This window comes from Paenibacillus sp. YIM B09110 (assembly GCF_037167145.1).
Taxonomy (GTDB): Bacteria; Bacillota; Bacilli; order Paenibacillales; family Paenibacillaceae; genus Pristimantibacillus.
The window spans coordinates 1-56,702 of record NZ_JBANSP010000034.1; the positions used below are offsets into that span (position 1 = coordinate 1).

At 51.2% G+C, this 56,702-nt stretch carries 52 protein-coding genes, 1 pseudogene and 1 riboswitch; of the genes and pseudogenes, 52 read left to right on the plus strand and 1 reads right to left on the minus strand.

The features are described from left to right. From V8F51_RS28425 to V8F51_RS28640, 44 genes and pseudogenes are all read left to right on the plus strand, one after another. Positions 1-294: pseudogene (locus tag V8F51_RS28425) on the plus strand (protein-(glutamine-N5) methyltransferase, release factor-specific); the annotation flags it as partial. 380 nt (positions 295-674) lie between these two features. Continuing rightward, the gene (gene spoIIR / locus V8F51_RS28430) at positions 675-1,400 is read left to right on the plus strand and encodes a stage II sporulation protein R (RefSeq protein ID WP_337103883.1); all 726 of its coding nucleotides are present in this window, start codon (positions 675-677) and stop codon (positions 1,398-1,400) included. 56 nt (positions 1,401-1,456) lie between these two features. Further along, complete coding sequence (locus V8F51_RS28435; protein ID WP_442956502.1) at positions 1,457-2,545, plus strand: L-threonylcarbamoyladenylate synthase; 1,089 nt, start codon at positions 1,457-1,459, stop codon at positions 2,543-2,545. 118 nt (positions 2,546-2,663) lie between these two features. Continuing rightward, entirely contained in the window at positions 2,664-3,176 is a 513-nt protein-coding gene (locus V8F51_RS28440) for a manganese efflux pump MntP (protein WP_442956504.1), read from the plus strand. Between the two features lie 334 nt (positions 3,177-3,510). Then, the gene (locus V8F51_RS28445; protein ID WP_337103885.1) at positions 3,511-4,089 is read left to right on the plus strand and encodes a low molecular weight protein arginine phosphatase; all 579 of its coding nucleotides are present in this window, start codon (positions 3,511-3,513) and stop codon (positions 4,087-4,089) included. Between the two features lie 72 nt (positions 4,090-4,161). Further along, positions 4,162-4,243: riboswitch (ZMP/ZTP riboswitch) on the plus strand. A 182-nt stretch (positions 4,244-4,425) separates the two neighbouring features. Then, complete coding sequence (gene rpiB, locus V8F51_RS28450; RefSeq protein ID WP_337103886.1) at positions 4,426-4,887, plus strand: ribose 5-phosphate isomerase B; 462 nt, start codon at positions 4,426-4,428, stop codon at positions 4,885-4,887. A 5-nt stretch (positions 4,888-4,892) separates the two neighbouring features. Further along, positions 4,893-5,510, plus strand: a complete 618-nt coding sequence (locus tag V8F51_RS28455) for a TIGR01440 family protein (RefSeq protein WP_337103887.1) — start codon at positions 4,893-4,895, stop codon at positions 5,508-5,510. A 78-nt stretch (positions 5,511-5,588) separates the two neighbouring features. Further along, on the plus strand, positions 5,589-6,836 hold the full coding sequence (gene glyA / locus V8F51_RS28460) for a serine hydroxymethyltransferase (protein ID WP_337103888.1): 1,248 nt from the start codon (positions 5,589-5,591) through the stop codon (positions 6,834-6,836). 519 nt (positions 6,837-7,355) lie between these two features. Then, positions 7,356-9,029: a peptide ABC transporter substrate-binding protein gene (locus V8F51_RS28465; protein ID WP_337103889.1), complete on the plus strand. Its 1,674-nt coding sequence runs from the start codon at positions 7,356-7,358 to the stop codon at positions 9,027-9,029. Between the two features lie 159 nt (positions 9,030-9,188). Continuing rightward, positions 9,189-10,121, plus strand: a complete 933-nt coding sequence (locus tag V8F51_RS28470) for an ABC transporter permease (RefSeq protein WP_337103890.1) — start codon at positions 9,189-9,191, stop codon at positions 10,119-10,121. 3 nt (positions 10,122-10,124) lie between these two features. Beyond that, positions 10,125-11,060, plus strand: a complete 936-nt coding sequence (locus V8F51_RS28475) for an ABC transporter permease (RefSeq protein ID WP_337103891.1) — start codon at positions 10,125-10,127, stop codon at positions 11,058-11,060. Between the two features lie 13 nt (positions 11,061-11,073). Continuing rightward, entirely contained in the window at positions 11,074-12,081 is a 1,008-nt protein-coding gene (locus V8F51_RS28480; RefSeq protein WP_337103892.1) for an ABC transporter ATP-binding protein, read from the plus strand. Then, a complete protein-coding gene (locus tag V8F51_RS28485) occupies positions 12,078-13,034 on the plus strand; it encodes an ABC transporter ATP-binding protein (protein ID WP_337103893.1) in 957 nt (318 codons plus the stop codon). The genes V8F51_RS28480 and V8F51_RS28485 overlap by 4 nt, the downstream gene beginning before the upstream one ends. 145 nt (positions 13,035-13,179) lie before the next feature. Further along, positions 13,180-14,280 carry a hypothetical protein gene (locus V8F51_RS28490; protein ID WP_337103894.1) on the plus strand — a complete coding sequence of 367 codons (1,101 nt, stop codon included), beginning with the start codon at positions 13,180-13,182 and terminating at the stop codon, positions 14,278-14,280. A 459-nt stretch (positions 14,281-14,739) separates the two neighbouring features. After that, entirely contained in the window at positions 14,740-15,369 is a 630-nt protein-coding gene (upp, locus tag V8F51_RS28495; RefSeq protein ID WP_337103895.1) for a uracil phosphoribosyltransferase, read from the plus strand. 37 nt (positions 15,370-15,406) lie between these two features. Beyond that, positions 15,407-16,555: a non-hydrolyzing UDP-N-acetylglucosamine 2-epimerase gene (gene wecB / locus V8F51_RS28500; RefSeq protein ID WP_337103896.1), complete on the plus strand. Its 1,149-nt coding sequence runs from the start codon at positions 15,407-15,409 to the stop codon at positions 16,553-16,555. A 190-nt stretch (positions 16,556-16,745) separates the two neighbouring features. Continuing rightward, entirely contained in the window at positions 16,746-16,979 is a 234-nt protein-coding gene (locus tag V8F51_RS28505; protein WP_337103897.1) for an AtpZ/AtpI family protein, read from the plus strand. After that, positions 16,972-17,340, plus strand: coding sequence for an ATP synthase subunit I (locus tag V8F51_RS28510; protein ID WP_337103898.1), 369 nt, complete (start codon positions 16,972-16,974; stop codon positions 17,338-17,340). Before V8F51_RS28505 ends, V8F51_RS28510 begins: the two co-directional genes overlap by 8 nt. Positions 17,341-17,362: 22 nt before the next feature. Beyond that, on the plus strand, positions 17,363-18,130 hold the full coding sequence (atpB, locus tag V8F51_RS28515) for a F0F1 ATP synthase subunit A (RefSeq protein ID WP_337103899.1): 768 nt from the start codon (positions 17,363-17,365) through the stop codon (positions 18,128-18,130). Between the two features lie 88 nt (positions 18,131-18,218). Beyond that, positions 18,219-18,434 (plus strand): F0F1 ATP synthase subunit C, encoded by a 216-nt coding sequence (atpE, locus tag V8F51_RS28520; protein ID WP_307204792.1) that lies wholly within the window; start codon positions 18,219-18,221, stop codon positions 18,432-18,434. A gap of 100 nt (positions 18,435-18,534) precedes the next feature. Further along, positions 18,535-19,017, plus strand: a complete 483-nt coding sequence (gene atpF / locus V8F51_RS28525; RefSeq protein WP_337103900.1) for a F0F1 ATP synthase subunit B — start codon at positions 18,535-18,537, stop codon at positions 19,015-19,017. After that, a complete protein-coding gene (locus V8F51_RS28530) occupies positions 19,014-19,553 on the plus strand; it encodes a F0F1 ATP synthase subunit delta (RefSeq protein WP_337103901.1) in 540 nt (179 codons plus the stop codon). The genes atpF and V8F51_RS28530 overlap by 4 nt, the downstream gene beginning before the upstream one ends. 25 nt (positions 19,554-19,578) lie before the next feature. After that, complete coding sequence (gene atpA, locus V8F51_RS28535) at positions 19,579-21,093, plus strand: F0F1 ATP synthase subunit alpha (protein ID WP_337103902.1); 1,515 nt, start codon at positions 19,579-19,581, stop codon at positions 21,091-21,093. A gap of 121 nt (positions 21,094-21,214) precedes the next feature. Beyond that, positions 21,215-22,075, plus strand: a complete 861-nt coding sequence (gene atpG / locus V8F51_RS28540) for an ATP synthase F1 subunit gamma (protein ID WP_337103904.1) — start codon at positions 21,215-21,217, stop codon at positions 22,073-22,075. An 85-nt stretch (positions 22,076-22,160) separates the two neighbouring features. Then, a complete protein-coding gene (atpD, locus tag V8F51_RS28545; protein WP_337103905.1) occupies positions 22,161-23,567 on the plus strand; it encodes a F0F1 ATP synthase subunit beta in 1,407 nt (468 codons plus the stop codon). Positions 23,568-23,591: 24 nt separating this feature from the next. Continuing rightward, a complete protein-coding gene (locus tag V8F51_RS28550) occupies positions 23,592-23,993 on the plus strand; it encodes a F0F1 ATP synthase subunit epsilon (RefSeq protein WP_337103906.1) in 402 nt (133 codons plus the stop codon). Positions 23,994-24,171: 178 nt separating this feature from the next. Then, positions 24,172-25,194: an ABC transporter substrate-binding protein gene (locus V8F51_RS28555; protein WP_337103907.1), complete on the plus strand. Its 1,023-nt coding sequence runs from the start codon at positions 24,172-24,174 to the stop codon at positions 25,192-25,194. Next, positions 25,191-27,254, plus strand: coding sequence for a Fe(3+)-hydroxamate ABC transporter permease FhuB (fhuB, locus tag V8F51_RS28560; RefSeq protein WP_337103908.1), 2,064 nt, complete (start codon positions 25,191-25,193; stop codon positions 27,252-27,254). Before V8F51_RS28555 ends, fhuB begins: the two co-directional genes overlap by 4 nt. 156 nt (positions 27,255-27,410) lie before the next feature. Continuing rightward, complete coding sequence (locus V8F51_RS28565; protein ID WP_337103909.1) at positions 27,411-29,633, plus strand: methyl-accepting chemotaxis protein; 2,223 nt, start codon at positions 27,411-27,413, stop codon at positions 29,631-29,633. Positions 29,634-29,786: 153 nt separating this feature from the next. After that, positions 29,787-31,400 carry a spore germination protein gene (locus V8F51_RS28570; protein WP_337103910.1) on the plus strand — a complete coding sequence of 538 codons (1,614 nt, stop codon included), beginning with the start codon at positions 29,787-29,789 and terminating at the stop codon, positions 31,398-31,400. Next, positions 31,397-32,647 (plus strand): Ger(x)C family spore germination protein, encoded by a 1,251-nt coding sequence (locus V8F51_RS28575; protein WP_337103911.1) that lies wholly within the window; start codon positions 31,397-31,399, stop codon positions 32,645-32,647. Before V8F51_RS28570 ends, V8F51_RS28575 begins: the two co-directional genes overlap by 4 nt. A 9-nt stretch (positions 32,648-32,656) precedes the next feature. Continuing rightward, entirely contained in the window at positions 32,657-32,896 is a 240-nt protein-coding gene (locus V8F51_RS28580; protein ID WP_337103912.1) for a hypothetical protein, read from the plus strand. A 7-nt stretch (positions 32,897-32,903) separates the two neighbouring features. Further along, positions 32,904-34,145 carry a GerAB/ArcD/ProY family transporter gene (locus tag V8F51_RS28585; RefSeq protein ID WP_337103913.1) on the plus strand — a complete coding sequence of 414 codons (1,242 nt, stop codon included), beginning with the start codon at positions 32,904-32,906 and terminating at the stop codon, positions 34,143-34,145. Between the two features lie 127 nt (positions 34,146-34,272). Continuing rightward, positions 34,273-34,617, plus strand: a complete 345-nt coding sequence (locus V8F51_RS28590; protein ID WP_337103933.1) for an NADH-quinone oxidoreductase subunit A — start codon at positions 34,273-34,275, stop codon at positions 34,615-34,617. Then, positions 34,602-35,120, plus strand: a complete 519-nt coding sequence (locus V8F51_RS28595) for a NuoB/complex I 20 kDa subunit family protein (protein ID WP_337103914.1) — start codon at positions 34,602-34,604, stop codon at positions 35,118-35,120. Before V8F51_RS28590 ends, V8F51_RS28595 begins: the two co-directional genes overlap by 16 nt. Next, on the plus strand, positions 35,021-35,803 hold the full coding sequence (locus tag V8F51_RS28600) for an NADH-quinone oxidoreductase subunit C (protein ID WP_337103915.1): 783 nt from the start codon (positions 35,021-35,023) through the stop codon (positions 35,801-35,803). Before V8F51_RS28595 ends, V8F51_RS28600 begins: the two co-directional genes overlap by 100 nt. Before the next feature lie 6 nt (positions 35,804-35,809). After that, positions 35,810-36,910: an NADH-quinone oxidoreductase subunit D gene (locus V8F51_RS28605; RefSeq protein WP_337103916.1), complete on the plus strand. Its 1,101-nt coding sequence runs from the start codon at positions 35,810-35,812 to the stop codon at positions 36,908-36,910. Beyond that, on the plus strand, positions 36,910-37,926 hold the full coding sequence (gene nuoH / locus V8F51_RS28610; protein ID WP_337103917.1) for an NADH-quinone oxidoreductase subunit NuoH: 1,017 nt from the start codon (positions 36,910-36,912) through the stop codon (positions 37,924-37,926). The genes V8F51_RS28605 and nuoH overlap by 1 nt, the downstream gene beginning before the upstream one ends. 15 nt (positions 37,927-37,941) lie before the next feature. Next, positions 37,942-38,391: an NADH-quinone oxidoreductase subunit NuoI gene (gene nuoI, locus V8F51_RS28615; protein WP_337103918.1), complete on the plus strand. Its 450-nt coding sequence runs from the start codon at positions 37,942-37,944 to the stop codon at positions 38,389-38,391. Next, on the plus strand, positions 38,392-38,907 hold the full coding sequence (locus V8F51_RS28620; protein ID WP_337103919.1) for an NADH-quinone oxidoreductase subunit J: 516 nt from the start codon (positions 38,392-38,394) through the stop codon (positions 38,905-38,907). Positions 38,908-38,911: 4 nt separating this feature from the next. Next, positions 38,912-39,214, plus strand: coding sequence for an NADH-quinone oxidoreductase subunit NuoK (gene nuoK, locus V8F51_RS28625; protein WP_442956503.1), 303 nt, complete (start codon positions 38,912-38,914; stop codon positions 39,212-39,214). Positions 39,215-39,223: 9 nt separating this feature from the next. Next, positions 39,224-41,098, plus strand: coding sequence for an NADH-quinone oxidoreductase subunit L (gene nuoL / locus V8F51_RS28630; protein ID WP_337103920.1), 1,875 nt, complete (start codon positions 39,224-39,226; stop codon positions 41,096-41,098). After that, positions 41,095-42,729, plus strand: coding sequence for a complex I subunit 4 family protein (locus tag V8F51_RS28635; protein ID WP_337103921.1), 1,635 nt, complete (start codon positions 41,095-41,097; stop codon positions 42,727-42,729). The genes nuoL and V8F51_RS28635 overlap by 4 nt, the downstream gene beginning before the upstream one ends. Before the next feature lie 3 nt (positions 42,730-42,732). Next, the gene (locus V8F51_RS28640) at positions 42,733-44,295 is read left to right on the plus strand and encodes an NADH-quinone oxidoreductase subunit N (protein ID WP_337103922.1); all 1,563 of its coding nucleotides are present in this window, start codon (positions 42,733-42,735) and stop codon (positions 44,293-44,295) included. Between the two features lie 302 nt (positions 44,296-44,597). Here the strand turns inward: V8F51_RS28640 and V8F51_RS28645 are convergent, their stop codons facing one another. After that, a complete protein-coding gene (locus V8F51_RS28645; RefSeq protein ID WP_337103923.1) occupies positions 44,598-45,014 on the minus strand; it encodes a hypothetical protein in 417 nt (138 codons plus the stop codon). Positions 45,015-45,607: 593 nt separating this feature from the next. Between V8F51_RS28645 and V8F51_RS28650 the strand changes: the two genes are divergently transcribed. From V8F51_RS28650 to V8F51_RS28685, 8 genes are all read left to right on the plus strand, one after another. Further along, complete coding sequence (locus V8F51_RS28650) at positions 45,608-48,604, plus strand: S8 family peptidase (protein ID WP_337103924.1); 2,997 nt, start codon at positions 45,608-45,610, stop codon at positions 48,602-48,604. A 55-nt stretch (positions 48,605-48,659) separates the two neighbouring features. Further along, positions 48,660-48,923 carry a DUF1146 domain-containing protein gene (locus V8F51_RS28655; RefSeq protein WP_337103925.1) on the plus strand — a complete coding sequence of 88 codons (264 nt, stop codon included), beginning with the start codon at positions 48,660-48,662 and terminating at the stop codon, positions 48,921-48,923. Between the two features lie 295 nt (positions 48,924-49,218). Continuing rightward, on the plus strand, positions 49,219-50,628 hold the full coding sequence (gene murA, locus V8F51_RS28660) for a UDP-N-acetylglucosamine 1-carboxyvinyltransferase (protein ID WP_337103926.1): 1,410 nt from the start codon (positions 49,219-49,221) through the stop codon (positions 50,626-50,628). Positions 50,629-50,814: 186 nt separating this feature from the next. Beyond that, entirely contained in the window at positions 50,815-52,422 is a 1,608-nt protein-coding gene (locus V8F51_RS28665) for an efflux RND transporter periplasmic adaptor subunit (protein ID WP_337103927.1), read from the plus strand. After that, positions 52,419-53,186 (plus strand): ABC transporter ATP-binding protein, encoded by a 768-nt coding sequence (locus V8F51_RS28670; protein ID WP_337103928.1) that lies wholly within the window; start codon positions 52,419-52,421, stop codon positions 53,184-53,186. The genes V8F51_RS28665 and V8F51_RS28670 overlap by 4 nt, the downstream gene beginning before the upstream one ends. Continuing rightward, the gene (locus V8F51_RS28675; RefSeq protein WP_337103929.1) at positions 53,128-54,318 is read left to right on the plus strand and encodes an ABC transporter permease; all 1,191 of its coding nucleotides are present in this window, start codon (positions 53,128-53,130) and stop codon (positions 54,316-54,318) included. The genes V8F51_RS28670 and V8F51_RS28675 overlap by 59 nt, the downstream gene beginning before the upstream one ends. Before the next feature lie 134 nt (positions 54,319-54,452). Further along, positions 54,453-55,697, plus strand: a complete 1,245-nt coding sequence (spoIID, locus tag V8F51_RS28680) for a stage II sporulation protein D (RefSeq protein ID WP_337103930.1) — start codon at positions 54,453-54,455, stop codon at positions 55,695-55,697. An 83-nt stretch (positions 55,698-55,780) separates the two neighbouring features. After that, positions 55,781-56,524 (plus strand): M23 family metallopeptidase, encoded by a 744-nt coding sequence (locus V8F51_RS28685; protein WP_337103931.1) that lies wholly within the window; start codon positions 55,781-55,783, stop codon positions 56,522-56,524. The last annotated feature ends 178 nt before the right edge of the window (positions 56,525-56,702 follow it).

Sequence of the window (56,702 nt, forward strand, 5' to 3'; positions counted from 1 at the left end):
TACATACCGGCGGCGGATATGGAAGGGCTGCAGCGCGAGGTGCGCGACTATGAGCCGCACCTCGCGCTGGTCGGCGGCGAAGACGGGCTTGACCCGTATCGCCGCATGATCGAGCAGCTACCGCAGCTTGCCGTGCTGCCGCGCATTGTTGCCTTCGAGCTCGGCATCGGCCAGCCTCGCCTCGTCGCAGACATGCTTGAGCGTATGTCCGCATGGGAAGACATACGCATCATTACCGATTATGGCGGCATCGAGCGCCATGTCATCGCTACACAATCGCAGCCGCGCAACTAGGCGGCTGCGAACAACTCCGGGCGCGGAGAGAATCCGCGCCTCCACTCTCGCACTACCTTCAACTTAACGCGACGCCCTCGGCTTTGAATGGATTTCATCCAATCAAAAGAAGCTAATCAACCCATTCTCCCAGTTTAAATGGATTCTATCCAAGCTAACACGCATGTGAAGATGAATTTTGTTCGTTTAGGCGGTTTTGGCTGTATGTTTTCCACTCAAAAGCAAATTAACCCAGTATGCTCACACTTCTTCTTTCCTCTCGGAGAGTAAAATTCATAGATTGATAGGTTTACTTGCTAGGATTGCCGGACATACTGATACACATAGACGTTCCGGAACGCAAGCAGTCGCACCGACGGGTGCGCGAGGGGAGCTTGTGTATGTCCAGCCATTATTCCAATCATTCTTATACCAATGTTAAGCCTTATTCCTCCAAATCCAAATTTCGTTACCGCAATAGCTACGGTTTAGTTGTATTTGTACTTATTATGTTGATTATGAGCTGGGAAACCGGCCGCATGGATACAGCGATCGCAAGCGGAGAAATTCCGCAGGAAGCGATTCGCCTTCGTATTTTAGCCAATTCGGATAGTCCTGCCGACCAAGCGGTGAAGCGCGTTGTGCGCGACGAGATCGTCAAAGCGATGGGCACTTGGGTTAGCGGTCCGCAAACGATCGAGGAAGCCCGCCAAACGATTTTAGCTCATATGCCGGAAATCAAGGCGATTACGGCAGAGGTGCTTGCCAGCCGCGGCTTCACATACGGCTCGAACGCTGAGCTTGGCGTTGTTCCTTTTCCTACGAAAATGTACGGCAGCGAAATGTATCCTGCCGGCGATTACGAGGCGGTTCGCATTACGCTTGGCGCAGGCAACGGTCAAAACTGGTGGTGCGTGCTTTTCCCTCCGTTATGCTTCGTTGACGGAGCATCCGGCGAAGCGGTTGCAGGAGCATCAACGGTGGCAGCGGCGCAGGTAGAGCCATCGGTCGACAAGCAAGCGCAGCCAGACGATCAATCCGAGCAACCGTCCGCGCCTGAAGCGAAGTTTTTCCTGTGGGAGATGCTCGAAAAGCTGTTTAACTGGATCAAAGCTCTCTTCGTCTAACGAAAAGGCTTGCTTACAAGTGGCTGTGCTATAATGCTTTTATAAGCAACACAATCATGGATAAGCAAGGATTGAACGATACGATGAACAAAACAACAATATGGCAAGTTCAGTTAGGCGAGCCTGCAACTGCCTTGAGTCTTAAAGAAGCAGCCGCCGTGCTGCAGGATGGAGGTCTAGTCGCCTTCCCAACCGAAACGGTCTATGGCTTAGGAGCAGATGCTCGCAATACAGCTGCGGTTCAAGGGATATTTACGGCCAAGGGACGTCCGTCCGATAATCCGCTAATCGTGCATATTGCTAGCATTAGCCAAGCGGATGAGCTCGTACAGCCTTATCCGCCGCTTGCCGCACAGCTTATGAAGCGCTTCTGGCCAGGGCCGCTTACGATTGTGCTGCCTGTTCGCGAAGACAAGCTGTCACCGCTTGTTACGGCCGGTCTTGCCACTGTCGGCATTCGCATGCCGGACCATCCAGCGGCGCTTGCTCTCATCGAACGAGCCGCTTGCCCGGTCGCCGCGCCAAGCGCGAACCGATCAGGCAGACCAAGCCCGACGCTTGCGGCGCATGTGCTGGAGGACCTTGAAGGAAGAATCGACGGCATCGTCGATGGCGGAGCGACGGGTGTCGGTCTCGAATCGACCGTCATAGAGCTCGCCGACGATAGAACGATTCGTATTTTGCGCCCCGGCGGAATTACGCAGGAAACGCTGAGAGCCGCATTCCCCCATGCGGTCATCGAAGGCGCCGACGCAGCAGAGTCGGAAGCCGCGCCAAGGTCGCCCGGCATGAAGTATACGCATTACGCCCCGCAGGGTGAGCTTACTCTCGTACAAGGCGAGCCAGCTAAGGTGGCTGCCTACATCCGCGTTGAGGTCGAGAAAGCCAAGCAGCGCGGAGAGACGACCGGCGTATTAGCCTTTGAAGAACGAATCGCCTTCTATGAAGGCGATCTTGTGCTGTCTTGCGGAAGCGAGAATTTGCTTGAAGAAGCCGCTCATCGCTTGTATGCCGCGCTGCGCGAATTCGACGCTGCGAAGGTACAGCGCATCTGGGCCGAATGCGCCCCCGAGCACGGAATCGGTGAAGCGCTTATGAACCGTATGGCGAAAGCCGCAGGCAATCGAATCATTCGATTGCAATGATTGTAGTCTGTTTGTCCACTTGTTCGCATATGTTTGGTATAGAATGTGACGGACATGGAGGAGATAGGCTGTGGTCGAGGCTGATTTGCATGCAGGACAATTCGTGACGCTGCTTATCATGGCTGTAGCGTTAGGTTTTGATGCTTTTTCGCTAGGGCTCGGTATTGGTTTGAGAGGCATTCGGATCAAAGATATTTTGAAGCTTAGCTCGGTCATTGCCTTGTTTCATATCATCATGCCTCTTGGCGGCATCGTGATGGGGCAGTTCGTAAGCGGGCTCCTTGGCAGTGTGGCTACGATCGCGGCAGGTATTCTGTTACTGCTGCTTGGCGGACATATGATATACAGCTCATTGCGGGGCGATGCCGTCACGTCATTCGATCACCGCACCACATGGGGATTGCTTGTATTCGCGCTTAGCGTAAGCATCGATTCATTTTCCGTGGGCATTACGCTTGGCATGTTTGCGGCGGATATATGGCTGACGGTATTGCTATTCGGCATTTTCGGCGGTTTAATGTCGATAATGGGGCTGTTGCTTGGACGGAAGGTAAGCGCAGATCTTGGCGAGTATGGAGAAGCGCTTGGCGGTGCTATTTTATTCGTCTTCGGCATTTTGTTCATCTTCTGACGGGACATGCCTTTCCATGCTGCCGATGCTGGACGTAATCGGTCTTTTTCGGTACTATCTAGTTAAGTGAATGTGCTGCAAGTTTGTGCGAGTTGCACAATGCGGCTGCACTATGCGTTTTGTATGAAACGAATGGAATATTAGTTTTATAAAATCTTTTTAAAAATTAGCTTTTGCCGCCAAAAATCGGCGATAGTCGGTTACGCTTGAAATATAGGAAAGTATATCATTAAGCCATACTTTCTCTATATTTCTCGGAATGAAACGCGCAGCGCCACCAAAGGACGGCGACAGCCGTTTCACCTTAACGCGACATGATAAGGAGGCAGCAGGCATGAAACGTATTTTATTCGTGTGTACCGGCAATACATGTCGCTCCCCAATGGCGGAAGCGATGCTGAAACGAATGGCCCATATGAAAGGGATTACGGTTGCTGTTCGTTCCGCAGGCGTATCGACGGTTGACGGACTTCCAGTCTCGAAACATGCGCTGGACACGCTTCGCGAACGCGATATCGATCATAAGGGATCTTCCAGAGCGATGACCGCTGAAGCGGTTGAATGGGCAGATCTTATATTGACGATGACCTCCGGACATAAGAGAGGGCTGCTTCAATGGTTTCCTGAAGCGGTTGACAAGACGTATACGCTTAAGGAATACACCAACATAGACGAGCGTGTTCTTGCCGATATTGAGGAGCTTGAAGGGCTTTATACGGACATGCACATGAAGCAGGCTCTCGGTCAGCAGCTTACGTCCTTGGAACGCACGCGTCTGCTTGAACTGGAACGGCGCATTCCTGACTTCGACATCGCTGATCCGTTCGGCGGCTCATTTGCTTTATATGCTAGCTGCGCGCAGGAAATCGAGACGGCGCTTGTCCGTTTGCTTGATAAGATTTCCAAGCGATAAATCGCACTGTCATAGGTGTTTGCAATTGATTGATTTTTTGTCGTTTATCGGCTATGATAAAAATACAAATTAGGTTTCCGATGTAACTGGCGACGGAAGTGGGCTAACCACGGTGGAGCATCGGATCATACGGCCGGTCGCCTGGGCAAAGAGCAACATGCTAACAAGCATGTCATGCTCTTTTTTTGTCTTCATAAGGTCTGTCTTCTTATGAGCCGCTTAGAATTCTCCGTGAAACGAACGCTGAACAGCCTATAGTCCTGATCGGCCGTTTACGCTTGACAAATGCAGGTATAATAAGACTGTAATTGAGTTCGAGGGAGGTCAAAAAAACCTATGAAAATTGCAATTGGAGCCGATCATGCCGGCTATGTGCTAAAGGATGTTGTCGTGCCCTTCATTGAATCGTTGGGACATGAAATTGTCGATGTAGGCTGCGACTGCAGTCAATCGGTTGATTATCCGGACTACGCGCTTCCTGTATGTGATCTCGTTGCGAACGGAGAAGCCGATCGCGGCATTCTGATCTGCGGGACGGGCATTGGGATGTCGATTGCCGCTAATAAAGTGAAGGGCATTCGCTGTGCGCTTGTTCATGATCTCTTCTCAGCTAAAGCGACTCGCGAGCATAACGATACGAACGTGCTTGCCATGGGTGAGAGAATAATTGGTCCGGGCGTCGCTCAGGAAATCATTCGTATCTGGTTGGAAACGCCGTTCTCGCAAGGTGAGCGCCACCAGGGCCGATTGAATAAATTAGCTCAAATCGAACAACAATTTGCTTCGAAATCCGTGTAATCGATATGACGGAAGCATATATGAATGTTCGCGATCCGCTGGAGTCGATTGCTTCGAATGTAGAAACGATCATAAGGGAACTTGCTTCGGCTGGCGGATTGTCGGCTGGACAGCTGCTCGTTATAGGTGTTAGTACAAGCGAGGTGCTTGGTCAGCGCATCGGAACGGCAGGCACGCTGGATACCGCCGAGCGAATATTCGCCGGTGTCGAGGCTGTTCGCAAGGAAATCGGATTTCATCCCGTTTATCAATGCTGCGAGCATCTGAATCGCGCGCTTGTTATCGAACAGCCGGTTGCTGAGCGGCTCGGTCTGGAGCTTGTAGCGGCAGTTCCGATTCCGAAGGCGGGCGGTTCAATGGCCGCATTCGCTTATCGGACGCTCCCGGGAGCTTGTCTAGTCGAGACGGTGGCGGCACATGCGGGCATCGATATCGGCGATACGCTGATTGGGATGCACTTGAAGCGCGTTGCCGTACCGGTTCGGCCATCGATTAAGAGCATCGGCGGCGCCCATGTTACGATGGCGTTCACGAGACCGAAGCTGATCGGCGGCATCCGCGCCGTGTATGAGTTTGATGAAGCTGCGGCAAAGCCGGAGCAAACGAGCGGCACATGCGACTGATTCAGATTTCTTTCAAATAGGGATACAGGATTCAAACCTATATAATCTTTTTTTTAAACCTAAGGAGGAACTAATGACATGGAAAACCTACGTAAGCAAGACCCAGAAGTGCTAAAGGCAATGGGCCTAGAACTGACGCGCCAACGCGACAACATCGAATTAATCGCTTCCGAGAACATCGTAAGCGAAGCCGTTCTTGAAGCAATGGGTTCGGTGCTCACGAACAAATACGCGGAAGGTTACCCGAACAAACGCTTCTACGGCGGCTGTGAGCATGTCGATATCGTTGAGGATCTTGCCCGCAATCGTGCAAAAGAACTGTTCGGTGCAGAGCACGCGAACGTTCAGCCTCACTCCGGCGCACAAGCTAACATGGCTGTATATCTTGCCGCACTTAAGCCTGGCGACACCGTTCTCGGCATGAACCTGGCGCACGGCGGCCACTTGACGCACGGCAGCCCGGTTAACGCATCCGGCTTGCTATATAACTTCGTAGCGTACGGCGTGCAAGAAGACTCCTTCACGATCGATTATGAAGAAGTTCGCAAGCTAGCTTTCAAGCACCGTCCGCGTATTATCGTAGCAGGTGCGAGCGCATACCCGCGCATTATCGATTTCGAAGTTATGGCTAAAATAGCGAACGACGTTGGCGCATTGTTCATGGTAGACATGGCGCACATCGCAGGTCTTGTAGCTGCTGGCCTTCACCCGAGCCCGGTGCCTCATGCTCATTTCGTAACGACAACGACGCACAAGACGCTTCGCGGACCTCGCGGCGGTATGATTCTTTGTCGTAAAGAATGGGCTGCTGCGATCGATAAAGCGGTATTCCCAGGCTCCCAAGGCGGACCTCTTATGCATATTATCGCGGCAAAAGCAGTTGCTTTCGGCGAAGCTCTTCAGCCTTCGTTTAAGCAATATGCACAAAACGTCGTAAAGAACGCAAAGGTTCTTTCCGAAGAATTGTTGTCCCGCGGACTTAACATCGTTTCCGGCGGTACGGACAACCACTTGATGCTGATCGACACGCGCAATCTTGGCATTACAGGCAAAGCGGCTGAGCATGTATTGGATGAAGTGGGTATTACGGTTAACAAAAACGCGATTCCTTTCGATCCGACCAGCCCGTTCGTAACAAGCGGTATCCGTGTAGGCACGCCTGCTGCAACAGCTCGCGGAATGAACGAAGACGCGATGAAAGTCATTGCCGAGGTTATTGCTCTGGTACTGAACAATGCCGAGGATCAGGCTGTGCTTGAGAAAGCGCGCGGCATGGTTCGTGACCTGACGGCTAAATTCCCGCTTTATCCTGGAATGACTTACTAATACGCTATACAGTATCAATATACAATCGATTGCATAATAAATGAAAAAAAGCCCGTGTATCGACGCGAAGTCGATGTCACGGGCTTTTTTTCATGCATGATAGGAACGAAAGCCTGCATGTTTATTCAAATATCCAAAAGCTACTTACAAACGATTTGTAAGCACCGATAAAATATTTTTTAAAGTAAAATTTACCGCAAGTGTATTTTTTGAAATTTGTAGCATCCTATATGCGACAAGGGATTTGTCGAATTTCCAGCAAAATCGTTTCTGACAAAAAGCTGACGTGCCAATTTTTAGGTTGTTGACAATGTAATATTCGTTAGTATATATTTTCTACGTTAAATTCAGAGTAATAGTATATTATTTTCGTGAAAATTAATGAATTAATTATTCATTCAGATTCATAATTATGCAAAATGAATTTTTATGCACTTTGTATAATTATTAATCATTAATTTTTGCGTTTTTAATGTTACAATAAATTACTTCTGATACAAAATCAGGGGAGGAAATGAAGTGAAAAAGAGATCAGTATTTTCGTATGTAACGCTTTTGTTGGTGCTTACGCTCATCGTGGCTGGCTGCGGCAACAAAAACAACAACCCTGCAAATCCGAACAACTCCGGCAACGGTGATTCCGAGGGTACTCAGGAAGCAAGAGCTTTCCGCTTGAACCTCCATTCCGAACCGCCAAGTCTTGACCCGGCACTGATGGAAGACAACGTGTCCGGTACTGTAGCAACGGGTATTTACGAAGGCTTGACACGCAAGGACGAATCCGGCAAAACAGTCGAAGGTATGGCTGAGTCATGGGAAGTGTCTGAAGACGGCAAGACTTACACATTCAAAATTCGCTCTGATGCAAAATGGAGCAATGGCGATGCAGTAACCGCTAATGACTTCGAATTTTCTTGGAAACGCGTGCTTGATCCTGCTGTTGGATCGACATACGCGTACCAATTCTATTACATCGTAGGCGCTCAAGATTACAACGAAGGCAAGACAACGAATGCCGACGCTGTAGGCGTTAAAGCGCTGGACGCTCAAACATTGGAAGTTAAGCTTAACTCTTCAACTCCTTACTTCCTTGGTTTGACTTCGTTCTACACTTACAACCCTGTTCACCAATCCGCTAAGGACAACGCTGCTTGGGCAGCTGACGCTGCAACGATCATCGGCAACGGTCCTTTCAAAATTAGCGAGTGGCAGCACAATACGTCCATGAAGCTCGTTCCGAACGAGAACTATTATGCGAAGGACGAAGTAAAGTTCACTAGCGTTGACTTTACGATGATTGCCGACTCCGCAACTGAGCTTGCAAACTACGAAACGGATCAGCTTGATTACACAGGCAAACCGACTGGCGAAATCCCAGCAGAGCAAATCCCTGTTCTTGCTGAATCGAAGAAAGACGAGTTCAACCAAATCGGTACGGCTAGCTCGTACTACTACATGTTCAACACAGAGAAAGCGCCATTCAGCAACGTGAAAGTACGTAAGGCACTGGCGATGGCGATCGATCGTCAACTGATTGTTGAGAACATTACGCAAGCAGGCGAGCTTCCCGCATTCGGGTTCGTACCTCCGGGCATCGTCGGCGTGAACGGCAACTATCGCGACGAAGTGAAGGACGACTTCTTCAAAGAAGATATCGAAGAAGCTAAGAAATTGCTTGCTGAAGGATTGTCCGAGCTTGGCCTTACTTCGTTCCCGGAAGTGAAGCTGACGTACAACACGAACGACACACACAAAGCAATTGCTGATGCGATTGTTGACATGTGGAAGAAAGAGCTGGGCATTACAACGATTACGACTGCAGCTGAAGAATGGGCTGTATTCCTTGAGAACCGTACGGCTATGAACTATGATATCCAACGCGCTGGATGGGGAGCGGACTACAACGATCCAATGACGTACATGGACATGTTCGTAACGAAAGGCGGACAAAACAACACTGGTTTTGCTTCTCCTGAATACGATGCTCTGATCAAAAAAGCATACGCAAGCAGCGACCAACAAGAACGCATAGATGCAATGAAAGAAGCAGAACAAATCTTGATGGAGCAATTGCCTATCTTGCCGCTCTACTACTACAGCAGCGTATACCTGCTGAAACCAGGATTCGAAAATATTTACCTGGACTACAAAGGCGACATTGAGTACACTCGCGGCTACTATGTAGCAAAATAATGTGAGTCCAACGCTTGAAGTCGGGGATATATGCGAGCAGCATATATCCCTTTCTTTTGAAATAGGAGAGAGTCAAAGTTTTTTCTCCGCGAAACGTTAGCTTTAGCCGCCAATGGACGGCGACAGCCGTTTACGCTTGGTAAGGAGGTGTCCGTTGCATTGCTAAAATACGTATCCAAAAAGTTTCTGTCGATGATTGTGTCGTTGTTCGTTCTCGCGTCGGCAACCTTCTTCTTGATGAAGCTCATTCCAGGCGATCCGTTCCTGCGTGAGAAAGCGATCCCCGAGAAGATTAAAGAACATTTGTTTGCCATGTACGGTTTAGATCAACCGGTATGGAAGCAATATCTGATGTATTTGAACAACTTGCTTCATGGAGACTTAGGTATGTCGATGAAGCAGCAGTATATGTCCGTTACACGCATTATTAACGATAGCTTTAAGTATTCCGCGCAAATCGGCGTGCTGGCAATTATTGTTTCCGTTGCCGCAGGCTTGATTCTAGGCATTATTGCCGCGCTAAACCATCGAAAATTATTGGATAGCCTTACGATTGTCGTTGCCGTGCTTGGGGTTTCGATTCCGAACTTCCTTGCGGCGTCGGCGTTGCAATACGTTTTTGGCCTGAAGCTCCGCTGGCTTGACGTATCCGGTCTGAATGACTGGAGCGACTACATTATGCCGGTGCTAGCACTGTCGTTCTTACCCGCTGCATTCATAGCGCGCCTGACTCGCTCGACAATGCTTGAGGTTCTATCCGCTGACTATATTAAGACGGCTCGCTCCAAAGGGCTTAGCGGACGTATCATCCTTGTTCGTCACGCCCTTCGCAATGCGATCCTGCCTGTTGTGACCTACATCGGTCCGATGACGGCGAATATTATTACAGGCTCTGTCGTCGTTGAACAAATATTCGGCATCGGCGGCATTGGCAAGTTTTTCGTTCAAAGTATTACGAACCGCGACTATACGCTTATTATGGGCCTTACGTTGTTCTACGGCATTATTCTGATGGCTGCGCGGTTCTTAACTGACGTTGCATACGGCTTCGTCGATCCGAGAATTAAGTTAAGCAAAGGGAAGGGGGGCTGAATCATGGCAACGGATAAACTGTTGACCCCTGATGACTTTGTCAAGCTGACCAAGGAAGAGAAGAAGACGGAGACGGTCGTTCGCGAAAGTATTTCAGCTTGGAAGGATGCATGGCTCAGACTGAAAGCGAACAAGATGGCGATGATATGTCTTGCGCTTCTCATTGCTATTGTGATTATGGCTATTGCAGGCCCGTGGATTTCCAAGCTTGCAGGACATGACTTCTCGACTAACCATTTGACGGAAAAGAACACTGCGCCGAACGGAACCTATTGGTTCGGTACCGATAATCTCGGCCGTGACATGTTCGCCCGTACGTGGATGGGAACGGGAATTTCGTTGCAGGTCGGCTTGTATGCGGCGCTTGCCGATCTTGTCGTCGGTGTCATTATGGGCGGTATTATGGGTTATTTCGGCGGTCGTGTCGATGAAATTCTTAACCGCTTTTGCGAGATTATATATTCTATACCGAGCATGCTGATTATTATTTTGCTCATCGTTATTATGGAGCCTAGTATGTTCACGATTGTACTTGCGCTCAGTATAACCGGATGGGTGAATATGGCTTGGCTTGTCCGAGGCCAAATCATGCAGCTCAAAAACCAGGAGTACGTCATGGCTGCGCAAGCGCTTGGCGCAAGCACGCCGCGTATTCTGTTCCGCCATCTAATCCCGAATGCAATGGGGCCGATTATCGTAACGCTGACATTGACCGTACCGAGTGCGATCTTCGCGGAGGCGTTCCTCAGCTTCCTGGGCCTCGGCGTGCAATCGCCTGCAGCATCGCTTGGTACAATGATTAACGATGCGATTAAGGCATGGACGCTATATCCTTGGAGAATGTGGTTCCCGGCTGTAATTATTAGTTTGATGATGCTTTGTTTCAATATTTTCGGTGATGGTCTGCGGGATGCGCTTGATCCGAAGATGAAGAAGTAGGAGGTGGACCATGATGGAAAGATTGCTTGAAGTCAAAGACCTTCGCGTTGATTTTAAAGTTCGCGGCGGCATCGTGCAAGCGGTGCGCGGCGTCAACTTTCATGTGAATAAAGGCGAGGCGGTAGCGATTGTCGGCGAGTCCGGCTGCGGCAAGAGCGTCACGGCGCAATCTCTTATGCGGCTCGTTCCGTCCCCGCCGGCGAAGACGACAGGCTCGATTCAGTTCGCAGGCAAAGATATATTGAAGCTGAGCGACCGGCAGATGGAGGACGTGCGCGGCAAGGAAATGGGGATGATCTTCCAAGACCCGATGACCTCGCTGAACCCGACGCTGACGATCGGCCGTCAGATAACGGAAGGACTTGTGAAGCATCAAGGCTTGAGCGGCGAGAAAGCTCGCGCTAAAGCCATTGAGATGCTGGAGCTCGTAGGCATTCCGAATCCGGCTTCGCGCGTGAAACAATATCCGCATCAGTTCTCGGGCGGCATGCGCCAGCGGGCGATGATTGCGATCGCTCTTGCGAGCAATCCGTCGCTGCTTATAGCCGACGAGCCGACAACGGCGCTTGACGTTACGATTCAAGCGCAAATTATGCAAGTGATGAAAGATTTGCAGCATAAGCTTGGCACTTCTATTATTCTTATTACGCATGACCTTGGCGTTGTAGCCGATGTGTGCGATCGCGTTATTGTCATGTATGCAGGCAAAGTCGTGGAAACGGGAACGAAGTGGGAAATATTTAAAAATCCGAAGCATCCGTATACGAAGGGGCTGCTGCGCTCTGTGCCGCGTCTCGATCAGAAGAAGGACGAGCCGCTCGTTCCGATATACGGTATGCCGCCGGATTTGATCAAGCCGCCTGTAGGCTGCAGCTTCTGTGCGCGCTGCGACGAGGCGATGCGCGTCTGCGTCGATAACGATCCTGAATTGCTTCAAGTAGGCGATAGCGAGTCGCATGCTTCGGCTTGCTGGATGGCGCATCCTTATGCGCAACCCGCAAAACGGGAGGTGTCGGTATGAGCCAGTCGTTGATTGAAGTGAAAAACTTACGCAAGTTTTTCAATCTCGGAGGCGGTACGACACTTCAAGCGGTTAACGATATTAGCTTGTCGATTCAGAAGGGCGAGACCGTTGGCGTCGTTGGAGAGTCGGGCTGCGGCAAGTCAACCGCTGGCCGTACGATTATGCGTCTCTATGAGCCAACGAGCGGTTCGGTTGCCTTCGAAGGCAAAGATATTTATGGCCTGAAGGGCTCGAAGCTGAAGGCGCTTCGCCGCGATATGCAAATGATTTTCCAAGATCCGTACGCATCGCTTAACCCCCGCATGACGGTTATGGACATTATCGGGGAGCCGCTCGATATTCATAACCTCGCCAGCGGTGGCAAGGAACGTCGGAAAAAAGTCGAGAACTTGCTCGATTTGGTTGGTCTTAATCCGAGCCATGCGACGCGTTATCCGCATGAGTTCTCCGGCGGCCAACGCCAGCGTATCGGTATTGCTAGGGCGCTTGCGGTCGATCCGAAGTTCATCATTGCCGATGAGCCGATCTCCGCGCTTGACGTATCCATTCAAGCTCAAGTCGTTAACTTGATGCAGGACTTGCAGCGCAAGATGGGTCTGACTTATCTGTTCATCGCGCATGACCTGTCGATGGTTAAGCATATTAGCAACCGCGTTGCGGTTATGTACCTAGGCAAAATCGTAGAGCTTGCTTCCAGTGATGACCTGTACGCAACGCCTGCGCATCCTTATACGCGAGCGCTAATGTCGGCTATCCCGATTGCCGATCCTGAGGTTGAAGCGACACGGGATAGGATTGTACTGACTGGCGATCTGCCGAGCCCGATCAACCCTCCGAAGGGCTGCCAGTTCCATACGCGCTGCCCAATCGCGACCGATCGCTGCAAGGTGGACGAGCCTGCTCTTGTCGAAACAAGAAAAGGACATTTCGCCGCGTGCCACTACGCATAATGAATGAAGAGTAGCCGTATGGCAGGCCGATTATCGGCTGCCGTACGGCTCTTTTTGATAAGTATGAGGTTAAGCAATTTAGAGCCTAATGTCCCTTCCTGTGTTAGAATATGGGTAGTACAGTTGGATGGAGAGGACGGAAGCAATGAATCAATTTGTACCCGGAATGTTCGTTTTTCTAGTCGTCATTATTGTTGTTGTAATCATTGTTATCAACATAGCGAAGTCTAGTCGGCAGTCGTACTCCGGCAGAGGCCCCGGAAGTATGAAACGATATTATGCTTCATGGCCGGCAGAGGAGCCGCCTCAGGCGCTTGGCGTGCCATACGGGCATCCAGCCCGATCTGCAGCGGAGAGGCTGGAATCGGCCCTCGGTCTTGATTTCGAAGCTCGCATTAAGGAGCGTGTGCTGAAGGAGCAGCCTCGTCTGACCGATAACGAGTGGAAATGGACATGGTTTGAGCTGAAGCGTTACTTTCTGATGTGCGCTACGGTGAGAAGCGTGCCGATGTACAGCCGTTCGGCGGATGCGATCTGGCATGAGATGTTAATGTTCACGCGGGAATACGAGCAATTCTGCACTAAATTTAGCGGCGACCTTATTCATCATGCTCCGCATGCGGCGGGTGTACAGCCCGATCCGGGCGAGCGGGCGTGGTTCGACTGGGTGTACGGTGAGCTGTTCGAGCGCACGCCGGCGAGCGGAAGGGTGTGGGGTACGTTTTACCGCACGCCGCTGCCGAAGACGAAGCTCGATGAGGTTGAAGGATGGGGCGAGGGTCGCCTGAAGCAGGAATGGTTCAACGGCAAAGCTCCGCTTAAGCACTCCGATATCGGCGGTATAATTGATCATTTGATTGGCCGGTTAAAGGAGCAGCTTGGTGCCGCTAGGCGCAATCAAGCCCGGAGTAGAAATAGCCGCTCGTTCACGAACGGCTCGCATAATCCTTCCATGGATGGGATCACCTTCCTATCAGGTATGCTCATCTTCAACTCTCTTCATCATTCCAATGATTTCGCAAGGCAGATGGACGATTTGCAGAGTGATGAGGAGCGCAAATCGAATTCGAGCGGCGATTCAGCATACGCATGCAGCGGCTCATCGCATGATGGCAGACATGACGGAGGCCATGACGGTCATTCCGGCGGTGGTCATGGCGGCGATTCCTCCTGCGGCAGCAGCGGAGGCGATGGCGGAGGCGGCTCTTCCTGCGGAGGCGGAGGCGGCTGCGGCGGTGGAAGCTAGCTACAAGTAAGTCGTGTAAAAGAAACAACCCGTGTTCTCCTAGGGAGGACACGGGTTGTTTGAAGTGCTGCATTGCTTGCCAGAAGTGGCATTTGTGCTCTAATGGATCGGATACGGTAGCTGGAACGAGCGAGTGTGTGTCTGTAAGAGCGTATATGCTCTTACAACGCTCCGAATGGTGAGTGTTCGCATCTGTAAGCGCATATGAGCTCTTACGGAGCGGATAGGTTAGCTGGAACGAGCGAGTGTGTGTCTGTATGTGTATCTATGCGCTTATGGAGGCTGGGCAACGTTGAGGGGTCTATGCGTCAGCATTTATCGACAAGCCACAGCATTAGCCGTGCAGGCTTGGACATACTGAAAAAGTAAAAAAACTCAAGATGCATCGCGGGGTTTACAATGCTATAATAGTTGGGATTGTGTCAAGCCTACAACTATATACAGGAGGAATTACGCTCCATGAGCAAACTAATCATTTGCGACCATCCTTTAATTCAGCATAAGCTGACTTTTATTCGGAATAAAGAAACGAATACGAAAGATTTTCGGGAATTGGTTGACGAAGTAGCCACATTGATGGCTTATGAAATTACGAGAGACATTCCGCTGGACACGATTAAAGTGGAAACGCCTGTCGCTGTGACAGACGCCAAGGTCGTATCGGGCCGCATGCTTGGATTGGTGCCGATTCTACGCGCCGGGCTAGGCATGGTCGACGGCATACTTAAGCTTATTCCATCCGCTAAGGTCGGGCATATCGGACTCGCTCGCGATCATGAGACGCTGCAGCCGAAGGAATATTACATTAACTTGCCGACAGATGCCCCTAATCGGTTACTGATCGTTATCGATCCGATGCTGGCAACGGGCGGTTCGGCTATTGCCGCTATCTCCTCGCTTAAGAACCACAATTGCGACCAGATCAAATTGATGTGTCTGATTGCTGCACCTGAAGGCGTGAAGGCTGTTCAGGAAGCTCACCCGGACGTAGATATTTATATCGCTGCATTAGACGAGCGCCTGAATGAGAAGGGCTATATCGTACCAGGTCTTGGCGACGCGGGAGACCGCATGTTCGGGACTAATTAGAGCCTCAGAAGGCAACTATTAATAGGAGTGGAATCTTTTGTCCAAACTGAAGGTAATGACCATTTTCGGCACGCGTCCGGAAGCAGTCAAGATGGCCCCGCTTGTTCTTGAACTGCAGAAGCATGACGATCAGATCGAATCGATCGTATGCGTGACGGCACAGCATCGTCAGATGCTGGATCAGGTGCTCGACTTTTTCGAGATTGAGCCGAATTATGATTTGAATGTAATGAAGGATCGCCAGACGCTGACAGAAACCACCGTACGGGTGCTTGAAGGCCTCGATCCGGTGCTGCAGCAAGCGAAGCCAGACATCGTGCTCGTGCACGGAGATACCCAAACGACGTTTCTAGCCAGCTACGCGGCGTTCCTTAAACAAATTAAGGTAGGCCATGTTGAGGCCGGACTACGGACGTGGAACAAGCTGTCCCCGTATCCGGAGGAGATGAACCGGCAGCTTGCAGGCGTTCTCTCGGATGTGCATTTCGCTCCCACGGAGTGGTCGGCGAACAATTTGCGCAAAGAGAACAAGTCCGATGAATCGATCTATGTAACTGGCAATACGGCAACTGACGTATTCCAATATACGGTGGATGAATCGTTCATGCATCCTGTGCTCGATTGGGCGAAGGGCAAACGGATGATTCTGATGACGGCGCATCGCCGCGAATCGCTAGGCGAGCCACACCGGAACATCTTCCGCGCGGTGAAGCGTATTGCGGACGAGCATGAAGACGTCGTTGTCGTGTATGCGGTCCATCTGAATCCTGCGGTAAGAGAGCCGGCGAACGAGATTCTTGGCAATCACCCGCGTATCCAACTGATCGATCCGCTGGATGTATTCCAGTTCCACAATTTCTACCCGCATACGTACATGATTATGACCGATTCAGGCGGCATGCAGGAGGAGGCGCCGTCGTTCGGCGTGCCGACTCTCGTGCTTCGCGATACGACGGAGCGTCCGGAAGGAATTGAAGCCGGAACGCTTGAACTCGTGGGTACGGACGAAGAAACGGTTTACAACAGAGCGAAGGCGCTGTTGAACGATTCCGAGCTGTATGGAAAAATGAGCCGTGCGGCCAATCCGTATGGCGACGGCAAGGCGTCGGAGCGCATTGTAGAGGCGATCTTGCATCATTTTGGCAGAAGAAAGTCGCGCCCCGACTCGTTCACAGAACGTTCATAGTTTACATGCGTGCAGCCTACTGTAAGGTTGATGTACAGCATACAGTAGTACTGTACGGTTTTGAGCGCTCGGAACACTAGTAGAATCAAGGGTTTTGTGCATTATGTTCACTAAATGTTTGCAGTTATATCAATTGACAAAACCAGCGCCGCTTCGATAAAATATATGAGGATTGACAGGGGTACATGCCATGAATAGAAATAGCAAAAGGGACAATCCGCTGCTGGCTGCCGGACTTGTAGGCGCTCTCGGAATCAATGTCGCAGTTTGTATTTTCTTGGGGTACTGGATCGGCTCTTTGGGCGCGGACCGCTTCGGCGGCGAGATGGCTTGGAAGATGTCGGGTCTGCTTGTCGGTCTGGCTGTCGGCATTCTTTCAGCCATTCTGATTGTAAAGAGGGTTCTGGAGGATTCCGATGGATAACATTATGAAGACGGCAGTTCGGGTGCTTCTGTATCTGCTGGCAGCTTGTCTGCTGGTATGGGCTCTCGCTCCGGAATGGCGTATTGTCACACTCGGCCTTCTTCTAGGATTGGCGGCAAGTTCCATGAATGCGTTTTTATTGAGACGCCGCGTGGAGATGGTTACACAAGGTGCAGCGGGAACCGGGCCGCGCAAGATGGGTCTCGGACTCGGAAGCCGGATCGCGACCGTGCTTTTGGTAGCCATGATCGCCTATCGTTTCCCGGAGAAGTTCAGCATGCCGGCCGCGTTAATCGGCTGTATGGTTATGCCGTTTATTCTTTTGGCAGCAGCTTATATTCATAACAAACGACAGTCTTAGCGGAAAGGGGTGAAAATTTTACATGCATGAATTTCCCATAGTGCATCTTGGGCCGCTCAACATTGATCTCTCGACCGTTATCGCATTATTCGTATCCGTTGTCATTACGATGATTGTGGCAAGATTGGCCGTTCGCAATCTGTCGGTGACGAATCCAGGCAAGATGCAAAACTTCCTGGAGTGGGTCGTTGAATTCGTACACGGAGTCATTGCCAGTGCAATGCCGCTCAATCGGGTTAAGCCTTTCCTATCGCTAGGAATGACGCTTATTATGTTCATTTTCATCTCCAACTTGCTCGGTTTGCCATTCGGTGTCACTTTCGAGGCGCATCACGTCAACAACGCGATTGGCATTACGCAAGAAATGTTGGACGAGCATCACGGCGAAGCGCACGTTGCCTTCTGGAAATCGCCGACCGCGGACATTAACGTCACGGCTGGCCTTGCGATTATCGTATTCGTGATGGTCCACTTCCTTGGCCTTAAACAGAACAGAAAGCACTATCTGAAGCATTACTTCCATCCGTTCCCGATTTTCTTGCCGGTCAACATCATCGAGACTGTTGCAAAGCCGGTAACGCTGGCGCTTCGGTTGTACGCTAACATTTATGCGGGCGAGGTTCTAATCTCCACGATTCTGATGCTTAACTGGGTCGGTATCCCGTTCATGATGGCATGGCAAGGCTTCAGCTTATTCGTAGGCGGCATTCAGGCTTTCCTGTTCACGATTCTGACGATGGTATATATTTCGCAAGCTGCCATCCATGATGAAGCGGATGAACATCACTAAAATAACGCTTTAAACTCGGACAAGCTCATAAAGCTCCGGGTTGGTTATACAAACAAAAAACAAACATATCTCGAGGAGGATTTTAAAAATGGAAATCTTGGCAGCAGCATTGGCAGTAGGTTTGGGCGCAGTTGGCGCAGGCGTAGGTAACGGTATGATCGTCAGCAAAACAGTTGAAGGTATCGCTCGTCAACCAGAACTTCAATCGAAGCTTCAAACAACGATGTTTATCGGTGTAGGTATCGTCGAAGTTGTGCCTATCATCGGCGTAGTTATCGGTTTCTTGGCGTTCTTCAGCGCTTAATTGCAAACAGTCATGATTGGCGGGGAAGGCCTAGCCCTCTTCGCCTTCGTTATGAAAATACGCTTTTAGACACTACTGCAGTTAGAAAGGAGTGGCTTCAATGAGTTTGAATTGGGAATCGATGTTAATAACGATTATTTCGTTCGGCATTTTGTACTGGTTTTTGAACAAGTACGCGTTCGGTCCATTGTTCGGTGTAATGGAGAAGCGCAGACAATTGGTGCTCGAACAGATGAATACAGCGGATTCCAGCCGTAAAGCTGCTGAACAGCAAATGGAAGAGCAGAAGGCAGCGCTGCAACAAGCGCGCAAGGAAGCCTATGAAATTATCGAGCAAGCGAGAACGACAAGCTCGAAGCAAGCGGACGATATCGTGCAAACGGCGAAATCCGAAGCTTCCCGCCTGAAAGACGACGCTCTCAAAGATATCGAAAGCGAGAAAAACAAAGCGATTGCAGCTCTTCGTTCCGAAGTTGGCGGTATCTCTGTTAAGATCGCATCGAAAATTATCGAGAAGCAAGTGGATGAGAAGGCACAGGAGCAGTTGGTTGATCAATACCTGAAAGAAGTTGGAAGCAAATGAGCCGCAATTCGGTCGTAGCGAAGCGCTACGCTAAAGCGTTGTTCGAAGTTGCCGCTTCGCAGCAAATCGTTGCTGAAGTGGAAGCTGAACTGAAGCTGATTGTTGAAACATTGGAACAAAACGCAGACGTTCAAAAATTTCTTTCCTTGCCTAACATTGATCCAAGCAAAAAAGTTGCGGTAATTAAAGCGGCCTTTGGCGACAGCATCTCCGCGCTTGTTCTAAATACTATAGAAATTCTAATTTCGCGCAGACGGCAGGATAATCTTGTTGAAGTATACGCAGCGTATACGAAAATTGCGGGGGATTCGCTTGGTCAGGCGCATGCGACGGTATATTCCGCGCAATCGCTCAGCGGCGAGGAGCTTGCTAACGTAGCAGCTCAATTCGGACAATTGACCGGCAAAAAAATTATTGCACAGCAAATCGTGGATCCTTCCCTGCTCGGCGGCGTACAAGTGCGCATCGGCGACCGTCTATATGACGGAAGCTTGTCCGGCAAGCTGGATCGTTTACAAAAATCGTTTAAAATCTAATGCATGGTAGATAGGGGTGAACGAATTGAGTATTAGACCTGATGAAATCAGCACGCTGATTAAACAACAGATCGAAAACTATAAATCCGAAATTCAAGTTGTTGACGTCGGCACTGTAATCAATGTCGGTGACGGTATTGCCCGTGTACACGGCTTGGAAAACGCGATGCAGGGGGAACTGCTCGAATTCGCTAACGGTGTTGTAGGCATGGCCTTGAACTTGGAAGAAAGCAATGTCGGTGTCGTAATCCTCGGACCATACACGGACATCCGCGAAGGCGACCAAGTGAAACGTACTGGCCGTATTATGGAAGTACCAGTCGGCGAAGAGCTTCTTGGCCGCGTAGTTAACCCGCTTGGTCAGCCGCTTGACGGCAAAGGACCAATCAACACGACTCAATTCCGTGCAATTGAATCGCCTGCACCAGGCGTTATCGACCGTAAATCGGTTCATGAGCCTATGCAAACAGGCATCAAAGCGATCGACGCAATGGTACCGGTTGGCCGCGGCCAACGTGAGCTTATCATCGGCGACCGTCAAACGGGTAAAACAGCGATCGCGATCGACGCGATCATTAACCAAAAAGGCAACGGCGTGAAATGTATCTACGTTGCGGTTGGTCAAAAGCAATCCACTGTTGCTAACGTTGTAGAAACGCTTCGCCGTCATGGCGCGCTTGACTACACAATCGTTGTAACGGCTGGCGCTTCCGAACCAGCTCCATTGCTCTTCCTGGCTCCTTATGCAGGCTGCTCGATGGGTGAGTACTTCATGTACAAAGGCGAGCACGTTCTCGTTATCTATGATGACTTGTCGAAACAAGCGGCAGCATACCGTGAGCTTTCGCTCTTGCTCCGCCGTCCACCGGGTCGGGAAGCTTACCCTGGTGACGTATTCTACTTGCACTCCCGTTTGCTTGAGCGCGCTGCGAAGCTTAGCGATGCAAGAGGCGGCGGTTCTTTGACTGCATTGCCATTCATCGAGACACAAGCATCCGACGTATCGGCTTACATTCCAACGAACGTAATCTCGATCACTGACGGTCAAATCTTCCTTGAAGCCGATCTGTTCTACTCGGGTCAACGTCCAGCGGTTAACGTTGGTATTTCCGTATCCCGTGTCGGCGGTTCCGCTCAAATTAAAGCGATGAAGAAGGTAGCCGGTACGCTCCGTCTTGACCTTGCGGCATACCGCGAGCTTCAAGCGTTCTCGCAATTCGGCTCCGACCTCGACAAATCGACGCTTGCCCGCCTTAACCGCGGTGCGCGCACGATGGAAATTCTGAAGCAAGACGTTAACATGCCGATGCCGGTTGAGAAGCAAGTTATCTCGATCTACTCCGCTGTTAGAGGTCACTTGGATGAAATTCCTGTCGGCGACATTCTTCGCTTCGAGAAAGAGTTCCATGCTTATCTGGATTCGAACAGCCCGGAAATCGGCAAATCGATCCGTGATACGAAGGACCTTGCTGGCGACAACGAGAAAGCTCTCGTTGACGCAATCAACAAGTTCAAGAAAAGCTTTGCCGTAACGGCTTAGAAATATATGGTCTGCGCCCGTCCTACTTCAGTCCGGGCGCAGCTTCCTTACTCCTCCAACACCAGGCTTTGAGCATGCTGCGTAAGCCGCGTGCGCGAGGCAACAAAGGCGGGTGAAACAAATGGCAAAAGGTATGCGCGATATTAAACGCGAGATTAAGAGCAAGCAAAATACGAAGCAGATCACGAAAGCGATGGAGATGGTTGCAGCATCCAAGCTCAGAAGAGCACAGGAAGCGGCGACAGCGTCCCGTCCTTACGCGGATAAGCTGAAGGAAGTTGTAGCAAGCATCGCAGCCGGCACGAAAGATGTGAAGCATCCGATGCTGGAAACGCGTCCGGTTAAGAAAACGGGTTACCTCGTTATTACTTCGGACCGCGGTCTTGCAGGCGGCTACAACTCCAACATTCTTCGTAAAGTAACGCAAACGATTCGCGAAAATCATAAATCCACCGACGAATATGTACTATTCGTTATCGGACGCAAAGGCCGGGATTTCTTCCGTCGCCGCAATATGCCGATCGTGGAAGAGGTTATCGGTTTGCCCGATGCCCCTACTTTCGCAGACATCAAGTCGGTTGCATACTCTGCAGTGAAAAACTTCGCTGAAGGTACGTACGATGAGCTTTACCTGTACTACAATGAATTCGTCAATGCGATTACCCAAGTTCCGACAGCAGTACGCTTGCTGCCTCTGGAAGATGTAAGCGGCAAAGGTTCTGTTGCATCGTACGAATACGAGCCATCGGCTGAAGGCGTGCTTGAAGTACTGTTGCCTAAATATGCGGAAACGCTTATTTACAGTGCAGTATTGGACGGCAAAGCGAGTGAGTTCGGCGCTCGTATGACGGCAATGGGCAGCGCGACGAAAAACGCTAACAAAATGATTAACCAATTGACTCTTACGTACAACCGTGCGCGTCAAGCGGCGATCACGCAAGAAATCTCGGAGATCGTTGCCGGAGCGAACGCTCAATCGTAACTATAGATTTGCACTGTTACCGCGGGCCGCTTGCGATAAGCGCTAGCCCGGGTGCAGTAACAAGAAGGAACCAGGAGGGAAAACCATGAAAAAAGGACATGTTGTATCCGTCATGGGTCCGGTCGTAGACTTAGAGTTCGAACGCGGCAATCTGCCGGAAATTCTGAACGCTGTCAAAATCGAGCAGAAGGGCGAAGCAGGCGGCATCGATATTAATTTGACGCTTGAAGTAGCTGTTCACCTCGGTGACAATAAGGTACGTGCCGTAGCTATGAGTACGACTGACGGTCTAGTACGCGGTATGGTTGCTGTTGATACAGGCGCAGCAATCACAATCCCGGTTGGATCGGCAACGCTTGGCCGTGTATTCAACGTACTTGGCCAACCAATTGACGAAGCTGGCGAAGTAACATCGGCAATCAACCTGCCTATTCACCGTCCGGCTCCTGCTTTCGACGAATTGTCCACATCAGCGGAAATTCTCGAAACAGGTATTAAAGTAATCGACCTTCTCGCACCATATGCAAAAGGCGGTAAAATCGGCCTCTTCGGCGGCGCGGGCGTAGGTAAAACGGTTACGATTCAAGAATTGATCAACAACATCGCGCAAGAGCATGGCGGTATTTCCGTATTCGCAGGTGTAGGTGAACGTACTCGTGAGGGTAACGACTTGTACCATGAGATGAAGGATTCCGGCGTACTTAGCAAAACAGCGATGGTATTCGGTCAAATGAACGAGCCTCCTGGCGCACGTCAACGTGTTGCTTTGACGGGCCTTACAATGGCTGAATATTTCCGTGATGAAGAAGGAAAAGACGTTCTTCTGTTCGTCGACAACATCTTCCGTTTCACACAAGCAGGCTCCGAGGTTTCGGCCCTTCTAGGCCGTATGCCATCCGCGGTAGGTTACCAGCCAACGCTGGCAACTGAAATGGGTCAATTGCAAGAGCGTATCACGTCGACGAAAAAAGGTTCGGTTACTTCGATCCAAGCGATCTATGTACCTGCCGATGACTACACGGATCCAGCTCCTGCAACAACGTTTGCCCACTTGGACGCTACGACGAACTTGGAGCGTAAAATCTCCGAAATGGGTATCTTCCCAGCGGTTGATCCGCTCGCGTCGTCTTCCCGTATCCTTAGCCCATCGGTTCTGGGCGAAGAGCATTACAATGTAGCTCAAGGCGTTAAGAAAATTCTTGCGCGTTACAAAGAGCTTCAAGATATTATCGCAATCCTCGGTATGGACGAGCTTAGTGAAGAAGATAAATTGACCGTGTCCCGTGCGCGCAGAATTCAACTCTTCCTGTCCCAACCGTTCCACGTAGCAGAACCGTTCACAGGCACGCCAGGTAAATATGTTCCTGTTAAAGAATCCGTTCGCAGCTTCAAAGAAATCCTCGATGGCAAACATGATGACCTTCCGGAAGAAGCTTTCCGTTATGTAGGTGTAATCGAAGAAGCTGTCGAGAAAGCCAAAACGCTGCAATAGTAGCGAAAGGCGGGAGGAATCCACATGAGTACCTTTTTGGTCGAAATAGTGACTCCGGAGCGTAAAGTATACGCGGAGACTGCGAACATGGTAAGCGTAACAGGCGTAGAGGGCGAGCTCGGCATCTTGCCGAACCACATCCCGCTTGTAACACCGCTTCGTATCGCTCCCGTAACGATTAAGCGCGACGGCAATAAAGTTGATATCGTAGCGGTTAACGGCGGTTTTATTGAAGTGCGCAAGGATAAGATCGTTATTCTTGCCGAAAGCGCCGAACTAGCTACCGATATTAACATCGAACGTGCGGAATCTGCGAAGCAGCGTGCGCAACAACGTCTAGCTGCTAAGCGTGACGAAGTTGACTACCGCCGCGCAGAGCTCTCTCTGCAACGCGCGATGAACCGTCTGAACATTAAGCATAAGTAATTCAAAGTATCAAGAGCACAGCCCAAGCCAACCCGGCTTGGACTGTGCTCTTTTTGATTTATTTAAAGTAATACTGTTGAAAAGGTTGACAATGAAAATGAGAATCTTTATCATAGTGAAAGTGATGAGAGAGATTATCAATATGGGGGAATGAGTGGAAATGAAACGGATGAAACTAATGAGCTTGATGTTGGCAGCGATGGTGGTGTTTCTAGCTGCATGCGGCGGCAACGCGAACAGCGGGAACACAAACAAGGCAGGTACAGCCAATAACGAACAAGCTAACGATACAGCTACAAATGCTCCTGCTGCGGTGGACGAATCCGTTCGTACGATCAAGCATGGTATGGGCGAGACGGAAATTAAAGGTACGCCGAAGAAGGTAGTCGTTCTGGAATGGACGTATGCTGAGGATCTGCTCGCGCTTGGCGTACAACCGGCTGGCGTAACAGATATCGAGAACTATAACGTATGGTACGGCTATTTGGATCAAAAGTTGGATGCAGACGTCGTTGAGCTTGGAACGCGTCAAGAACCGAGCCTTGAGACGATTACAAGTCTTGCTCCGGATCTTATCATCGGCGTTAAATTCCGCCATGAAGCGATCTACGATCAACTTAAAGCAATCGCACCGACGTTGATCTTCAATCCGTATCCAGAAGAAGGCGGACTTGACCAGTATAGCGAAATGGAAGAAACGTTCCTCGCAATCGGCGACGCTGTAAATAAGAAAGCCGACGCAGAGAAAGTATTGGCTGATCTGCATGCTTCATATGAAGATTCGAAGGGCAAGTTAGCTGCTGCCGGTAAAGAAGGACAATCGATCGTCATGACGCAAGCTTGGAGCGCGGAGGGCGTTGCGACATTCCGCTTGTTTACGGACAACTCGATGGCGATGTCCATTCTAAGCAAGATCGGTTTGAAAAACGCGCACAAAGACGAAGCGTTCCAAATGTATGGTTATTCGGAAGGTTCGCTGGAAGCATTGACGAAAGATGAAACGAAGCAAGCAAGCTTGCTTTACACGATTAGCCCTGACGACACCGTGTTCAGCGAATTGCTTCCGAAGAACGATGTATACAACAATCTTCCGTTCGTAAAAGAAAACCGCCTTTACAACCTTGACGGCATCTGGCCATTCGGCGGGCCGCTGTCCGCGGAACTACTAGCAAATAAAGTAACTGACCTGCTTACGAAATGAATCTAAAAGCAGTTAGCAAGAAGCATAAGCAACAAACGATGAAGAGCCCTGTGCTGCTAGCCGCAGCCGGGCTCCTTCTGCTTGCTATGATGTCTGCCCTTCATCTGACGCAGGGAGAAGCCGATCTCCCGCTCAAGACTACGATTACCGCCTTATTCTCTGCAGAGCCGCAGATGGAGCATCAGATTTTATGGACGCTGCGATTGCCTCGGACGCTAATTGGCATCCTTGTCGGGGGCGCTTTGGCCGTCGCGGGGGCGCTGCTGCAGAATGCAACGCGCAACCCGCTTGCGTCTGCCGCTACACTTGGCATTAACGCAGGGGCATTCTTTGCCTTAACGATCTGCACGATCTTTTTTCCGGTGATGGCTCACTCTTATCCGTTTCTATTAACATGCGCCGGCGGGGCAGCCGCAGCGCTGCTTGCGTTTACGATGGCTGGCGGGGCCAAAGCTTCACCGGTTCGCCTTGCTCTGTCAGGTATGATTGTTACGATGGCGCTCAGCTCGGGTGTCGCTGCCCTGCAGCTGTTCTTCGAACAGAAAACGATGGGGCTGTTTTTGTGGGGCTCAGGCTCTTTGGTGCAGAACGGCTGGGGCGGCGTGCAGCACGCATGGCCTTGGATTATCGGAGGCGTCCTACTTGCCTGCTTGCTAGCTGGCAAATGGGATCTTATGGAGATGGATGAGGATACAATTACTTCACTGGGACAGAAGGCCTGGAAGCTTCGCTTCTCGGGAATTGCAATAGCTGTTGTGCTCGCTGCTATTGCCGTCAGCGTCGTTGGACCGATCGGTTTCGTCGGACTCATCGCTCCGCATCTGATGCGTATGCTTGGCGCCAAGAGACATATTGCGCTGCTGCCTACGTCATTCATCTGGGGCGCGGTTATCGTGATCGCTTCCGACACGGTAGCGATGCAGTTCAGGCATTCGCTTGGACCGCTGCCAGCCGGGGCAATAACGGCCTTAATCGGCGGACCATGGCTTGTATGGCTTGTCCTGCGGACGGTTAAAGCCAAGCGCGAAGGAACGCCTCAGGCTACCTCTGCCTCTTCCGTCAAGCTTGCGCGCGTTCCGTATGGCGTATGGGTTGCAGGAGCGTTCCTTCTACTGGCAGCAGCAATTGTCGCGAGCTTGGCATTCGGAAGCTTGCGTATTCCGGTCGGCGATGTCATATCGGCTTTATTCGGCAATGGCGAAGAGCAAGTGAAGCGGCTAGCCATTGATATGAGGCTGCCGCGTACTTTAGTAGCCGCTCTAGCAGGCGCTACGCTTGCGGTCAGCGGCTTGCTTCTGCAAGGCATCGTTCGCAACCCGCTCGCCGATCCTTCTATTATTGGCGTGACGGCTGGCGCAAGCGTAGGGGCAATGCTGCTGATGGCCGTATTCACGGGCTTATCCGTTCAGTGGTTGCCTGCCGGAGCGTTCATTGGAGCGGTGGCTGCGTCATCTCTTGTATTCCTCTTAGGCAGGAAAAGCGGCTTTCAACCCGCTGTCGTTGCTTTGCTTGGACTTGGCGTATCCGCTGCGGGAAGCGCAATTGTGCAAATCCTGGTCCTTCGCATGAAGATGACCGTAGCATCTGCGCTAGTCTGGCTTGCAGGAACGACTTATGCGCGGACCTGGGACGATTTCTGGCAGTTGATCTACTGGCCGCTTATTTTGCTGCCGATCGCTTGGATACTTGCACGACGAATTGATATTTTACAATTTTCAGATACGACAGTGACGAATTTGGGCTTGAAGGCGGATCGTGCGAGGCTGCTGATCGGCGGTCTAGGTGTGGCGCTAGCCGCTGCGGCAGTATCTGTAGTCGGTTCGATCGGATTTATCGGTCTGATAGCTCCACATATAACGAGAATGCTCGTAGGGCCGCATTATCGGAAACTAGTTCCCCTAACTGCTCTTCTCGGCGCCGTCCTGCTCGTGCTCGCCGACATGATTGGGCGCTCGGTTCTAGCGCCGAAAGAAATTCCGTCGGGCCTGATTGCGGCTCTGATTGGAGCCCCCTACTTCATGTGGCTGATGTGGCAGGCAAACCGAAAGAAAAGCCGATAATGTCAGGTAATATTCGTGTTTATGGTCTTTTTTCATGAGACTCACATAAATCTTGACCATTTTCGACATAAAAACTAAACTTCTGCATGAAATATCCAACAACATATGTTAATATAGTTAACATTAGTAGATAGAGAAGAGCAGGAGGAGTGCGATATGTTCGATTGGTTAGGGATGAAGGTTGGGTTTCCACTCTGGATTTCTTGGCAATTAAACAAAGATTTGAAGGACGATGTTGAGCAGAGCTTCGAGGGGATCGCGGATACGCGCAAGGAGCTGCTCTCATCGTGGGCGATGGAGAACTGGGACCAGCTCGATCAACTGGCGGGGCAACTGAAACCTGTATTTACCGGAATCGGGTCTAAGCTATCCGCAGCAGATCAACCTTCGATCGAACGATTGCTAGAACGTACATATGCACGCGCAATTGACGTGACGGAGCTCTTCATTATGGATGAGCAGCATACGGTTATCTACTCTACGCTTGCCGATCATATCGGACAATCGTATCGTTCAGGAAGTGCCATCTATAACGGTTTGGTCTATGCAACGCAAGAAGGCAGCATGCGCAAATGCTTGTTCGGACCTTATAGCGATCACATTACGTTGAAGCTAGGCGCACGTTCTTCCTCCTTCCACGATAAAATGACGTTATTATTCATATGCCCGTTCAAGACGGAGAGCGGTGCCTCGGCTACGCTTTGCGCGCGTGTGCCGAATGATGTCATTGGCGACCTGATTCAACGGGAATCAGGCCACGTCTATCCCGACTCGGGTGATAACTACATCTTCATGGCCGAGCCGGGACTTAATCGCCAGATCGCTCCGGGAACAGCTTTGTCACGAAGCCGGTTTGAGGATCGAACGTTCACGCACGGCGAAAACTTGAAGGATGGCGTTACGACAGACTGGGGAATGGTATCGATCAAGGAGCATACCGAGTTGGAGTTAATGTTCACCGATCCGGCGACAGGGGAGCTTCATCCAGGGGTAGCGAATACGATTAGGAACGGAAGCAATCTATTCGTTCAATTCCCGGGGTATTCGGACTACAGGCATATTTCTGTTATCGGCAAAGGTGTAACGTTCCAGCTGCCGCACTGCCCGGACAAGTGGGGCATGATGTGCGAGGGCGATCTAGAGGAAGTGTACCGGATTCGCAGTATCGGCTGGAGGCAGCGCAAAATTCAATGGGGTTCTATGCTCGTACTCAGCATGCTGTCAGCGCTTCTTGTAGGGCTTATCGCTTCAGCAGTATCTCCTTGGGTTGCGGCAGCCGCTGTATTCGCATTCACATTAATCTTCGGTGTGTTCATCGAAGGAACGATCCGGCGGAAGGAAGCGAGCAGAGTCGTCGGGCATTTGCGCAAAGTAAATTCCTTTATTCGTATGAATGCGGAAGGAAAGGGCGACTTGACGCAGCGACTTCAATTGTCGGAGTTCGACAACGACGAATCGAAGGAACTGGCGAAGTGGATCAACAATATGATCGACTCGCTCGAAGGTATTATGCTGCAAGTGAAGCTGGCCGCTGCGGACGTATTGTCCAGCCAGCATGTGCTTAATGAGTCTGCCGCTGTAACGGCGCAATCCACCGAGCGGGTGAGCGGCAAAGTCAGCGATATGATCGGCAGCATTAGACTGCAGCTTAAGGATATCGATACGGCGAAGGATACGGCCGATGATATGCGAGCTACGCTAAGGCTGCTTGAAGAGCAGGCTGCGGCGCAAATAGCGGTAGCGAAGTCCGAGGTTGATCGAATCGGCGATAAGATGTTCCATATATCGGCGAAGGTCGGACAGACGAATGAAACGATTCATAAATTCATGTCCACTGTGCAGGAGATTAGAGGCGTGCTGCAAGTTATAGAAGAAATATCGGCACAGACGAATTTGCTGGCGCTGAATGCTTCGATCGAGGCGGCTCGCGTAGGCGAGCAAGGCAGAGGTTTCGCGGTAGTTGCAGCCGAAATTCGCAAGCTTGCCGATATGACGAAGAAATCAACGGAAGAGGTTCACACGATTACGCAGCATATTTATGAGGAAGCGAAGCAAGCCTATGCTTCCATGGATGAAGGTACTCGGGTCGTAGAGGAAGGGACAGAGCTTGTAGCTACTGCCGCAAGCACGCTGGCTGCCGCGCATGCCGAGGATGTACGCAAAACGCAGGTCGTTGACGAGGTTGTCGAGCTGATGGAGAAGATCGCGCTTGTCAGCCGAGAGAACCGCAGAGTTTCATCCGATGTTGAGGGCAAAGTGAAAGAGTTGATCGGTGAGATGAGCAATGTCCGGCAGACATCGCAAAGCGTAGAATCGATTACGACGCTGCTGCAGCAATTGGTAGGACAGTTCAAGCTGACCGATACGAGAATCAGGTAAATGAGAGAGGGCCGCAGGCACCGTTATTTTATAACGGGGTTGCGGCTTTTTTGTTCGCCAAAACTAGCATGTACATAATAATGGAATGCCAGAGGCATCCTATCCCTAATAAGTATGAGTGCAGACTATTCGGCTGTGAGGGAGCGGATGCATATGTCGGGACGTATGGTGCAAGGCAAGCGCAAGAGCGGCGCAACAGACGAGAAGAGGCTGACCAAAGCGGTCGAGCATGAATCAGAGCAAATGAACCGAATGGCAGACATGCCCGTTACTTCCTCATTGAAGAAAAATATAGAAATGTGCAAGAATGAGCTGGGCGAAAGTCCGGACATTATTTACCGCGAATTAGAGTTGAACGATGCTGGCAATACGCCAATCCTGATTATTTATGTGCAAGGAATGATCGAGGATGATCGGATGAATGAATTCGTCATTCAACCCTTGCACCGAGATCGGTATGACGTAGAGACGGAGCAGCATGGCATGCCGTTGCTGACGTGGATGGAGAAGAAGCTGCTGTCGACCGGTCTTGCCGTGGATGTGAAGGATTGGAAGATGGTTTTCCAAAGGCTGTTCATGGGGTATTGCATCATTATGGTGGAGGGCGAAACGCAAGCGCTGGCCGCGAACGTTGTCGGAGGTGCTCGCCGGGGAATTGAAGAGCCGAAGACCGAAATGGTCATTCGCGGTCCGCGCGAAGGGTTCACGGAATCGATTCGCGCGAACACGGCGATGCTTCGAAGGAAGATTCGCAGTCCGAAGTTGTGGATGGAGCAAATGACAATAGGCGATGTTACTCAGACGCCGGTAAGCTTCATGTATGTTAAGGGGCTTGCCAGCGAAGAGATGGTTACGGACCTTCGAGAACGGCTCAAAGCAATCAAGATTGACGGCATATTGGAATCGGGCTACATCGAAGAGCTGATAAGCGATCAGAAATGGACGCCTTTCCCAACCATTCTGAGCAATGAACGGCCAGATGCGGTTGCCGGCAACTTGCTGGAAGGGAGAATCGCAATTCTAGTTGACGGTACGCCGTTCGTACTTATTGTGCCGGCTACGCTTAACGTATTTTTTCAAGCGGCGGAGGACTATTACCAACGTTACGATATTGCTACGTTCTTGAGGCTGCTTCGCTTCGCTTCGTTTATGATCGCGCTGCTAATGCCGTCTATTTATGTCGCAATCGTAGGCTACCACCAAGAGATGATTCCAACGCCTTTGCTGCTAAAACTGGCGGCTCAGCGGGAGGGCGTTCCGTTTCCTGCTTATTTGGAAGCATTCGTTATGGAACTCGTGTTCGAGATATTGCGCGAAGCGGTCGTACGTATGCCCAGCGCGGCCGGCAATACGATATCGATTGTTGGCGGTCTCGTTATCGGACAATCGGTTGTAGAAGCGGGAATTGTATCCCCGGCGGTCGTGATCGTCGTTTCGTTCACGGCAATAGCCAGCTTCGTTTCACCAAATTACAGTCTCGGTATTGCCGCCAGGCTGTTGCGTTTCTTCCTGTTGTTTGCCGCATCAACGCTGGGTTTCTATGGAATTGCGCTCGTCACCCTGTTTATACTGCTGCATTTATGCAATATTAGATCGTTTGGCGTGCCGTATATGACACCGTTCGCGCCAATGGTGATGGCCGATCTAAAGGATACTTTCATTCGCGCTCCATTGTGGCTAATGAAGGAACGTCCGCAGCGCATCAAGTCGGGCAATAAAGTGAGACAGCAGGTAGACCCAGAGCCTAGGAAGGAGCCGGGGCAATGACTGCGAAGCGAATCCGGGCATGGCTGCAAAGAGCAAGAGAGACTGTCCGCCCTGTACGAGTCATCGGGGCAGTCGGCGTTCTGCTGCTTCTTAGCGGCTGCTGGGACTTACGATATCTGGACAAGCTGGGCGTCGTATTCGCAATTGGCATCGATCCCGATCCGTCAGGAAAGCAAGAGATGCAGCTTACCGTACAGGTCGTCCTGCCGCAGAACGTGGCATCAGAGAGCAAGGGCGGCGGTGGCGGACCAAGCGTAACGTCATTCACGGAGACGGGGGACACTGTATTCGAGGCAATTCGCAAAATGACGACAAAGACGTCGCGCAGACTTTTTTTCTCTCATACACAGATGTTGATCATCAGTGAGAGCATGGCGAGGCGAGGCGTTTATCCGCTTGTTGATCTTATCGAACGGAACCCCGATATTCGAACGGATATACAGATAGCATTGGCGCGGGGAACGAGCGCTCGCAAGCTGCTGCAGACGACGACGCAGACGGAATCGATCCCGGTCAATCAGTTCCATGCCATGATCGAGGTCAACGAGGAAGCGTACGGGACCAATTATGCGATTTTCGTTAAGGACATTACGCGGTTGGCGGGTAAAGGCAGAGAACAAGGCGTTATCCCGTCTTTGCGTATCGATGGCGATAAGTCGGCAGGGAACAAGATGGACAACGTAACTACCATTCCTCCGGAGACGGTCCCCTCCCTTGCATCAATGGGCGTACTTAAAGAAGGTAAGCTGGTCGGCTTTCTGACGCCAAAGCAATCTCGCGGACTTGCTTGGTTGAAGGGCAAGGTGAAGAGTACGGTTATCAAGCTTGCATGTCCGGAGTCGGAAGGCTTTTTAACGGTAGAGATACAAGAAGCGAATCGCTTATACCACGTGAAGCAGGGAAAGGACGGCAAACCAATCATCGAAGCAGATCTGCTGCTTACGGGAGGCATACAGGAGATTATGTGTCCAGGCATTAAGGTAATGGAGGAGAGCGTCTTAATGCAAATAGGCAAGTTGACGAGCGATGCGGTTAAGGAGGAAGCAGAAGAAGTGATTCATGTCCTGCAAAAAGATATGAATTCGGATGCGCTTGGCTGGGGCAAAGAGATCTATATGCGTAAGCCGTCGATATGGAAACGGAAGGAAGCAAGCTGGGACGAAGATTTTCCGTTCGTTCAGTCCATTATCAAATGCAAGACGAATATTCTCAGTTCAGGCGTAAGAAGCGAATCTATCGTGGAATGAGTGATCGGGATGCTTCCTTTAATCGTAGCTATGCTTGTTGTAGCAGGCAGCGGCGTTCTTATTTGGATTCGTAACGGTGTTCGCGGACAGTACAGGGAGCGCGGCTGGTCTATCTTTATATTAACGATAGCGGCTGCGCTTATCGCATCTATGATGCTCGGACTTCCAGTTCCGAATCCTTTGGATATGATTATGGCTCTATTTAAGCCGGTGTACATTCCGTTAATTTTGTGGATCGAGAAGGGGTGAATGGAAATTGAGTAAAACGGCAGGGTTGAACAACTCATTGATTACGCCGGGGCAATCGGCGAAAATGGTCTTCATGTTCGCAATGGGAAGTTCGACGCTCATCCTGCCAACAGCCGTCACGGTCATCGCCAAGCAGGACAGTTGGGTGTCGATGCTGCTTGCCGGGCCTATTAATTATTTCGTGCTCATGATTTATTTGGCGCTTGCCGAACGATTTCCTAATATGTCGCTGGCGCAATATGCACAGAAGCTGCTCGGTGTATGGGCAGGCAAGCTTCTCAGCATAACCTACATTGTATTTTTTCTTATATTAAGCTCGCTTGTACTAAGGAATATATCCGATTTTCTAGGCTTGTCTGTGTTGCCGCAGACGCCGGCATGGTTCATTAATAGTACGTTTATGCTCGTTGTGGTGTATGGCGTCTACTTAGGAATAGAAACTATCGCGCGTACGGGTGAGATCCTTTTCACCTGGGGGATGCTGATCATTATTGTCATTCTCGTATCGCTCACCAACCAATTCAACTTCCACAATTTTGAGCCTATTCTGTATAAGGGATTGCTGCGGCCGATTAAAGGGGTCTATCCGATTCTCGGCTTCCCGATTGCCGAATTTGTATTTTTCACATCCATATTGCCGCTCGTGCAAAAACAAAACAAGCGAAAGCTGCGCAAGGCGCTTAAGCTGTCGATGATCGTCCTTACCACTTCGAGTACGATATTGACCTTCTACCTCATTGCCGTCATGGGGGTAAGTGAAGTGACCCGAAGCCCTTTCTCCGTATACGATATGGCTAAGTATATTAATATCGAGGAAATATTAGTTCGGGTTGAAATATTGGTGGCGATGGTCTGGATTGGAACGGTATTTATGAAGCTTGTTTTATGCGTATATGCGCTCACCGTTACAACGGCGCAGGTCGTCGGCCTCCATACGTATAGACCGCTTGTCCTGCCGTACGCATTTGTTATTGTTCCGCTGTCCATACTCCTCTACCGCAATATCGCTCATACGAAGGAGGTTGCAATGGGGGTATGGACCTTATATTCGTCGCTTCAGGGCATTATTATCCCGCTCCTATTGCTTCTTATCGCCGTCATTACCGGTAAGCGGGATTCGACTGACGGAAAGCTCGTATCCGATCAGCAAGGGCAAGTAGAGAAGCAGACGGAGTCTAAGCAGCAGGAATCGTCAAAATCCGCTACGGGAGCGCAATCCGAGCCGCAAGCAGACGAGGCGGACGGGTAACTCCGTCATAGACGGCTGTGGAAGCATTTGTTATAATTGTGATGAAAAAATGACCAAGCGGCACTAGTCCGCGCCAAACCAACAGACGGAGGCGACCCGAGTGGAAAACTACGCCAACAACTATGTCATGGTGGCAATTTTCATCGTACTGGGCATTTTGCTCCCGGTTGCGGCTTTGACTATCGGAAGGCTGCTTCGGCCTCATAAGCCGACGGAGCTTAAGAAAACGACGTACGAGAGCGGTAACGAACCGGTAGGTGTTGGTCAGGTTAGATTCAATATCCGTTATTATTTATTTGCATTGATGTTTGTCATCTTCGATGTCGAAACCGTTTTCTTATATCCATGGGCCGTTGCTTATAATAAGCTCGGCCTCTTTGTGCTAGTGGAAATGATCATATTTGCGGGAATGCTGCTTGTTGGACTTCTATATGCCTGGAAAAAGAAGGTGCTGAAATGGAATTCAGTCTAGAGTCAATATCGCTTGATGAGCGCAAAGAGCTGGAACGCAACGTATTTATGGGTACCTTGGAGCAGTTGAAAGCATGGGCGCGGAGCAATTCGTTATGGCCGCTTACGTTCGGCCTTGCATGCTGCGCAATCGAAATGATGGGAACGGGAGCTTCTCATTACGATCTAGACCGCTTCGGGGTTATGTTCCGCACGTCGCCTCGCCAGTCTGACGTAATGATCGTCGCGGGTACGGTCACGAAGAAGATGGGACCGCTGCTTCGGCGTCTATACGACCAAATGCCGGAGCCGAAGTGGGTCATTGCAATGGGCTCCTGCGCAACGGCAGGCGGACCGTATGTGAAGTCGTATTCGGTCATTAAGGGCGTCGATCAGATCGTTCCCGTTGATGTGTACATCCCGGGATGTCCGCCGAATCCGGCGGCGCTGATCTATGGCATCAACCGGCTGCAGGAGAAGATCCGCTACGAGGCGAAGACCGGGAAGCGGGTGACAGGCCGATGAGCGAGGAGCAGGATAAGCCGGATAAGCCGGAGGCTGCGGCGGAGTCTAGCGATACAGTGAAGCCGCCGGCGCCGGCGGTAGATCCGGAGCGTGAGGCGAAGCTGAAGGCAGCGGCGGAAGCGCGCGCTGCTCGTGCGGCAGCAAAGGAGAAGGCGGATGCGGAAGCGGCGGAGGCCGCTCCTGCCGAGCCTAAGCCGCCATCTCCGAAGCAGCCGCATCTCGATCTGCTCGTCGCACTCGTGAAGCAAGAGACGGGGGACGAAGCAGCTATAGTCGAGTCGTACTTGAACGAGCTGAATGGCGATATGCCGACGCTCGTTATACATAATAAGCACTGGCGGAGCATAGCATCGATGCTGAAGGGGCATGACGAGCTGCGCTTCAATTACTTGCGCAACGTATCCGGCGTCGATTACGAGACGCATATGGAAGTTGTCTATCATATGATCGCGCTGGACAGCAAGCTGGAAGCAGCGATCAAGGTGCGGACCGATCGGGACGCCGCATCGGTGTATTCCGCCACGCCGGTCTGGGCGACAGCGAATTGGAACGAGCGTGAAATTTACGATTTGCTGGGCATCGATTTCCCGGGTCATCCCGACCTGCGGCGTATTATGATGCCCGATGATTGGGTTGGACACCCGCTTCGCAAAGATTATGAGCCGCTGGATTCGGAGGTGTAGCCGCCTATGATTCGTACAGAAGAGCTGTTATTGAACGTTGGTCCCCAGCATCCAAGCACGCATGGCGTATTCCGAATTGTCGTCAAGCTTGACGGCGAGGTCATTACGGAAGCGACGCCGGTCATGGGCTACTTGCATCGCGGCACGGAGAAAATCGCGGAAAACTTGAACTTCACGCAGATTATTCCTTATACGGATCGGATGGACTACGTATCGGCCATGACGAACAACTATGTGCTCGTTCATGCGGTCGAGACGATGATGGGACTTGAGATTCCGCTACGTGCGGAGTTTCTGCGGCTCATCGTGATGGAACTGCAGCGGGTAGCAAGCCACCTCGTATGGTGGGGCACGTACCTGCTCGATATTGGGGCGATGAGCCCGTTTCTTTACGCGTTCCGCGATCGTGAAATCATTATCGATTTGTTCAATGAGCTGTGCGGGGCGAGGCTGACTTACAATTATATGCGTGTAGGCGGAGTGAAGTGGGATGCGCCTCCAGGCTGGATGGATAAAGTGCGCGACTTCCTCCCTTATATGGAGAAGAAGCTGGAGGAATACGATAAGCTCGTCAGCGGCAACGAAATCTTCCTAGCGCGGATTAAAGGCATAGGGCAATACGATGCGGCAACGGCGATTGATTACGGACTTTCCGGAGCGAATCTGCGCTGTACGGGGGTTGATTGGGATCTGCGCAAGGCGGAGCCCTACAGCTTGTACGACCGTTTCGAATTCGACGTGCCGCTCGGCACGCGCGGAGATTGCTATGAACGCTACAGGATCCGTCTAGAGGAAATTAAGCAAAGTCTGCGCATCTTGAAGCAAGCAGTAGAGCAATTCCCGCAAGGCGGCGAGACAATGGGCAAAGTGCCTCGTGCGATAAGACCGCCTGCCGGCGAGGTGTATGTGCGCATCGAATCGCCGCGCGGCGAGATCGGCTGCCATATCGTCTCCAAGGGTAAAGCGGAGCCGTATCGTCTTAAGTTCCGCCGGCCTTCCTTCGTTAATCTGCAATTGCTTCCTAAGCTGCTTGTCGGAGAAACAATGACCAATCTCATTACGATATTGGGCGGCGTCGATATTGTCGTCGGGGAGGTCGATTGCTAATGGGAGCATGGTTAAGCGAGCCGCTAACTTGGGGCAGCGCCCTCATGATGTTCCTATGGGGTGTCGTATTCTTAGTCATCTTGCTTGGCTTCGTCACGTATGCCATCTACTTCGAGCGCAAAGTCATCGGCTGGATGCAGCTTCGCATAGGTCCTAATCGCGTCGGTCCGTTCGGATTGCTGCAGACGGTAGCTGATATCTTCAAGCTCCTGATTAAGGAAGATACAATCCCGCGAAAGGCGGATCGGCTGCTGTTCATTCTTGCGCCGGCGCTTGCCTATGTGCCCGCATTCGCGGTACTTGTCGTGCTGCCATATACGCAAAACTTATATTTCGCCGATCTGAACGTCGGCTTACTCTATTATGTCGCGTTGTCGGGCATATCGACGCTTGCCATCGTTATTGGGGGCTGGGCTTCCAATAACAAGTATGCGCTGCTTGGGGGCATGCGCTCCGCCGCCCAAATGATTAGTTACGAGGTGCCGCTCGTTATTTCGGTTGTTGGCGTTATCTTATTAAGCGGCAGTCTGAACCTTAGAGATATCGTCGAAGCCCAATCGGGCGGCTGGTTCTGGAACTGGAACTTCCTTCCGCAGCTTATCGGCTTCGTCGTCTTTATTATCGCGGCCGTCTCCGAACTGAACCGGACGCCCTTCGATTTGCCGGAAGCTGAATCTGAGCTGGTGGCCGGCTACCATGTCGAGTACAGCGGCTTCCGCTTCGCCTTCTTCATGCTGTCGGAGTATGTGTACGTGTATGCCATTGCTGCGCTAACGACGGTGCTATTCCTCGGCGGCTGGCATGCGCCTGCGCCGTTTCTCGATTTTGTGCCGGGCATCATTTGGTTTCTGCTCAAGTTCGTCTGCATCGTCTTCTTCTTGTTCTGGATTCGGGCGACGTTTCCGCGGATACGTGTCGATCAACTGATGGGGCTCGGCTGGAAGGTGCTGCTGCCGATGTCGTTGCTTAACGTTTTTGCGACCGCTGTCTACTTGGAGCTGTTCATCAAAAATTAAGAGGGGGAATAGGCAATGAACGGTATGCTGAAGGGCCTTGGCGTTACGCTTAAATCGATGACAGCTCCCAAAGTTACGACCTCTTATCCGGACGTGCCGATCCTGATGCCCGATCGCTTTCGCGGCATTCAGCATTTCATCCCGGACCTATGCATCGTATGCAACCAATGCGCGCGCATCTGTCCGACGGATTGCATCACGCTGACGGGTAAGCCGAATCCAGACCCGGAGAAGAAGGGCAAAGTGATTGATACGTTCGACTTGAATTTCGAAATATGCATCTTGTGCGACTTATGCACGGAGGTATGTCCGACGGAAGCGATTGTGATGACGAATCACTTCGAACTGTCGACGTTCAGCCGCGACGATCTGTTCAAGGACGTAGAGTGGCTGACCGATAACAACACGCTCGTTCGCGAAGATAACAACAATATCGGAGCGCCGGCCAAAGGAGGCGCCAAATAATTGTTTAATATTGATTTTACGGGAGAGTACGCCGCCTTTTTTATATTCTCCGCGATTATGATTTGCGGCGCGGTGCTGATGATTACGCTGGAGAAGGTCGTTCATATGGTCGTCTCGATGGCGGCCGTCTTCCTCGGCCTCGCCGGCATGTTCGTCCTGCTCGAGGCAGAGTTCGTCGCTTTCGTGCAAGTATTGATCTATGCGGGCGCAATTTCGATTCTGATGATTTTCGGCATTATGATGACGAAGCATCAGTCTGCGGATCAGGAGCCTGTGAAGCCGCTTAAGGAGGCGCTTGCGATTATCGGCGCGCTCAGTCTGTTCGGGATATTGTTCTATGCGATTCGCATGACGACCTTCCCGGAGCCTGCGCCGTTCCAAGCGGGCGAAGACAATACAATGGCTATTGGCATGACGCTGTATACAGGCTATATCATTCCGTTCGAGCTGCTCTCGGTGCTGCTGACGGTAGCCTTCATCGGCGCGATTGTCCTGGCCAAGAAGGAGGCGGATTAATACGATGCTTCCATCCTACTTGACGATGGCTGCTATTTTGTTCTGCATCGGGCTGTACGGGGCTTTGGTGAAGCGGAACGCGGTCATCGTTTTGCTGTCGATTGAGCTGATGCTGAATGCGGTCAATCTGAACTTGATTGCGTTCTCGAAATACGGTGTCGTACCGGCGCTTACCGGTCAGATCTTCTCCTTATTTACGATAACGGTGGCTGCTGCGGAAGCGGCTGTAGGTGTTGCGATCTTGATTGCTCTGTTCCGCTCTCGAGGAACGGTGAATGTGGACGAATACGACGAAATGAAGAGGTGACGTTAGCAAATGGAGATGTATACAAAGGCGGCATGGCTTATTCCGCTGCTTCCGCTGGCGGCGTTCCTCCTTCTGACTGCGCTTGGCAGAAGCTACCGGCGTGCCGGAATAGCGATCGGCTCTGCAGGCGCATTGGCGGCGTTTCTGCTGTCGCTGCTCGTGCTGATCGGCAGGCTTGGCGATAATGCGGTCGATTATAACAAATCATTCGATTGGATTAAGATCGGCGAATACACGCTGCGTATCGGCTTCGAAGTGACGAACTTAACCTCGCTGATGCTCGTCGTCGTGACGCTTGTCAGTCTGCTAGTGAGTATTTATTCAGCAGGATATATGAAGAACGATGAGCGGATTACCGTTTATTACGGCTATGTGTCCTTGTTCACGTTCTCTATGCTTGGACTTGTCTTATCCGATAATTTGTTATCGCTTTATATATTTTGGGAGCTGGTAGGCGTATGCTCCTTCCTGCTCATCGGCTTCTGGTATGCGAAGCCAGCGGCGAAGGCGGCCGCCAAGAAGGCGTTCATCGTGACAAGGATCGGTGATGCCGGGCTGCTAGTCGCTATTCTGCTGCTCTTCTGGTACATGCCGGATCATAGGCTGGAGTTTACGATGATCCAGAGCGTTTTCGACGGACAGTCTGGCGCAATAACGACGGAGCTGTCTACGTTAATCGCGTTGCTCATTTTCTTAGGGGCGGTCGGTAAGTCCGGTCAATTCCCGCTCCATGTCTGGCTTCCTGATGCGATGGAAGGTCCGACGCCGATCAGCGCCTTGATCCATGCGGCTACGATGGTGGCGGCAGGCGTCTTTCTCATTGCGAGGACGTATGACATTTTCCTCGATTCGGCAGCAGCGATGCAAACCGTCGCGTATATTGGAGGCTTCACGGCTATCTTCGCGGCGAGTATTGCGCTGGCGCAAAACGATATTAAGCGGATATTAGCTTATTCAACCGTGAGCCAACTTGGCTATATGATGATGGCGCTTGGGCTCGGCTCGCTTACGGGCGGCATCTTCCACCTGTTCACGCATGCTTTCTTCAAAGCGCTGCTGTTTCTTGGAGCGGGCAGCATTATTCATGCGGTACATACGCAGAACATTCAAGAAATGGGCGGTTTGGGCTCTAGAATGCGAACAACCGCGTGGACATTTGGCATAGGCGCACTTGCTCTCTCCGGTATTCCGCCGTTATCCGGCTTCTGGTCGAAGGATCTTATTTTATCGGTAGCGCTGGAAGAGAACAAGCTGCTGTTCGTTGTCGGCCTGTTGACCGCGTTCTGCACGGCTCTTTATATGGCGAGACTGTTCTTTCTCGTATTCATGGGCAAACCGCGGTCATCACTAGGAGGAGCGCATGAGTCGCCATCCGTCATGACGATTCCGCTAATCGTGCTCGCAGTGCTTGCAGTCGTATCCGGATTCGTGGAGACGCCTTGGAATGGCACGTTAGGCTCATGGCTAAGCGAAGGAGAAGTAGAGGAAGCGCATAGCAGCGGCATTGCGGTTATTGCTTCTATCGCCGTCGGCGTACTAGGCATCTATCTCGGATGGCTGATCTATGTGAAGGGCAGCGTGAGTCGCGGCATTGTTGCTGAGAAAGCGCCGGGATTGGTAAAGCTGCTTGAACGCAAGTACTATATCGATGAAAGCTACGAGCGTATCATTGTAAAGCCGTTCAAGAGTCTCGGCACACTCCTTACGGCACTTGATGAATATTTGATCGGCGGTGCCGTTCGTCTCGTTTCAACGGCTGCCGATTCGGCTGGCAAAGCAGCAGTAAGACTGCAGAGCGGGCAAGTACAAACGTACGGTATTGCAGCCGTCCTAGGCCTCGTTATCATTGTTCTCGCTATAGTCGGAAGGAGGTTCTGGTCATGAGCATCCTGCCCGATATTCCGATTCTTTCCTTCATATTGCTGTCACCGCTGCTAGGGCTGCTTGTCCTATTGTTCCTCCCTAAGCATCGTGGAAGTCTATTGAAGATAACGGCCGTCATTACGACGCTAATCCCGCTTGCCCTCTCCTTCTGGCTGTATGCCGATTATGACAAGCAGCAGAGCGGCGTTGTCTATGAGGAGCAGCTTGACTGGATTGAAATGCCGCTCAATAAGGAGCTGCATTCGAGCGTTAGCTCCTTTACGTTCAGACTTCAATATGAGCTCGGCGTAGACGGACTATCATTGCCGCTTATTTTGCTCACGAGTCTTGTTACTGCTATGGCTGCACTTGCAGCCTTCCATGTGAAGAAACGATGGAAGGCGTTCTTCATTTGGTTTCTGCTGCTCGAGTTCGGAATGCTGGGCGTCTTTCTCGCCCGCGACGTGTTCTTATTTTTCGTATTCTTCGAGCTGACGCTCGTGGCTATGTATTTCTTAATCGGTATTTGGGGGTACTTCAACAGGGAAAAGGCTGCGAACCAGTTCTTGATCTACAACGGGCTTGGTTCGGCGATTATGTTAATAGCCTTTGTTATACTCGTGAATACGGCTGGCTTCCGTGTCGAGGCCATCGGTGAGCAGGTACAATATATCTACAGCGGCAGTTATGCGGATATTATCCGCAACATGACCGATACAGAAGCGATGGTCAATCAACCGGCCGTTAGCATGATGGGGAATATTAATCCTTTTGCGATGACGGATGGGATGCAGTGGACGTTATTTATTATGCTGCTCGCTGCTTTCGGCATTAAGCTGCCGATCTTCCCGTTCCATACTTGGATGCTTAAGGTGCATACGGAAGCGCCGCCGTCTGTCGTTATGATTCACTCGGGCATATTGCTCAAGATGGGGGCGTACGGGTTGCTGCGCTTTGGCTTGCTTCTCTTCCCTGAACAAGCGAAAGCATGGGCGACTGTGCTCGCCGTGTTGGGAGTCATTAATATTTTATACGGAGCGGTGCTTGCGTTCAGACAGACAGAGCTGAAGCTCGTATTGGCGTACTCCTCGATCAGCCATATGGGCATTGTACTGTTAGGTTTTGCAGCGTTCAACGAAATAGGACTGCAAGGCGCGATATTCCAGCTTGTATCGCATGGACTTATATCGGCATTGTTATTTCTTCTTGTAGGAAGCTTATATGAACGAACGGGAACGACGGAGCTCTCGGAGTTGGGAGGATTGGCAAGGTCGCTGCCGTTCATGAGCGGAGTGCTGCTGGCTGCGGGACTTGCATCGCTTGGTTTGCCCGGCTTATCGGGGTTTGTGGGCGAGCTGCTGGCGCTGCTCGGGCTGTTCGAATCGATGAGGTGGCTTGCGGCGGCAGCCGTTCTCGGCATTATTTTGACAGCGGTATACGTATTAAGAAGCGTTCTAAAGATCACGTTCGGTCCGATGTCGGACTCCTATGCTGCGCTTAAGGATGCGCGGCTGATCGAAGCTGTACCGATGATCGTATTGCTTGCGTTCATCCTGCTGCTCGGCTGCTACCCATCCATATTGACCGATACGGTGCAATACAGCATGGGTGATTTATTCGCACGATTACTTGCAACAAGGGCGGGGGGATAGACGATGCATGAAGCTGATTCTTTTGTGCCGCTGACATGGGCGGATATGCTCCATCTTGCCCCTGAATTATCGTTATCCGCCTTATTTATTATTATCGTGCTGTTGGATCTCCTTCTGCCGAAGCGTATGAATCGGATTTGGATTGGAGGCTGGCTGACGTTAGGTTCGCTGCTTCTATCGCTGGGGCTTGTGATTTGGCAGCTGCTTGATCGCAATAGCGGAGGGGACGCAGCGGCGGAGACGATCGAGTTGCTTGCGAACAGCTATCGCATAGACGACTTTAGCAGTCTGCTCAAGCTTGTGTTTCTAGCGGGTGCTGCGCTTATCGTGCTGCTCGCAATCGGCTCTACTAAGGACGATGACGCAATTACGGATCGGGCGGAATATTTTTACTTGCTGCTGCCTGCGGTCGTAGGCGCGATGGCGATGGCTTCTTCCGGCAATCTTATTTCTCTGTATATTGGACTTGAGCTGTTGAGCATTACGAGTTATATATTGGTTGCCATGCGGAAGAAGTCTTCCAAATCGGCGGAGGCGGCTTTCAAATATCTCATAACGGGAGGTATCTCGTCTGCCTTCATTTTGTTCGGAATGTCTTATTTGTACGGGGTAACGGGCTCGGTCGATCTGGGGCAGATAGGTGCGGCGATCCCGGAGGCAATAGAAGACTTCAAGGCGCTGCTGTATGTAGGCTTCTTCTTCATCCTTGCAGGCTTTGGGTTGAAAATAGCGACAGCGCCTTTCCACGCATGGGCGCCGGATGTCTATCAAGGGGCGCCGACGCCAGTGGCCGCTTTCCTCGCTGTCGTCTCCAAAGGTGCGGCGTTAGCTGCAGTCTTCCGCATCATGTATAACACGGCATATTTTGCGACGACGGGGCTTGATGCGTATATAACGAAGGACGTATTTTTTGCGCTGCTTGTGCTGGCGGCTGCCGGTATGCTTGTAGGCACAACGGCGGCGCTGCGCCAGAAGCAGGTGAAGCGGCTGCTCGCCTTGTCCGGCGTAGCCAATGCCGGATATTTGCTCGTGCCGATCGGCCTCTCGATTACCATCGTACATAGCAGCAACTTCTCTGAGTTTATCTATTACTTGATCGCTTATCTGTTCATGACGATCGGCGCATTCTCCGTGTTGACGGCAGTAAGCCGCACCCCGGGCGAAGGGGAAATGAAGGATTTTGCTGGGATGTACTACCGGGCGCCGTGGACGGCTGCTGCGATGGTGGTGCTTCTCTTATCGCTGGCGGGACTGCCCATATCGGGCGGCTTCTTCGGCAAGCTGTTCATCCTGATCGGGGCAGCTAATGCAAAGGCTTATTGGCTCGTAGCGATTATGGTAGTGAGCAGCGTTATTTCCTACTACTTCTACTTCGGCTTCATCCGGCAAATGTTCATGCGCAGCTCGAGCGAGGAGGATGAGATCAAGGTGCCTGCAACTACGGGCATTGTGATCTGGTTATGCGTAGCTGCTACGCTGGCGTTAGGCTTATTCCCTGGAGTGGTGATGGAAGGGATCGACGCGGTCATTTCATTGCAGGTGGATCTGCTTATTCCATTGGAATAAGCAAGCTCAACCAACGTCACATTTTAGTCTGGTTACTGTTGGAATAACGGGAGTTTCTCACGTTAATTTCAACGAAAGTACCCATCTGGTTGATTAGCAGTGATATTAGCAGGAGGAATTCCATCTATTTGTTCGAAAGCAGGCGGGGAGCTCAGAAGTAACGGGAGAAATTCCAGTTAATTTGTTCAACGTATCTTTTTTGTATGCTAATGGGTCAGTCGTAGAAAAAACAGAGGCTGCATGCCGGTTCGTACCGGGGCAGTCTCTGTTTCATTTGGTAAGCAATCGTTTGATGATTATTTCTAATAGAGCAGCGGTTCCAAACGGCCATTACGTTCCATTTGGAATAAAACGCCGGCAGCAACAAATAAAATGCCTAGCCAAGGCCCCAAAGAGTAGAGCTGTGTAAGCCGTTGCCTAGGCAGCATCGTTACTATTAGAGACAGTGGAATGAGAGAAGTCACTCTAGAAGCTTCTAATATAGCTGATTCTAAGTCTACTGCGTATAGACAGGCTATCCAGTAACAAGCAACAAATAAAACAAGCGGGATATGCAGCCATGTAACGGTGAGTGATTTTTGAAGAAAAAGTAAAATAGAAAAACCAAGGATAACCAAAGCATTCATGAATAAAAGCGCGGTATCAAAATAATAGCCTTTAAATATTGCTCCGAATAAAAAGAATGCAGCTAAAATGAAAAAGTTAACATTATTACTCATATTCATCCTCTTTAGACTTGTTATTTGAGACTGTCGATTCATTTGGCTCTCTTAAAGGTGTACTAATCTTTTGGATGTAATTTATCCAATTAAAAGGCTAGGAATGAGAAAATTTTAGAGTTTGATTGGATTATATGCAGTCTAATGGGCGGAAAAAGGTTACTGAGGGCTAAAATGCAGGTTTTGGCTGTACAATATCCACTCAAAAGTAATTTTATGGGTAATCAGGTCGATTAGACTGTATGAATTACAGGCTAACGTAACCTCAGTATGAGAGGTCTTGGCTTTGGGTTTAGGACTGGAGTGACCTAATGAATCGACAGTCGCCATTTTATGTACAAATTAAGTAATTAGACAAAATGTATAGAATCCCTTTATAGCATAAAATCTTATCTTCCGATGAATTAATAGGTGAAGCGGTGAACAATAGAAGATACATCTCGTTGCCTAACAATAAATTAGGGATAAGCTGGTAGGTCTTTTGAACCTTTGTTAGCCGACTACAAGGGAATAGAGGGTTAATGATCGAATAATTAAATAGACGTAGACGGTAAAATTTCGAACACAACATTATAATAAAAAGGCAGAATGCGATGATATTCAGAAATAGATGGACGCTGAGACAATCAGCGGCAATTAAATATGGAGCGGGGCGCGCTCATGTGCGAAGAGCGCTGCTCACGCTAGTGCTCGCGAGCGTCGCCCTCGGGGGCTTGGCCCCCGCAGGGCTAGCTCGCCATGCGGCGGCCGCGCCGCAGGAGGCCGCGGTAGCCGCCGCGGCCAGCGACGGCGACGCTGTCGCCGCTGAAGAGCAGCCGCAGAGCTGGCTGCTCAAGTGGAGCGACCCCGCGCTGGCGCATGAGCTGCGCGGGACAGAGGTGCTCCGCCGCCAAAGCGAGGCGGCGGTTGATGTCGTGCGTCCCGCCGCCGGCAACAGCGGCGAGGACGCGCAAGCTTGGCTCGCCCGGCTGCAGAGCGAGCCGGGCGTCGAATACGTGCACCCGAATAGCCGGGTGCACGCGCTCGCGCTTGCGACGCCGCCGTTGTCGCAGACGGAGGCGAGCACCGTCGATGACGCTGCTTCATTCGCCGTGCAGACGCAGAAAGTGAATGCGGATGATCCCGAGTTAAGCCAGCAGCCGTACTTAGCTCAGATTGGCGCGTTAATAGCGTGGGAGAAAGTGCGGGAGCAGAAGAAGCTGACGATAGCTATAGTAGATACGGGGATTGATCTCGACCACCCGGATCTGGTGAATAATCTAGTGCCGGGGGTCAACCTGGTGAATCCGAAGCTGCCGCCGAATGACGATAACGGCCATGGTACGAGTGTAGCCGGCGTCATTGCAGCAGAAACGAACAATGGTAGAGGCGTCGCGGGGATTATCTGGAAGGCAAGTATTATGCCAATCAAGGCGCTCGATAATCGCGGAGACGGTACGGAAGAGGAGCTTGGCGACGCGATCTTGTATGCAATCAAGAGCGGCGCTCGGATTGTCGTCCTGTCGGTTGGACTGCACCGCTACTCGCCCTACATGCTCGATATCGTAGAATATGCCGAATCCAAAGGCGTCCTGCTTGTAGCAGCGGCAGGCAATGACGGCGTTTCTTACGGCGCAAAGGCGGCGGTCAAATATCCTGCCGCCTACTCGACCGTAATCGCAGTCGGCGGCGTCAAGCCAAACGGAGCAGTTGATGCGCGCTCCAATCCAGGGCCTGAGCTTGATATTATGGCGCCATGGAATGTGTTCACGACAGGCATGGGCGGGCTCTACAAGCGGGAAGAGGGCACCTCAATGGCAGCCCCGCAGGTGGCTGCGGCTGCCGGCCTTATTTGGGCCCAGAATCCGGATTTGAAGCCTTACCAGGTAAGGGCTCTGCTGCGGCAAACGGCCAAGGATATCGGTACTGCAGGCGTTGACAGCAAGTCGGGTTACGGCCTGCTGCAGATCGATAAAGCGGTTAACGCGAATCTCGTAATGGATATATACGAACCGAATGACACGAGCAAGACGGCGAAGCGATTCCAGCTAGGTACGAGCATCACCGCTTCGCTTGAGAGCGGAGAAGACCAAGACTGGTACCGCATTGACATGCCAAGCGACGGAACGCTAACGATCGATTACAAAGGCTTGGTCGAGTCTGGCAAAGCGGTGCAGCCAGTGCGGATTTATCAATATTTTAACGGTCAGCAGCAATTGATCTACGATACGAAGCTGACAAGCACGTCAATCGATATCGATGTGAAGAAAGGCGCGCATCTCATTCGGGTCGAGCTGATGAATCAATATAGTACTTTAGGTTTACCGTATATGCTGACCTCCTCTTTTATAATGAAGCAGGATGCTTACGAGTCGAACGATAAATCCTATGAAGCCTATACGCTTCAACCCCGGGGACAAACCGTCATCGGCAACTTTCATCAAGCCGCGGATCGGGATTGGTATGTCGTATCTTTTACGCAAGGCGGAAAACTAAAAGTTTCATTAAGCACGGATACGGCGAGAATCGATCCGGGCCTTGCTATTCAGCGAGCCGGCGATCAGTTGCTCTTGTACGACGATGAGGGCGAAGGGAAATCGGAGCAGTCTCCTGTCATAACTGTCGTTCCAGGGAAATATTATATTCGTGTCCACAATGCGATCTCATCCGAGGCAAGTCCTGTAATAGGTACATATGCGCTGAAGCTGGAATACACGCCCAAGTATGTTGATCCGAACGAAGGGAACGACAAATCGTATGAATCCTTTATGGTCAATCCCGGAACGGAATATGTAGGCGTAATCGGAAGCAATAGCGATTTGGATTGGTTTCAATTCCGCGTGAACAAGGCAAGCGTCGTATCGATGGCGGTATCTGGCGTGCCTTCATCAAGCAGCTTGAAGCTGGAGGCCTACGATAAGCGGATGTCTCGACTAACGACGGCATCAACGGGCAAGAGCGGATCGCTGCAATCGTCGGAGCTTGTGCTCCAGCCAGGAATTTATTATGTGAAGCTGTCTGCAAGCGTACCGTTTGATTCCCAATATTATCGCTTCAAAATAAAGTCGGAGGAGCTGCTTGGCGGATTCCGCGACATCTCCAATCATTGGGCGAAAAATGAAATCATTGCTCTGAGCCAGCAAGGCATCATTAACGGTATGGGTAACTATCGTTTCGAGCCGCAGCGGGCGATTACGCGTGCCGAAGCGGTTGCAATGGCAGTAAAGGCTTATAAGCCTAGCGGCAACACGAGTCTGAGCCAAAAGCGGTTCAATGACGTTTCTGCCTCGCATTGGGCATATGACGCCATAGCCAAGGCTGTGCAGCAGGGATGGGTCAAAGGTTTCCCTGACGGCAGCTTCAGGCCGGATCAGCCGATTACCCGCGTAGAGATGGCCGTCATTATCGGTTACGCTGACGGGGTGCAGCCAAGAATACCGATAGCAGCTCCTTTCACGGATGTGAGCAGAGCGCATTGGGCGGCGCCTATGCTTATCGGGCTTAAAGCGAACGGTGCAATCAAAGGTGTAGAGTACAATCAATTCAAACCGAATCTGCAAGCGAGCAGGGCAGAATATTCCGTCCTTCTGTATCGGTTGCTGCGCAGCTAAGACTAATAAACGATAGATTAATGTAGAAACGAAGCAATGAAGTGAAGGAGCAGCTATGGATAATTATGATGTATTCGACCAGGCGCAGCGGATGACCGGAATTACCGGGTTATTCTCTATTATTGTTGTTTTGATCAGCATTATGCTGGTGTGGACGCTGCTGCAGGAAGTAAAGTGGGAAACGTTCTTCAAGCATCCCCGCAATGCGAAGGCAAGGATGTTTCAAGTCGTTGTTGCGGTTATTTTAGGACACTTGTTCGCCAAGTTTATTTTGGAATATTGGAGCTTCACAACGATGCTTCGAAGCTTTGTCGAATAACAGTTGCGAAAGATGTCAACAATGGGTATTAAATGACGGTAAGTTAGGTAGGGGAAAGCAAGCAAAAAGTACGATTGGCGCTAGGTGAAAACGGATTATTTTTAGGAAAAGAAGGATCGGCAGGCAAGGCAAAAACCCGATCTAGGACCAAAGGCGGGTAAGAATAAAATGGAAGTAATTTAACGCTTGTCGATTCATGTAGATGAATGATAAGATGAAGTTTAGTTGTAGTGAAGAATTCCATTATATGCTCGTAGAGGGTATAGAAATTGCAGTTCGCGGAGGGAACCATAAGATGACCAAAATTATCGTCCGCGGAGGTCAGCGTTTGAAGGGAACGGTCCGCGTTAGCGGTGCAAAAAATGCCGTGCTTCCCATTCTAGCGGCCTCATTATTGGCGACAGAAGGAGACAGCGTCATCTATGACGTACCCCTCCTCGATGACGTTATGACGATTCAGAAGGTGCTTGCTTCATTGGGCGCACAATTAACTTATAATAATGAAACGATGCGCATATCAGCGCCAGCTATTACTTCAATCGAGGCACCTTACGAGCTCATTCGTAAAATGCGTGCATCGTTCCTTGTCATGGGACCGCTTCTTGCCCGCGTAGGGAAAGTGCGTATCTCGCTGCCAGGCGGCTGCGCGATTGGAACTCGTCCGATCGATCAGCATTTGAAGGGCTTTGAGGCGATGGGGGCGGAAATTACGCTCGGTCATGGCTTCATTGAAGCAAGCACGCCGACCCGTCTTAAGGGTGCGAAGATTTACCTCGACGTTGCCAGCGTGGGCGCAACGGAGAATATTATGATGGCAGCCGCACTTGCGGTTGGAACGACCACCATTGAAAATGCAGCCAAAGAACCGGAAATCGTCGACTTGGCTAATTATATTAACGCCATGGGCGGCAAGGTGCGCGGTGCCGGCACCGGTCTGATCCGTATTGAGGGCGTGGATAAAATGCACGGCGCAGCGCATAATGTTATCCCTGACCGCGTTGAAGCGGGCACGTACATGATTGCAGCAGCGATAACTGGCGGCGACGTATTCGTCGAAGGCGCAATTGCCGATCATTTGACGCCGGTCATCTCGAAGCTTGAAGAGATGGGCGTCGAGATTACCGAGAGCGACAACGGCATTCGCGTTCGCGCAGGTGCGGAGTTGAAATCGGTCGATGTGAAAACATTGCCGCATCCAGGCTTCCCGACTGATATGCAATCGCCTATGATGGCGCTGCTTCTCGTCTCGGAAGGTACGAGCGTCGTGACGGAGACCGTATTCGAGAACCGCTTCATGCATGTTGAAGAATTTCAGAAGATGAACGCTCAGATCAAGGTGGATGGACGCAGCGCCATCGTAAGCGGCGGACTGCCGCTTAAAGGTGCGAAAGTATGCGCGACCGATCTGCGCGCGGGAGCGGCGCTTATCTGCGCGGCGCTTCGCGCTGAGGGCGAGACAGAGCTTACGGGGCTGCATCATGTAGACCGCGGGTATGTCGATATTACAGGCAAGCTGGCCGCATTGGGCGCTACGATCTTCCGCGTGGAGACGGAGAGCGAGCAAGCAGCTTCTGCACCGGTTGCAGTCGCGGCAAGAGCGGCAGCAGTTGTTGCTTCGTCAGCTGTATCGGAGCATGAGCAGGCTGCGAGCTACAAGCGGGACAAAGAGGTTGCTGTACTTAAGGTTCAGCCGACTTGGGCTTAAGGATCTAAGCGATCCAGGCGGAATGCGTTGCGCAATGAATGTAATAAAGAGAGGACATCTTGACCGTTATGAGGAAGCAACAGACCTCATGCGAGCAAGCTGTCCTCTTTTTTTTGTTCATTTCCCGTTCATCTTCGTTTGCTATAGTCTATTCGATCAAGTCTGATGGAGGGTGGCGTAAAGCAAATGAAGAAGTGGACGATTTGGCTAGGCATCGTTATCATTCTTGCCGCGGCCGGAGCGGGAGCATATTACTATTATTTTGCGAAGGAAAAGGAAGCGGCGGGAGAAGATCCTGTAGCCCAGACGGTTACGGCGACCAAGGGCTCGATTGTGAATCAAATTAGCGGGACGGGTTCGGTTGCCGCGAATTCGCGCGAGACTCTGACCGCCGGCAAGAGCGGAACGATCGCCGAGGTGCATGTGAAAAAAGGCGATAAAGTAAAGGCGGGCCAAACGCTCGTGACGTTCGAGGATTCGGACGACTATGAGGATCAGATCGAAACGATTGAGAAAAATAAGGAAAAGCTGCAAGAAACGATTGAAGGCTATCAAGAAGATTTCAAAGCGGCAATCGGCACGGAAGACGAAGAGGAAACGAAGAAGAAGATTCAAAAAAGCATCGAGGACACCAACTCGGAAATTGCCGATCTGAATGACGACCTGCAGGATATTTATGAAGAACAGAACGAGCAGGTGAAGACGGTAACGGCAACGATCGAAGGCGAGATTACGGAATTCGATATTGAAGCCGGAGATGAGGTTCAAGCGAATACGACGATCGCAACCATCGTTGATTATACGAAGCTGGAGTTCGTTACATCAGTCGATGAGCTCGACATTCCATCGCTTAAGGTAGGACAAGCGGTTGATATTACGCTTAGCTCGATTACCGATCGTACGATTGATGCGACGGTGTCGGAGATTGCGCGCGAAGGCTCGTCCAGCAACGGCTCGTCCTCCTTCGAGGTGAGCATCCTTCTGAACGATATTGAAGGAGTTATGGCAGGCATGTCGGGTGAAGCCGCGATTACGATTGAGTCCAAAGAGGATATTGTTCTCGTGCCGGTAAATGCGGTTGTTGAGATGGGCGGCAAATCATTCGTTCGTGTGCCGTCGACTGGCGACGGCGCAGCTGCGGCTGGCGGCGGACAGACGGGCGGCGGACGCGGACAAGGAGATTGGACAGGCGAAGGCGGGCAGATGGGTGAAGGCGGCGGTCAACCTCCGGAAGGCGGAGCGTTCCCTGAAGGCGAAGGCGGTCAAACGCCGGCAAGCGGCGATACGCAGGGTGAAGCGACGAAGGGCACGACGGATGCTGAGGCACCTGCAGGCGCTGGAGCAGCTTCCGGCGGCGGACAAAGCACGTCGGGTGATAGCGGTGCGTCTGCAGGAACAGGCCAACGGCCAAACGGCGGCGGACAAGGCATGGCTGGAGGAGCTGGAGAAACCGGAGGAACCGGCGCTGCGGGATCGAGCGATCGTCAAAATATGCGCCAAGCGATGATGGAATCGTTGACGCTCGGCGGACAGCTCGTCGAAGTGACGACGGGTCTTAGCAACGAAAATTTCGTTGAAATTGTATCAGGTTTGAATGAAGGCGACAGTGTGCTTATCCCTGTTGCTTCCGGAACGGCTGGCATGGGCGGCGGCCAGCAAGAAACAGAAGTTCAGATGCAAGGCTTCCCAGGAGGCGGCTTCGGCGGCGGAGGCTTCCAAATGCAAATGGGCGGAGGCGGCGGAACAGTACGTAGCAGTACTGGCGGCGGAATGGGCGGCGGTGGCATGCGATGAGCGGAAACGATCATAGCAGCATACCGCTAATCGAGATGGAAGGCGTAACGAAATACTATATGATGGCGCGGGAGAAAACGACTGTTCTGCAAAACGTCTCGCTCAAGGTCGAGCATGGTGAGTTTTTAGCGATCGTCGGTCCGTCGGGGTCAGGCAAGTCAACGCTCATGAACATCATCGGTTGTCTAGATACGCCAAGCGAAGGAAGCTACAAGCTGGAAGGCTCAGAGATGAACGGCCAAAGCGACAATAAGCTCACCGTGATGAGAAACAAAAAAATCGGATTTATTTTTCAAGGCTATCATTTGCTTCCGAAGCTAACGGCGCTGGAGAACTGCGAGCTGCCGCTTATCTATCGAGGATTGTCAGGCAAGGTGCGCAAGCAGCTCGCCAAGGAAGCGCTCGAGAGAGTGGGTCTTGGCAACCGTCTGCATCATCGGCAGAGCGAGCTGTCCGGCGGACAGCAGCAGCGGGTTGCAATCGCACGCGCGTTAGCGACTAATCCGCCTATGCTGCTTGCCGATGAGCCGACAGGCGCGCTCGATTCCAAGACGGGCATGGAAGTGTTGAACATGATGGAGGAGCTGAACCAAGCGGGCCAGACGATCGTCCTTATCACGCATGATATGGAGGTGGCCCAGCGGGCCAGACGCACAGTCGTCATCCGAGACGGGGTGTTGACGGAGCTCGGAAGGAGGAATGACGATGAAGCTTACGCAAGGCTTGTTAATGGCCGTGAAGAGCGTCTTATCGAACAAGCTTAGAACGATACTATCGATGCTCGGGATTCTGATCGGCGTTGCGACGGTTATTGCGCTTGTGGCGATGGGCAAGGCGTCATCCAATGAGGTAGCCGAGCAGGTGTCTTCACTTGGCAGCCCGAACTCGCTGTCGGCTACCATTACAGGACGCGGGACGGTAACATCGCTTACGGTTGATGAAGCGAACCAGCTTGGAGATGTCATGAATATTAAAGGCGTTGCTCCTGTAACAAGCAGCAATGCGTATGCGAAGTACGGTAAGACGCAAGTATCGGTTAGCATAGAAGGAATTACGCCCGCCTATGAGCAGGTTAAAGATTTTCCTGTGCAGGATGGCCGCTACATTGCGTCGCCGGATATTAACAATGCGTCTAGAGTTGCGCTGATCGGCGTAGATACGGCGACCGACCTTTTCGAGGATGAGGGTGAAAACCCGGCAGAGGCCGTCGGCAAAAAAATAACGATCAACGGCTACAACTTCACGATTGTCGGCTTGCTCGAATCGCAAGGAACGTCTATCGCGGGTTCTAACGACGAGAAAATACTGATTCCGATTACGACGGCGCATAAAATATTTCAAACGAGCGGCGTCACTACAATCAATTTGCTTGTCACTGACACTGATCTCATGTCCGCGACCGTCACAGCAATCGAAGCGGTACTCTATGAGAAGTTCAGAGGCAACGAAAACGCATATCGCGTCTTCAATCAAGAGGAAGCGATGGAGACGCTGAACTCGGTTAACGAAACAATGAATAGACAATTGATCTATGTCGCTATTATTTCCCTTATTGTTGGCGGTATAGGCATTATGAACATTATGCTAGTATCGGTCACCGAGCGGACGCGCGAGATTGGTATACGCAAGTCGCTTGGCGCCAAGAAGCGCGATATTCTGTTTCAGTTTCTCGTAGAAGCTGTCTGCATAAGCGGCTTGGGAGGAGCCCTTGGAATTGGGCTTGGCTACGTGGCTTCATTCGTCATCGGCCAGGTTATGCATACGGAAACGGAAGTGCCGGGTGATACGGTACTGCTGTCCTTCGCGTTCTCCGCTCTCGTCGGCGTTATATTCGGCTATTTGCCTGCGAATAAGGCAGCTGGCTTAAAGCCGGTCGACGCACTTCGCTACGATTAGGAGACAAGAGGTTCTACCCTATTATTCGTTCTCATAGAATGAACCATCAGGGTCGATTTAAGAGAGCGGCATAAGCGATAGGGTCATTGATGCCAGCATGCTCGCTCTCACCGGCCTAGGTGGAAGGAGAGCGCATGAGCCCAAAGATAAGAACACAGCTGGTCGTATCGTTGTTGCACCGGCAATCGGTCAAGCGACGGTTAGCTCTATTCGGTATTGGAGCTATGTTGGGAGCTTCTATTCTGTTGATTAAGCTATCACTGAGTGAGCTTCGCGCGGCGTCCGCCGCAGGCTATACGGAGTCCGGTCAAGCCGGATTTCAACAATCGGCAAGCCGCATTACGGAGACGGCCGCGCAGCTGCAGCCGCGCACGAATGAGAATGAGGCAGCTGTGCGGCAGGGCGAGCCGAACCGAAAAAATGATGATATCTTCAAGGAACAGAACGTTTCGGACCAAGAAGATGTAACATCTGCCGATCCGCGCACGACAAGCGAGCTGGATGATCTGATTATTCATGTCTATCTGACGAAGGAGAAGCGGATCGAGAACGTGCCGCTCGAAACGTACGTTCGCGGCGTTGTCGCTGCGGAGATGCCCATTGATTTCGAGATAGAGGCGCTTAAGGCGCAGGCGGTTGCCGCCAGAACGTATATCGTCAGACGGTTGATACAAGGACAAGGCGATGATACCGATATGTCCCTGCATGGCGCGGACGTAACCGATACGGTACAGCATCAAGTGTATACGCCGCTGGCGTTGCTGGAGGGGCAATGGGGCAAGGTGGAGCGCAAGACGAATATGGCCAAGCTAAGTAAAGTCATTAATGAGACGAGAGGCCTTGTCATTACGTATGAGGGAGAACCGATAGAAGCAGCATTTTTTTCAACGAGCAACGGCTATACGGAAAACTCAGAAGACTATTGGACACAGCAGATTCCTTATTTGCGCAGTGTGGAAAGTCCGTGGGACAAGGCGATCTCGCCTAAATATAAAGAGACGGTGAAGCTTAAGCTAACCGAGTTTCATAAGAAGCTGGGCGTTAAGAGAAAAGGGTTCGCGAAGTCATCCATTCGCGTCATAGAGCGAACGGAAGGCAATCGCATAAGCAAGATTCGTATAGGCGATAAAGTGTTTACCGGCCGCGAGGTAAGAGAGAAGCTAGAGCTGGCTTCCTCGCAATTCACGTGGAGCGTTAAGGGAGATTTTATTACGATTACGACCTATGGCTACGGACACGGTGTCGGCATGAGCCAATGGGGCGCGAACGGTATGGCTCAGGAAGGGGCGGACGTGGCTGCTATCCTCGGTCACTACTACTCTAGTACGACAGTCGAACAAGCTTCCAAGCTATCGGCACGATTGGCCCAAAGGTCATAGTCTATAATCTTTCAAAAATTAGTATTCACCTCACGTATAAACCTAGCAGTTCTGGCAACAATGGCTAGTGAGGTGATATAACAATGAATGAACAAAATCAGAACAAACCGAAGCAAAGACCAGAAGAAACTCCCAAAAACGCTCTGGGAGGAACGTCTGCCGCCAAGTCTAGCAGTGGATGGAGAAGCCTATTCGCTAAGAGATGGGTATCCCCAGCGCTCTTCATGGCCGCGGCAGCAATTATCGTAACCTTACTTTGGATCTATCAGGGAGCGGACACGAACACAGACAAAGCAGTTACATCCGATCCTACTGAAGAGACTCAAGGTGACGGTCAAACAAATGCAGGCGAAGAAGGCGCATTGCCTGTTATCGCCGGCAACGAATCGATGGAATGGCCCGTTAACACAGAATCACTTACTGTGAAGACGCCATTCTACGATGACAAGCTTTCGGCAACGGAACAAGAGGATGCGATCGTAGAGGTCGGGGACAACAAATTCGTACTCAGCACGGGTATGGATTTCGTTGATCCGACAGGCAAGACGTTCGATGTAGCGGCAGCGCTCTCGGGTACGGTAACGAAGGTGTATCAGCATCCGACCAACGGTCTGACGGTCGAGATCTCGCACGGCGAAGAGCTGTCGACGGTTTACCAAAGCGTATCGGAAGTAGCGGTTAAAGAAGGCGACGAGGTACAGCAAGGCACGGTTATTGCAAAAGCGGGCCGCAACGAGCTCCAACGCGATCTCGGTATCCACCTTCATTATGAAACGCTCGTGAACGGCGATCCGGTTAATCCGAATGATTTCATCAAAGAGCAGTAAACCGTTAGAAGCGGCGTAAATACTGCGTTTGCGGAGCACAGGCAGGGGACATTCCCCTGCCTGTTTCTGTTTTTTATCAAAAATTATTGCCAATCAGGCTTGTCACGCTTGGCCATAACGAATATATACCCGCTCGACTCATATAATGTACCAAACTATCTCGAGTAGGGAGGCGGGA

Coding starts and splice junctions, on each gene's coding strand:
- spoIIR (WP_337103883.1), top strand. CDS start 675: ATGTCCAGCCATTATTCCAATCATTCTTATACCAATGTTAAGCCTTAT.
- V8F51_RS28435 (WP_442956502.1), top strand. CDS start 1,457: ATGGATAAGCAAGGATTGAACGATACGATGAACAAAACAACAATATGG.
- V8F51_RS28440 (WP_442956504.1), top strand. CDS start 2,664: ATGGCTGTAGCGTTAGGTTTTGATGCTTTTTCGCTAGGGCTCGGTATT.
- V8F51_RS28445 (WP_337103885.1), top strand. CDS start 3,511: ATGAAACGTATTTTATTCGTGTGTACCGGCAATACATGTCGCTCCCCA.
- rpiB (WP_337103886.1), top strand. CDS start 4,426: ATGAAAATTGCAATTGGAGCCGATCATGCCGGCTATGTGCTAAAGGAT.
- V8F51_RS28455 (WP_337103887.1), top strand. CDS start 4,893: ATGACGGAAGCATATATGAATGTTCGCGATCCGCTGGAGTCGATTGCT.
- glyA (WP_337103888.1), top strand. CDS start 5,589: ATGGAAAACCTACGTAAGCAAGACCCAGAAGTGCTAAAGGCAATGGGC.
- V8F51_RS28475 (WP_337103891.1), top strand. CDS start 10,125: ATGGCAACGGATAAACTGTTGACCCCTGATGACTTTGTCAAGCTGACC.
- V8F51_RS28480 (WP_337103892.1), top strand. CDS start 11,074: ATGGAAAGATTGCTTGAAGTCAAAGACCTTCGCGTTGATTTTAAAGTT.
- V8F51_RS28485 (WP_337103893.1), top strand. CDS start 12,078: ATGAGCCAGTCGTTGATTGAAGTGAAAAACTTACGCAAGTTTTTCAAT.
- V8F51_RS28490 (WP_337103894.1), top strand. CDS start 13,180: ATGAATCAATTTGTACCCGGAATGTTCGTTTTTCTAGTCGTCATTATT.
- upp (WP_337103895.1), top strand. CDS start 14,740: ATGAGCAAACTAATCATTTGCGACCATCCTTTAATTCAGCATAAGCTG.
- V8F51_RS28505 (WP_337103897.1), top strand. CDS start 16,746: ATGAATAGAAATAGCAAAAGGGACAATCCGCTGCTGGCTGCCGGACTT.
- V8F51_RS28510 (WP_337103898.1), top strand. CDS start 16,972: ATGGATAACATTATGAAGACGGCAGTTCGGGTGCTTCTGTATCTGCTG.
- atpB (WP_337103899.1), top strand. CDS start 17,363: ATGCATGAATTTCCCATAGTGCATCTTGGGCCGCTCAACATTGATCTC.
- atpE (WP_307204792.1), top strand. CDS start 18,219: ATGGAAATCTTGGCAGCAGCATTGGCAGTAGGTTTGGGCGCAGTTGGC.
- atpF (WP_337103900.1), top strand. CDS start 18,535: ATGAGTTTGAATTGGGAATCGATGTTAATAACGATTATTTCGTTCGGC.
- V8F51_RS28530 (WP_337103901.1), top strand. CDS start 19,014: ATGAGCCGCAATTCGGTCGTAGCGAAGCGCTACGCTAAAGCGTTGTTC.
- atpG (WP_337103904.1), top strand. CDS start 21,215: ATGGCAAAAGGTATGCGCGATATTAAACGCGAGATTAAGAGCAAGCAA.
- atpD (WP_337103905.1), top strand. CDS start 22,161: ATGAAAAAAGGACATGTTGTATCCGTCATGGGTCCGGTCGTAGACTTA.
- V8F51_RS28550 (WP_337103906.1), top strand. CDS start 23,592: ATGAGTACCTTTTTGGTCGAAATAGTGACTCCGGAGCGTAAAGTATAC.
- V8F51_RS28555 (WP_337103907.1), top strand. CDS start 24,172: ATGAGCTTGATGTTGGCAGCGATGGTGGTGTTTCTAGCTGCATGCGGC.
- fhuB (WP_337103908.1), top strand. CDS start 25,191: ATGAATCTAAAAGCAGTTAGCAAGAAGCATAAGCAACAAACGATGAAG.
- V8F51_RS28565 (WP_337103909.1), top strand. CDS start 27,411: ATGTTCGATTGGTTAGGGATGAAGGTTGGGTTTCCACTCTGGATTTCT.
- V8F51_RS28570 (WP_337103910.1), top strand. CDS start 29,787: ATGTCGGGACGTATGGTGCAAGGCAAGCGCAAGAGCGGCGCAACAGAC.
- V8F51_RS28575 (WP_337103911.1), top strand. CDS start 31,397: ATGACTGCGAAGCGAATCCGGGCATGGCTGCAAAGAGCAAGAGAGACT.
- V8F51_RS28580 (WP_337103912.1), top strand. CDS start 32,657: ATGCTTCCTTTAATCGTAGCTATGCTTGTTGTAGCAGGCAGCGGCGTT.
- V8F51_RS28590 (WP_337103933.1), top strand. CDS start 34,273: ATGGTGGCAATTTTCATCGTACTGGGCATTTTGCTCCCGGTTGCGGCT.
- V8F51_RS28595 (WP_337103914.1), top strand. CDS start 34,602: ATGGAATTCAGTCTAGAGTCAATATCGCTTGATGAGCGCAAAGAGCTG.
- V8F51_RS28600 (WP_337103915.1), top strand. CDS start 35,021: ATGTCCGCCGAATCCGGCGGCGCTGATCTATGGCATCAACCGGCTGCA.
- V8F51_RS28605 (WP_337103916.1), top strand. CDS start 35,810: ATGATTCGTACAGAAGAGCTGTTATTGAACGTTGGTCCCCAGCATCCA.
- nuoH (WP_337103917.1), top strand. CDS start 36,910: ATGGGAGCATGGTTAAGCGAGCCGCTAACTTGGGGCAGCGCCCTCATG.
- nuoI (WP_337103918.1), top strand. CDS start 37,942: ATGAACGGTATGCTGAAGGGCCTTGGCGTTACGCTTAAATCGATGACA.
- nuoK (WP_442956503.1), top strand. CDS start 38,912: ATGCTTCCATCCTACTTGACGATGGCTGCTATTTTGTTCTGCATCGGG.
- nuoL (WP_337103920.1), top strand. CDS start 39,224: ATGGAGATGTATACAAAGGCGGCATGGCTTATTCCGCTGCTTCCGCTG.
- V8F51_RS28635 (WP_337103921.1), top strand. CDS start 41,095: ATGAGCATCCTGCCCGATATTCCGATTCTTTCCTTCATATTGCTGTCA.
- V8F51_RS28640 (WP_337103922.1), top strand. CDS start 42,733: ATGCATGAAGCTGATTCTTTTGTGCCGCTGACATGGGCGGATATGCTC.
- V8F51_RS28645 (WP_337103923.1), bottom strand. CDS start 45,014: ATGAGTAATAATGTTAACTTTTTCATTTTAGCTGCATTCTTTTTATTC.
- V8F51_RS28650 (WP_337103924.1), top strand. CDS start 45,608: ATGATATTCAGAAATAGATGGACGCTGAGACAATCAGCGGCAATTAAA.
- V8F51_RS28655 (WP_337103925.1), top strand. CDS start 48,660: ATGGATAATTATGATGTATTCGACCAGGCGCAGCGGATGACCGGAATT.
- murA (WP_337103926.1), top strand. CDS start 49,219: ATGACCAAAATTATCGTCCGCGGAGGTCAGCGTTTGAAGGGAACGGTC.
- V8F51_RS28665 (WP_337103927.1), top strand. CDS start 50,815: ATGAAGAAGTGGACGATTTGGCTAGGCATCGTTATCATTCTTGCCGCG.
- V8F51_RS28670 (WP_337103928.1), top strand. CDS start 52,419: ATGAGCGGAAACGATCATAGCAGCATACCGCTAATCGAGATGGAAGGC.
- V8F51_RS28675 (WP_337103929.1), top strand. CDS start 53,128: ATGAAGCTTACGCAAGGCTTGTTAATGGCCGTGAAGAGCGTCTTATCG.
- spoIID (WP_337103930.1), top strand. CDS start 54,453: ATGAGCCCAAAGATAAGAACACAGCTGGTCGTATCGTTGTTGCACCGG.
- V8F51_RS28685 (WP_337103931.1), top strand. CDS start 55,781: ATGAATGAACAAAATCAGAACAAACCGAAGCAAAGACCAGAAGAAACT.